General features: G+C 40.4%; 44 protein-coding genes, 6 tRNA genes and 2 pseudogenes. 21 read left to right on the top strand and 31 right to left on the bottom strand.

Annotated features, from left to right (window positions below; all coding sequences use genetic code 11):
• Positions 1 to 45: 45 nt before the first annotated feature.
• From C228_RS0101295 to C228_RS0101280, 4 genes are all read left to right on the top strand, one after another.
• Positions 46 to 1,620, top strand: a complete 1,575-nt coding sequence (locus tag C228_RS0101295) for an ABC transporter substrate-binding protein (protein WP_018650911.1) — start codon at positions 46 to 48, stop codon at positions 1,618 to 1,620.
• A gap of 87 nt (positions 1,621 to 1,707) precedes the next feature.
• Positions 1,708 to 2,655: an ABC transporter permease gene (locus C228_RS0101290; protein ID WP_018650910.1), complete on the top strand. Its 948-nt coding sequence runs from the start codon at positions 1,708 to 1,710 to the stop codon at positions 2,653 to 2,655.
• 2 nt (positions 2,656 to 2,657) lie between these two features.
• Positions 2,658 to 3,443, top strand: a complete 786-nt coding sequence (locus tag C228_RS0101285; protein WP_018650909.1) for an ABC transporter permease — start codon at positions 2,658 to 2,660, stop codon at positions 3,441 to 3,443.
• Positions 3,443 to 4,846 carry an ABC transporter ATP-binding protein gene (locus tag C228_RS0101280; protein WP_018650908.1) on the top strand — a complete coding sequence of 468 codons (1,404 nt, stop codon included), beginning with the start codon at positions 3,443 to 3,445 and terminating at the stop codon, positions 4,844 to 4,846. Before C228_RS0101285 ends, C228_RS0101280 begins: the two co-directional genes overlap by 1 nt.
• 147 nt (positions 4,847 to 4,993) lie before the next feature.
• On the opposite strand, the gene recN is transcribed toward C228_RS0101280, so the two are convergent.
• From recN to C228_RS0101190, 18 genes are all read right to left on the bottom strand, one after another.
• Positions 4,994 to 6,667, bottom strand: coding sequence for a DNA repair protein RecN (gene recN / locus C228_RS0101275; protein WP_018650907.1), 1,674 nt, complete (start codon positions 6,665 to 6,667; stop codon positions 4,994 to 4,996).
• Positions 6,668 to 6,829: 162 nt separating this feature from the next.
• Complete coding sequence (lpxC, locus tag C228_RS0101270; protein WP_018650906.1) at positions 6,830 to 7,750, bottom strand: UDP-3-O-acyl-N-acetylglucosamine deacetylase; 921 nt, start codon at positions 7,748 to 7,750, stop codon at positions 6,830 to 6,832.
• 33 nt (positions 7,751 to 7,783) lie between these two features.
• Complete coding sequence (ftsZ, locus tag C228_RS0101265) at positions 7,784 to 8,998, bottom strand: cell division protein FtsZ (RefSeq protein WP_018650905.1); 1,215 nt, start codon at positions 8,996 to 8,998, stop codon at positions 7,784 to 7,786.
• A gap of 39 nt (positions 8,999 to 9,037) precedes the next feature.
• Positions 9,038 to 10,315 (bottom strand): cell division protein FtsA, encoded by a 1,278-nt coding sequence (gene ftsA, locus C228_RS0101260; RefSeq protein WP_014992115.1) that lies wholly within the window; start codon positions 10,313 to 10,315, stop codon positions 9,038 to 9,040.
• A gap of 25 nt (positions 10,316 to 10,340) precedes the next feature.
• A complete protein-coding gene (locus C228_RS0101255) occupies positions 10,341 to 11,135 on the bottom strand; it encodes a cell division protein FtsQ/DivIB (RefSeq protein ID WP_018650904.1) in 795 nt (264 codons plus the stop codon).
• Complete coding sequence (locus C228_RS0101250; protein WP_018650903.1) at positions 11,135 to 12,046, bottom strand: D-alanine--D-alanine ligase; 912 nt, start codon at positions 12,044 to 12,046, stop codon at positions 11,135 to 11,137. The genes C228_RS0101255 and C228_RS0101250 overlap by 1 nt, the downstream gene beginning before the upstream one ends.
• 106 nt (positions 12,047 to 12,152) lie before the next feature.
• Positions 12,153 to 13,580, bottom strand: a complete 1,428-nt coding sequence (murC, locus tag C228_RS0101245; protein WP_018650902.1) for a UDP-N-acetylmuramate--L-alanine ligase — start codon at positions 13,578 to 13,580, stop codon at positions 12,153 to 12,155.
• A 51-nt stretch (positions 13,581 to 13,631) separates the two neighbouring features.
• Entirely contained in the window at positions 13,632 to 14,687 is a 1,056-nt protein-coding gene (gene murG / locus C228_RS0101240; RefSeq protein ID WP_018650901.1) for an undecaprenyldiphospho-muramoylpentapeptide beta-N-acetylglucosaminyltransferase, read from the bottom strand.
• A gap of 152 nt (positions 14,688 to 14,839) precedes the next feature.
• Positions 14,840 to 16,018 (bottom strand): putative lipid II flippase FtsW, encoded by a 1,179-nt coding sequence (gene ftsW / locus C228_RS0101235; protein ID WP_018650900.1) that lies wholly within the window; start codon positions 16,016 to 16,018, stop codon positions 14,840 to 14,842.
• 1 nt (position 16,019) lies between these two features.
• Entirely contained in the window at positions 16,020 to 17,330 is a 1,311-nt protein-coding gene (murD, locus tag C228_RS0101230; protein WP_018650899.1) for a UDP-N-acetylmuramoyl-L-alanine--D-glutamate ligase, read from the bottom strand.
• Between the two features lie 83 nt (positions 17,331 to 17,413).
• Positions 17,414 to 18,496 (bottom strand): phospho-N-acetylmuramoyl-pentapeptide-transferase, encoded by a 1,083-nt coding sequence (mraY, locus tag C228_RS0101225; protein WP_018650898.1) that lies wholly within the window; start codon positions 18,494 to 18,496, stop codon positions 17,414 to 17,416.
• Positions 18,497 to 18,602: 106 nt separating this feature from the next.
• A complete protein-coding gene (gene murF / locus C228_RS0101220; protein ID WP_018650897.1) occupies positions 18,603 to 19,997 on the bottom strand; it encodes a UDP-N-acetylmuramoyl-tripeptide--D-alanyl-D-alanine ligase in 1,395 nt (464 codons plus the stop codon).
• 212 nt (positions 19,998 to 20,209) lie between these two features.
• Entirely contained in the window at positions 20,210 to 21,712 is a 1,503-nt protein-coding gene (gene murE / locus C228_RS0101215; RefSeq protein ID WP_018650896.1) for a UDP-N-acetylmuramoyl-L-alanyl-D-glutamate--2,6-diaminopimelate ligase, read from the bottom strand.
• 23 nt (positions 21,713 to 21,735) lie between these two features.
• Positions 21,736 to 23,796, bottom strand: a complete 2,061-nt coding sequence (locus C228_RS0101210) for a penicillin-binding transpeptidase domain-containing protein (protein ID WP_018650895.1) — start codon at positions 23,794 to 23,796, stop codon at positions 21,736 to 21,738.
• Positions 23,797 to 23,799: 3 nt separating this feature from the next.
• Positions 23,800 to 24,114 carry a cell division protein FtsL gene (ftsL, locus tag C228_RS0101205; RefSeq protein ID WP_005622208.1) on the bottom strand — a complete coding sequence of 105 codons (315 nt, stop codon included), beginning with the start codon at positions 24,112 to 24,114 and terminating at the stop codon, positions 23,800 to 23,802.
• A 12-nt stretch (positions 24,115 to 24,126) separates the two neighbouring features.
• The gene (gene rsmH, locus C228_RS0101200) at positions 24,127 to 25,068 is read right to left on the bottom strand and encodes a 16S rRNA (cytosine(1402)-N(4))-methyltransferase RsmH (protein ID WP_018650894.1); all 942 of its coding nucleotides are present in this window, start codon (positions 25,066 to 25,068) and stop codon (positions 24,127 to 24,129) included.
• Between the two features lie 25 nt (positions 25,069 to 25,093).
• A complete protein-coding gene (gene mraZ / locus C228_RS0101195) occupies positions 25,094 to 25,552 on the bottom strand; it encodes a division/cell wall cluster transcriptional repressor MraZ (RefSeq protein ID WP_018650893.1) in 459 nt (152 codons plus the stop codon).
• 232 nt (positions 25,553 to 25,784) lie between these two features.
• On the bottom strand, positions 25,785 to 27,119 hold the full coding sequence (locus C228_RS0101190) for an anaerobic C4-dicarboxylate transporter (protein WP_018650892.1): 1,335 nt from the start codon (positions 27,117 to 27,119) through the stop codon (positions 25,785 to 25,787).
• 381 nt (positions 27,120 to 27,500) lie between these two features.
• Here C228_RS0101190 and aphA point away from each other — a divergent pair.
• The 4 genes and pseudogenes from aphA (at position 27,501) to arcC (ending at position 31,201) form a co-directional block, all read left to right on the top strand.
• Positions 27,501 to 28,210, top strand: a pseudogene (gene aphA / locus C228_RS0101185) (acid phosphatase AphA).
• A gap of 62 nt (positions 28,211 to 28,272) precedes the next feature.
• On the top strand, positions 28,273 to 28,446 hold the full coding sequence (locus C228_RS14415) for a hypothetical protein (protein ID WP_018650890.1): 174 nt from the start codon (positions 28,273 to 28,275) through the stop codon (positions 28,444 to 28,446).
• A gap of 654 nt (positions 28,447 to 29,100) precedes the next feature.
• On the top strand, positions 29,101 to 30,105 hold the full coding sequence (locus tag C228_RS0101175; protein WP_018650889.1) for an ornithine carbamoyltransferase: 1,005 nt from the start codon (positions 29,101 to 29,103) through the stop codon (positions 30,103 to 30,105).
• A gap of 148 nt (positions 30,106 to 30,253) precedes the next feature.
• On the top strand, positions 30,254 to 31,201 hold the full coding sequence (arcC, locus tag C228_RS0101170; protein WP_018650888.1) for a carbamate kinase: 948 nt from the start codon (positions 30,254 to 30,256) through the stop codon (positions 31,199 to 31,201).
• Positions 31,202 to 31,462: 261 nt separating this feature from the next.
• Here the strand turns inward: arcC and C228_RS0101165 are convergent, their stop codons facing one another.
• Together C228_RS0101165 and thiQ are read right to left on the bottom strand one after the other, a co-directional pair.
• Complete coding sequence (locus tag C228_RS0101165; protein ID WP_018650887.1) at positions 31,463 to 32,884, bottom strand: sucrose-specific PTS transporter subunit IIBC; 1,422 nt, start codon at positions 32,882 to 32,884, stop codon at positions 31,463 to 31,465.
• A gap of 171 nt (positions 32,885 to 33,055) precedes the next feature.
• A complete protein-coding gene (gene thiQ / locus C228_RS0101160; protein ID WP_018650886.1) occupies positions 33,056 to 33,706 on the bottom strand; it encodes a thiamine ABC transporter ATP-binding protein in 651 nt (216 codons plus the stop codon).
• Positions 33,707 to 33,774: 68 nt separating this feature from the next.
• Here thiQ and C228_RS0101155 point away from each other — a divergent pair, with 68 nt between their 5' ends.
• The 3 genes from C228_RS0101155 to C228_RS13860 all read left to right on the top strand — a co-directional run bounded on the left by C228_RS0101155 (position 33,775) and on the right by C228_RS13860 (position 40,014).
• Positions 33,775 to 34,281 (top strand): hypothetical protein, encoded by a 507-nt coding sequence (locus C228_RS0101155; RefSeq protein WP_018650885.1) that lies wholly within the window; start codon positions 33,775 to 33,777, stop codon positions 34,279 to 34,281.
• Positions 34,241 to 38,128 carry a DEAD/DEAH box helicase gene (locus tag C228_RS13120; RefSeq protein ID WP_342662611.1) on the top strand — a complete coding sequence of 1,296 codons (3,888 nt, stop codon included), beginning with the start codon at positions 34,241 to 34,243 and terminating at the stop codon, positions 38,126 to 38,128. Before C228_RS0101155 ends, C228_RS13120 begins: the two co-directional genes overlap by 41 nt.
• Before the next feature lie 86 nt (positions 38,129 to 38,214).
• The gene (locus C228_RS13860) at positions 38,215 to 40,014 is read left to right on the top strand and encodes a DUF1998 domain-containing protein (RefSeq protein ID WP_050560366.1); all 1,800 of its coding nucleotides are present in this window, start codon (positions 38,215 to 38,217) and stop codon (positions 40,012 to 40,014) included.
• 11 nt (positions 40,015 to 40,025) lie between these two features.
• Here C228_RS13860 and thiP read toward each other — a convergent pair whose 3' ends face one another.
• Entirely contained in the window at positions 40,026 to 41,630 is a 1,605-nt protein-coding gene (gene thiP, locus C228_RS0101145; RefSeq protein ID WP_281109841.1) for a thiamine/thiamine pyrophosphate ABC transporter permease ThiP, read from the bottom strand.
• Positions 41,631 to 41,883: 253 nt separating this feature from the next.
• On the opposite strand from thiP, the gene ptsH reads away from it, so the two are divergent.
• The 4 genes from ptsH (at position 41,884) to miaB (ending at position 46,184) form a co-directional block, all read left to right on the top strand.
• On the top strand, positions 41,884 to 42,141 hold the full coding sequence (gene ptsH / locus C228_RS0101140; RefSeq protein ID WP_005598406.1) for a phosphocarrier protein Hpr: 258 nt from the start codon (positions 41,884 to 41,886) through the stop codon (positions 42,139 to 42,141).
• 123 nt (positions 42,142 to 42,264) lie between these two features.
• Positions 42,265 to 43,986: a phosphoenolpyruvate-protein phosphotransferase PtsI gene (gene ptsI / locus C228_RS0101135; RefSeq protein ID WP_018650883.1), complete on the top strand. Its 1,722-nt coding sequence runs from the start codon at positions 42,265 to 42,267 to the stop codon at positions 43,984 to 43,986.
• A gap of 84 nt (positions 43,987 to 44,070) precedes the next feature.
• Positions 44,071 to 44,571 carry a PTS glucose transporter subunit IIA gene (crr, locus tag C228_RS0101130; RefSeq protein WP_005622167.1) on the top strand — a complete coding sequence of 167 codons (501 nt, stop codon included), beginning with the start codon at positions 44,071 to 44,073 and terminating at the stop codon, positions 44,569 to 44,571.
• A 185-nt stretch (positions 44,572 to 44,756) separates the two neighbouring features.
• Complete coding sequence (miaB, locus tag C228_RS0101125) at positions 44,757 to 46,184, top strand: tRNA (N6-isopentenyl adenosine(37)-C2)-methylthiotransferase MiaB (protein ID WP_026313126.1); 1,428 nt, start codon at positions 44,757 to 44,759, stop codon at positions 46,182 to 46,184.
• Between the two features lie 139 nt (positions 46,185 to 46,323).
• Here the strand turns inward: miaB and C228_RS14975 are convergent, their stop codons facing one another.
• Together C228_RS14975 and C228_RS13115 are read right to left on the bottom strand one after the other, a co-directional pair.
• Positions 46,324 to 46,410, bottom strand: coding sequence for a hypothetical protein (locus C228_RS14975; RefSeq protein ID WP_281109840.1), 87 nt, complete (start codon positions 46,408 to 46,410; stop codon positions 46,324 to 46,326).
• A gap of 2 nt (positions 46,411 to 46,412) precedes the next feature.
• Positions 46,413 to 46,862: pseudogene (locus C228_RS13115) on the bottom strand (DUF417 family protein).
• Positions 46,863 to 47,052: 190 nt separating this feature from the next.
• On the opposite strand from C228_RS13115, the gene C228_RS0101115 reads away from it, so the two are divergent.
• From C228_RS0101115 to C228_RS0101100, 4 genes are all read left to right on the top strand, one after another.
• Entirely contained in the window at positions 47,053 to 47,976 is a 924-nt protein-coding gene (locus C228_RS0101115; protein ID WP_018650881.1) for an aminoimidazole riboside kinase, read from the top strand.
• Positions 47,977 to 48,027: 51 nt separating this feature from the next.
• Positions 48,028 to 49,461, top strand: a complete 1,434-nt coding sequence (locus C228_RS0101110; RefSeq protein WP_018650880.1) for a glycoside hydrolase family 32 protein — start codon at positions 48,028 to 48,030, stop codon at positions 49,459 to 49,461.
• Between the two features lie 69 nt (positions 49,462 to 49,530).
• Complete coding sequence (locus tag C228_RS0101105; protein ID WP_018650879.1) at positions 49,531 to 50,550, top strand: LacI family DNA-binding transcriptional regulator; 1,020 nt, start codon at positions 49,531 to 49,533, stop codon at positions 50,548 to 50,550.
• A gap of 32 nt (positions 50,551 to 50,582) precedes the next feature.
• On the top strand, positions 50,583 to 51,080 hold the full coding sequence (locus C228_RS0101100; protein WP_018650878.1) for a thioredoxin family protein: 498 nt from the start codon (positions 50,583 to 50,585) through the stop codon (positions 51,078 to 51,080).
• Between the two features lie 178 nt (positions 51,081 to 51,258).
• Here the strand turns inward: C228_RS0101100 and C228_RS0101095 are convergent.
• The 6 genes from C228_RS0101095 to C228_RS0101070 form a co-directional block, all read right to left on the bottom strand.
• A tRNA-Gly gene (locus tag C228_RS0101095) sits at positions 51,259 to 51,334 on the bottom strand.
• A 46-nt stretch (positions 51,335 to 51,380) separates the two neighbouring features.
• Positions 51,381 to 51,467 (bottom strand) — tRNA-Leu (locus C228_RS0101090).
• 32 nt (positions 51,468 to 51,499) lie between these two features.
• A tRNA-Leu gene (locus tag C228_RS0101085) sits at positions 51,500 to 51,586 on the bottom strand.
• A 22-nt stretch (positions 51,587 to 51,608) separates the two neighbouring features.
• Positions 51,609 to 51,684, bottom strand: a tRNA-Gly gene (locus C228_RS0101080).
• A 26-nt stretch (positions 51,685 to 51,710) separates the two neighbouring features.
• Positions 51,711 to 51,797 (bottom strand) — tRNA-Leu (locus C228_RS0101075).
• Positions 51,798 to 51,808: 11 nt separating this feature from the next.
• Positions 51,809 to 51,884, bottom strand: a tRNA-Gly gene (locus tag C228_RS0101070).
• 241 nt (positions 51,885 to 52,125) lie between these two features.
• Here C228_RS0101070 and C228_RS0101065 point away from each other — a divergent pair.
• Together C228_RS0101065 and C228_RS0101060 are read left to right on the top strand one after the other, a co-directional pair.
• Positions 52,126 to 53,154, top strand: a complete 1,029-nt coding sequence (locus tag C228_RS0101065) for a YeeE/YedE family protein (RefSeq protein WP_018650876.1) — start codon at positions 52,126 to 52,128, stop codon at positions 53,152 to 53,154.
• A 27-nt stretch (positions 53,155 to 53,181) separates the two neighbouring features.
• Positions 53,182 to 53,403, top strand: coding sequence for a sulfurtransferase TusA family protein (locus tag C228_RS0101060; RefSeq protein WP_018650875.1), 222 nt, complete (start codon positions 53,182 to 53,184; stop codon positions 53,401 to 53,403).
• A gap of 62 nt (positions 53,404 to 53,465) precedes the next feature.
• On the opposite strand, the gene mfd is transcribed toward C228_RS0101060, so the two are convergent.
• On the bottom strand, positions 53,466 to 56,924 hold the full coding sequence (mfd, locus tag C228_RS0101055) for a transcription-repair coupling factor (protein ID WP_026313125.1): 3,459 nt from the start codon (positions 56,922 to 56,924) through the stop codon (positions 53,466 to 53,468).
• A 117-nt stretch (positions 56,925 to 57,041) separates the two neighbouring features.
• Positions 57,042 to 57,671 (bottom strand): calcium-binding protein (locus C228_RS13110; protein ID WP_039770544.1); only part of this gene is annotated, 630 nt, incomplete at its 5' end.

Raw genomic sequence — 57,671 nt, 5'->3', positions numbered from 1 at the left:
GCGCCACACTTGTGAAATACTTGACTAAATTAAAAGGAGATTATGATGAAAAAATGGCTATTTTCATTACTTGCAACAACACTATTTACACTTGGCTGTGAAGACAAATTCGTCACTCAAAACCCGCAAAAAAACGTACAACAAACCGAAACAAAAGACGTTAAAAACAATGAATTAACTCAAATTACTGTTATTGCTCCTTGGGAGCTAAATAGCTTAAACCCAACTCAATCAGGCGTGATTTTCCAACGAATGAACTTAGCAGAAACCTTAGTTGAAGCGAATGAAAAAGGAGAGTTAATCCCTGGGCTTGCGACTGAATGGAAAAGCAATGAAGATGCAACGGAATGGACTTTCACATTACGAGATGCCACCTTCCATAACGGTGAAAAATTAAATGCTCAAATTGTTGTAAAGAATTTAAATTTAGTAATGAATCAACCAAGCATTCTAAAAAAGGCATTTATTAAAGAAATTAATGTTTTAAATCAGAATCAATTAAAATTTAAATTAACAAAATCTTTTGTACCATTTCCTTCTTTCTTAACACATTATTCAACCATTATTTTAGCTGAAGAATCATTTAATAAAAAAAATGAAGTTATTCAAATAATTGGAACCGGCGCATTTAAAGCAAATAAAATTGAAGCTCCGCAAAAAATAGAAGCTATTCGCTTTGAACAATATTGGGGAGAAAAACCAAAAGTTATTCATGCCAATTATTTAGCAAGCAGCCGTAGCGAAACGCGTGTATTAATGGCTCAAAGCGATGCAACATCATTAGTGTTTAACTTAGATACGGCGAGTGTCGCACGTTTAAAAACTAATCCTGATTTGACTTTAACCAGCGGTTCTATTGCCCGCACGATTCAGATGAAAATGGATGTGGCTAAACCGTTTTTTAAAGACTTAGCAATTCGCCAAGCGCTTTCACAGGCAATCAACCGTAAAGCGATTGCCGAACAAGTGCTAAAAATTGAAGACGGAGTGGCAAATCAAATTTTACCGAAAGCTTTTGCTGATTGGCGTGTGGAAAGTAAAGATGAAACTGTTGATCTTGCAACAATTAAACAAAATTTAACCGCTGCCGGTTACCAATTCAATAATGAAGGCAAATTAACCAATAAAGAAGGAAAACCGTTCAGCTTTACCTTAAAAACCTTCTCGGATCGCCCAGAATTACCAATTATTGCCACGATTCTACAAGCACAATGGAAACAAATCGGTATTGATGTGAATGTGTCGGTAGGTAACTTTAGTGAAATCCCTGCCAGTCACAAAGATGGTAGTTTAGAAATGGCATTATATGCGTTGAACTATGGTAAGACGATCGACCCATTCGGTGTCATTGTGCAAGATTATGCTAAAAGTGGCAGTGACTGGGGCGTAATGAACTGGAGTAACGAACAATTGGCGCAAACGTTAGAGAAAATCGAAACAGAGCGTGATCCTCAACGAAATAAACTCTTAAAACAGACGGTCAGCCAAATTATTCATGATGAACTACCGATTATTCCGGTAGTGTATTATCAGCAAAATGTTGCGACCCATAATGATATCAAAGGTGTTACACTTGATCCGTTCGAAAGAAGATTCTTTTTAGAAAGACTTACAAAATAACATTATCAAATTAGCATTTAAAACACGGAAAATAGCACAAACTCCTGGGCAAATTCCGTGTTTTTTGATGAATTCATGGTTAGAAATATGCTTAATATTATTTTTAGACGGCTACTGCAAATTATTTTAGTGGTTTGGTCGGTTGGTACTCTCACTTTTATTCTGACTCGACAGCTCTCGGGTGATATGGCTTATCGTATAGCGGCAAGTCGTTACGGCTATGATCAAGCTGATAGTGCCGCTGCCGAATTAGTACGCACCGAATTAGGACTAGATCAACCGTGGTGGCAAAGCTACGGAAACTGGTTACTTGACCTTTTACAGCTTAATTTAGGTAAATCCTTAGTCACTGGCGATTTGATTTGGAACGAAATTGCTCATCAGTTCGGACATACACTTAGCCTCGCTATTGTTGCACTCGTTATGGCAATTATGATTGGGCCGATACTTGGTGTGCTTGCCACTCGCAAAGAAAATGGCTTTTTTGACCGCTTCACTCTCGTATTTAGCACCTTGTTTCGTTCCGTACCGGCATTTATTATTGCTATCGGACTAATTACGCTCTTTTCGGCAACATTACGTTGGCTACCAGCCGGTGGTTACGGTAAATGGCAACACTTTATTTTACCGGCTTTAACATTAGCATTAGGACTGAGTGCCGTTTCGGTACGTGTTACTCGTGCGACAATGCTGCAAGTAAAACAATCCGAATATTACCAATTCGCACGTTTAAAAGGGCTTTCTAAATGGCAAACCTTCACTCGCCACGGTATTCGCAATATCGCTATTCCAGTAATAGCTTACCATGCCGTACAACTGGTTTATTTGATTGAAGGCGTGGTTGTGGTAGAAAGTCTATTCGCTTGGCCAGGTAGTGGACACGCCTTAGTGCATGCCGTTATTGCTAGAGACGTGCCGATGATCCAAGGTGCTTCTCTCGTGATGGGCGGTTTATTTGTACTGTTAAATATGTGTGCAGATATGCTGAGTGCGTGGATTGATCCACGAATTACTAATAAACGTCATGGAGTATAATAATGAATAAAATGACATTCAGCCAAAAAATGGGGGCAGCGATTCTTACCATGTTGCTCGCTTTTGCCTTTTTACAGCCTTATTTTTACCCAATGGATATTGGCTTTCAAGATCTGACGACGATTCTTGCCAAACCCAACGAACTTGCGTGGTTTGGCACAGATCATCTCGGGAGAGATATGTTCGCTCGCCTTGCCTCGGCGATCCGTTTATCATTTGGTTTATCTCTTTTTAGCGTATTTTGTGCGTTAGTTGCCGGATTGCTATTCGGGATTTTAGCCGGCTTTTTCGGCGGCTGGCTTGATCGCTTATTCAGCTTTATTTGCGATTTAGTCATGGCGCTCCCCGGCCTATTACTCATTCTATTATTTGCTTCATTATCACCGGGGGCATTTTGGACACTTTACTTAGGTATCGCATTAGTAATGTGGGTGGAGTTTTTCCGAGTAATTCGTGCAGTCAGCCAAACGCTCGCATCCAGTGCCGAAATCGAATCCTCCCGTTTAATGGGAATGGGCTTATTTTACAACTTTAAACGCCACCTTTTACCTCGTTTACTCCCGCTTATTGTAACCTTAAGCGCTTTCTCGCTGGGTAATGCAATTCTAGCATTAGCTACGCTTGGATTTGTGAATGTAGGATTACGCCCACCTACAGCAGAATTGGGTTTAATGATGACTGAATTATTCCCTTATTACTATGAAGCTCCGTGGATCTTTATGCAGCCGGTAATTGCGGTCTTTTTAATGGTGCTTAGCCTTCAACTTTTATCCGGGAGAGTAAAATAATGGCATTACTACAAATTGAAAATGTTGGAGTAAAAACTACCGCAGGCTTAACCTTAGTTGAACCGATCAGCTTAACACTAGAACAAGGTAAAAATATCACCATTCTCGGTGAAACCGGTTCAGGCAAAAGCTTATTGATTCAAGCTATTATGGGTGCTTTACCGGAAGGATTAGAAGCAAGCGGTCAAATTTTTATAGAAAATAGCAAAACCGAAAATATGCAGCTTGAATCGCTTTGGGGTAAAACTTTGGTAATGTTACCGCAAGAGCCTCGCCGTGCGCTTGATCCGATTATGACGATCGGTAAACAGCTTTGGGAAAGCTTTTTCTTCGTGGCTAAAAAAGATAAACAAGCGGCAAAAAATGAGGGTAAAAAAGCCCTTGAGTATTTAGGCTTAAAGGTGTGGGAAACCGCTTATCCGCATCAATTATCTGGTGGTATGGCTCAACGAGCTTCTTTTGCTATCGCTACCGCTGCCGATGGTAAAATTTTGTTAGCGGACGAACCAACTAAAGGGCTTGATCCGAAAAGCAAAACTAATGTGATTCAATTACTCAAACAGGCTTATCAGAATCAAGGTGGTTTGCTCACCATCACTCACGACATTGAAGTTGCCGAACAATTAGGTGGCGAAATCTTAGTGATGAAAAAGGGGCAATTATTAGAAAAAGGTGCGGCAGAAACATTGCTTGCTAACCCACAGCATCCATATACAAAAGCCTTGATTGCCGCTGATCCGAAACATTGGCAAGCGGTCGAAAATTCGCAAACTTTTGCGAAAAATCAACCGCTTGTATCGGTAAAAAATCTGAGTGTTGCACAAGGTAAACGAACACTTTTCAGTGGACTTTCGTTTGACTTACACCAAGGCGAAATCTTAGGTGTTGTCGGACACAGCGGCATCGGAAAAAGCACACTCGCTGATGTGTTATGCGGTTTACTGAAACCGAAAGCCGGCGAAATAATTTGGCACAGTCAGCAACACAAAAAACATCAGGTATTGAAACTGTACCAAGATCCGCCGGAAGCCTTTGCACCAACAGTCCGTTTACAAACGCTGTTAGACGATGTGATAGATAAACACAAGTTAGATCGTTCGCAGATTCCAACTTTACTGCAACAACTGGTACTTTCTCCGAAAATTCTCACCCGTAATGCGGAAAATGTTTCAGGTGGGGAATTACAACGTGTAGCGATCTTACGTGCCTTACTGCTTGAACCGGTATTACTTTTTGCCGATGAAGTGACTTCTCGCTTAGATCCGGTCACGCAAAAAGAAACGATTGAGTTATTAATCAATCAATGTCGCCAACGCAAATGTGCATTAGTGATTGTGAGCCATGATCCCTATTTGATTGAGAAAAGCTGCGATAAAGTGATTGATTTAACTCAGTTTATTTAGTGAGCAAACAACGTTCAAAATAATGAATTCGCAATAGCGAATGATACAAAATATAAGCGGTCATTTTTGTGAATAACCAAGCATTTTGCAAAGTTTTCCTCAAAAACGACCGCTTATTTTTATTTATTCAACGATGTATTCTATTACTTATTCAACTAAATCTAACATCTCCTGTGCATTGGCAAGTACTGCATCGGTAATTTTACTTCCGCCTAATAACCTTGCTAAGGCTTGTACCCGCTCTGCTTGAGTTAATAACGACATTTGAGTTTCCGTCTGATTATTCTCCACATACTTTTGTACATTAAAATGATGATTGCCGTAACTTGCTACCTGCGGTAGGTGTGTCACACAAAGCACCTGACATTTCTTGCCTAATTGACGTAACAACCTGCCAACTGTGGTTGCAGTCGGGCCGCTAATCCCAACATCCACCTCATCGAAAATAATGGTTGGTGTGGACAACTTATTCGCTGTCAGCACCTGTACTGCCAATGAAATACGAGATAATTCACCGCCGGAAGCTATCTTGGCTAACGGCTGAGCTTGCTGCCCTAAATTACTGCGCAAGTTAAATTCAACGAAATCCGCTCCGTTACTCGATAGCTTTTTAGCATCATGTTGAACATCAATAAAAAACTCACCATTTTCCATTGAAAGATGTTTAATTTGTGCCGTGACTTGCTCGGCTAATTTTTTACCTGCCTCAAAGCGTTTTTGGTAAATTTGCTCTGCCAGCTGAATAGATTGCTGGTAAGCCGTTTGCTCATCTGCAATTAGTTGTTCTTCATTTCCGGCAAAATCTACCAACTTTTTTAATTCATCTTGAAGTAGCAAATGATGTTGCCATAAATTCTCTGGCAATACATGGTGCTTACGGGCTAATTGAAGCGTTTTACTAATACGTCCATCTAATTCATTTAATAAATCCGGATCTTGCTCGATTCTTCCAGCTAAATCGCTCACTTCAGAACTAGCTTCCTGGACTTGAATAAGTGATTCATTTAGCATATTTAGTGCCGATTGATAACGTGAATCAACTTCGACTAAATCTTCTAAATGGCGAATCGCCTTATATAACATTGAATCAACATTTAATTCATTTTCGCTCAGTAAATCTGTCACCTCTTGAGATAATGCGGTTAATGCTTCTGAATTGGATAACCTGCCATGCGTTTCTTCCATTTCCTCAAATTCACCTCGCTTAATCGCAAATTCATCCAGTTCATCCACTTGATATTGCAGCAGCTGTTTACGAGCCTCATTCTCTTGGCACTGTTGGCGAAAATTTTTAACTTGCTGATGTAATTTCTTCCAACGATGGTATTGGCTACTCATTTCATTCAACAAGCTATGGATACCTGCATAGTTATCCAATACCTCCAACTGATACTCATTTTTTAATAATAATTGCGGTGCATGCTGACCATTCAAATGAATCAGATATTGACCTAACTCTCGCAGTTGAGAAATCGGTAATGGGCGATTATTCACGAATGCTTTAGAACGCCCTTCTTGATTAATCATACGGCGTAAAATACATTCTTGAGGATTATCTTCATCCAATAACTCATGCTGCTGTAACCAAAAATAAGCCGGGCTAGTCGGTTGCATGGTAAAAGTTGCGGTAATATCCGCTTTATCCGCCCCATTACGAATCATACTGCTTTCTGAACGATAGCCGAGGCAAAGGCTTAACGCATCAATCGCAATGGACTTACCTGCACCGGTTTCGCCGGTGATCACAGACATACCTTCATTCAGTTCCAGCGTTAAGTGACGAACAATCGCAAAATTATTAACCGTTAATTGAGTGAGCATAAAATACCTGTATAAACATATCCTGTATAGATATATACTATAACTGTTTTTTTGAACAGTAAAGTGTTTTTGCAAAATTTTTGCTGAATCCGACCGCTTGTCATAAAAAAATCCTCGCTAATTTTCATCAACGAGGATTTTCAAAACTAATCAATCTTACTATTAGATAAAGACTTGTTCACCAATACGATAACCTTGTGGCGCTTGTTCTTTATCTTCAAAGGTTACAAATTCCCAAGCATTTTCGTCAGCAAGGATCGCACGTAATAATTTGTTATTTAAACCGTGTCCTGATTTATATGCGCTGAAATCACCAAGGATATTATAGCCACACATAAATAAGTCGCCGATTGAGTCTAACATTTTGTGCTTCACTAACTCATCTTTATAGCGTAAGCCTTCTTCATTCAGAATACGATATTCATCTAATACTATCGCATTATCAAGGCTACCGCCTAATGCTAAACCGATTGATTGAAGATATTCAACATCTTTCATAAAAGTGAAAGTTCTTGCACGGCTAATTTTGTGAATAAAGTTTTCAGCGGATAATTCCATTTTGAAATTACGCACATCTTTGCTGATCATCGGATGGCTAAAATCAATAGTGAAATCTAATTTTAAACCTTTGCTATAAGGTTTCATTTCCGCCCATTTCTCACCTTCCTCCACACGTACGCTTTCTTTGATACGAATGAATTTTTTCGGTGCATCTTGTTCTTCAATACCGGCATCTAATAATAAATAGATGAATGGGCTCGCACTGCCGTCCATAATCGGAATCTCAGGCGCGTCCACTTCAACGACTAAGTTATCTAAACCTAATGAAGCCATTGCTGCATTTAAGTGTTCAACCGTTGAAATACGTACACCATCATCATTAATCATACAAGTACAAAGCTGCGTATCACGAATGGATTCCGCACTTGCAGGAAAATAAACTGCCGGCTCTAAATCTGTACGAGCGTAAATAATCCCCGTATTAGCTGGGGCAGGACGTAACGTTAACGTTACTTTTTTACCGCTGTGCAAGCCGATACCAGTTACTTTGGTTGCTTGTTTTAGCGTTCTTTGTTTAATCATTATTCTGTCCTTATTCCCTATATTGGGCGATCATTACTGACCGTTTCTCATAAACCCTGGAATTGAGTTCGGAGACCAAACTTGAGAAGAATCAACTTGTTGTGGTTTTGGTGCCACAGGTTGAGATTGGCTAAATTGAGCCGGTTGCTGAGTATAACCTTGTTGAGGTTGCGCAAATGCTGGCTGAGCCAGCTGTGCCTGTGGCTGATATGCAGCTTGAGCTTGCTGCTGAACTTGTTGTTGCAACACTGGCGTTCTTGGTAAAGTTAATTCTTCTGCTTGACCAATACCTGTCGCAACTAAAGTCACTCGTAGTTTACCTTCCATTTCAGGGTAAACCGATGTACCGAATACGATTGTTGCATCTGGAGCTGCAAAGCTATGGATATAATCCATGATTACATCAACTTCGTTAAGCTCAATATCTAAACCTGATGAAATACTTACTAAGATGCCTTTCGCGCCGGATAAATCAACATCTTCTAATAATGGGCTAGCTACTGCATCATGCGCTGCACGCTCTGCACGGTCTTCGCCTTCTGCGATACCGGTACCCATCATTGCACGCCCCATTTCAGACATAACTGTTTTCACGTCTGCAAAGTCCACGTTGATTAAACCCGGTGAGGTAATCATATCGGTAATCCCTAAAACGGCATTGCGTAAAATATCATTTGCCGCTTTAAAAGCATCCATCATTTTCGTATTTTTTGGTAATACTTTTAATAATTTATCATTCGGGATGATGATTAATGAGTCTACGTATTTAGACAGCTCTTGAATGCCTTGTTCCGCATAGCTCATACGTTTGTTACCTTCAAAACGAAACGGTTTCGTCACGATTGCAACTGTTAATGAACCTTGTGATTTTGCAATATCCGCAATAACCGGTGCCGCACCAGTACCCGTACCACCGCCCATACCGGCAGAGATAAATACCATGTCCGCACCTGCAAGCATATTAGATAATGCTTCACGGTCTTCTTCCGCAGCTTGACGACCTACATTCGGGTTTGCGCCAGCACCTAAACCTTTAGTGATATTCGCACCAATTTGAATGGTTTGGCGAACAGAACTTGTACGTAATACTTGCGCATCCGTATTCACTGAGAAAAACTCAACGCCACCAACACCTTCGTTATTTAGGTTTCCGTCAACCATATGGTTTAGCGCATTACCGCCACCGCCGCCAACGCCAACGACCTTGATTACCGCATCTTGTGTTGTTTCATAAATAGGTTCAAACATTTTTCATCTCCCTACGTGCCAACTTACTCGTCAACACTATTAAAAACTCGATTTTGCCCAATTAACAGCTTTCTTTACGCCTCTGCCTAAAACATCAAGGAGCGTATCTACTTTCTCACCAATTTCACCACCGCTACCCTTTTCGTCAGAATTGTAATGGCTATACTGTAAAAGACCGAGTACTGTTGCATATTGTGGTTTATTTACATAGTCCGTTAACCCTGTAATATTTAACGGATATCCAACTCTTACTTGAGAGCCAAAGATATTTCTTGCACATTCTACAATATCTTCGATTTGCGAACCACCACCAGTAAGCACAAAACCTGCAATTAATTCCTGTTTTATGCCTTTTTGGAACAATTCGTGACGTAATTGAGTTAACTCGTTCTCAACAACTTTCAATAAATCACTATAACATTGTGAAGTTACCGTCGCAACTTGCGCTTTGGTAAAGGTTCTCGGCATTCGACCGCCAAGTCCAGCGACTTCAATTTTCTTTTCCGCATTATGAGTAGGAGGGTTAATCGCACTACCATAATTCATTTTGATGCTTTCGGCTTCGTTACGCGAAGTGGTAAATACATGCGCAATATAATCAGTGACGTTATTACCAGCAAATGGAATCACTTTACTAAAACGTAATGCGCCGTCTGTATAGACTAAAACGTCCATTGTGCCGCCACCAATGTCAATTAAACAAACACCTAATTCTTTCTCGTCTTCGGTTAATACGGAATAACTTGATGCAAGACCTGAAAAGACTACTTTATCCACTTTCAATTTTGCACGTTCCACTGCATTTTTTAAATTGCGTAACCAATCTTGATGGCAAGCAATAAGATGCGCTTGAGCTTGTAAACGCATACCGGATAGCCCCACGGGGTTTTTCGTTGCCGGTAATCGATCTACTTTATATTCCTGTGGAATAATATGTAACGTTTCTAAGCCATCTGGTAATTTAATTGAGCGCGCAATATGAATAGCAGAATCAATATCTTCATTCGTTACCGTTCCACCAAGCGGCACGGTGCCGCTTTCATTTAAAGCAGTGATATGTTGTCCAGAAATAGCAAGCGTTACACCAATAATTTGGCAATCCGAGACTGATTCGGCTTGTTCAATCGCACGTTGAATAGAATTCACGGCGGCATCTAAATCAATAACACCGCCTCGATCAACACCTTTAGCCGGGCAAACACCCGAGCCAATCACATTTATAACACCATCTGGCAAAACTTCACCAACAACAGCTACAACTTTTGATGTGCCGATATCTAAACCGACAATTATTTTAGATTCTGCTATTTTTGTCATATCACTATATTATGCTTGCTAAGAATTATTGATGTACAGGACTAAAACCGACAGCCGCACCATGTTCATAGCGCAAATCCACATAAGCCAGTCGTTGTCCTTCAGGAACATTAATTTCCGGAAAAATCGTTACAAAACGGTCAATTTTAGGTGTCCATTCCCCTCGACCAAGGCGCAGCTCTACATGATTTGATAAAGTGATCGTCCAAGAACCTCTGTTATCTACTGCAACGGATTGCAACTCTAAATTTCGAGCTTTTAAGTCCGCTTTTATTTTACTCCACGCATCTAGAACTATTTTTCCTTCGGAATCCGGTCCATAAAGCACCGGAAGCCCCGTTTTATCCATTCGATCAGCCGGTAAACTGAATACCACGCCCTGATCAGAAAGAAAGTTCGTATTATTCCAAATAGCAACTGGATTATGCTCAATTAACGTAATGCTTAAACGATCAGGATAAAGCTTTCTGACTACCACATCTCGCACCCAAGAAATACCAAGTAATTTTTCTTTAACTTGTTGAATGTCTTGACCGAAATATCCTTTTAGAACAGGTTTTTGCGATAAAGTTTCCCGAACGTCCGCATTTGTTGTGAATCGAGTTTTATGAGTAAGTGCATAAGCTCGAATCGGAGATTTATCTAAATTTTCCAACCAATGATGCCAATTACTATAAACGATAAATGCGAAGATTACGCATAATAACACAATCAACGGTTTAATTAATACTAATCGATTAAAGGGATTTGCTGAAGATTTTGCTTTTAACGGCTTAAAACGAACCGAAGGTGCCGTTTTTTTGCGTAAAACAGAAACCATTAGGCACTTAACTCCAATACATGCTCGACTAATTTTTCAAACGGAATGCCAACCGTTGCCGCAGATTTCGGAAAAATACTATGGCTTGTCATACCCGGACAAGTATTCACTTCAACTAAATTAAAGTGGCCATTTGCATCTTCCATCACATCAATTCGGCTCCAGCCACGACAACCAACCACATCGTAAGCCACTTTAACTAATTTTGCCACTTCTGCTTGACGTTCATCGTTTAATGCCGGCACGACATATTGAGTATTATCCGATACATATTTCGCATGATAGTCATAAAACTCACCATCTGGAATCACTTGTACAGCCGGTAATACTTGACCGTCTAACACAGGAACGGAATATTCCTTACCTGCTAAGAAGGCTTCAATTAATACGATTGAATCGAATTTTAACGCCTCTTCCACCGCCGGCAATAATTGCTCAACCGTTTTTACTTTGGTCACACCAACACTTGAACCTTCGCTTGAAGGTTTAACAAATACCGGTAAACCTAATTTTGCAATAATTTGTTCGGAATCGACCGCTTCCCCACGGCGAATAACCACCATTTCTGCCGTTGGTAAGCCGACTGCTTGCCACATTAATTTGGTACGGAATTTATCTAAAGTTACCGCTGATGCCATTACGCCACAACCGGTATAAGGAATGCCCATTTGCTCTAATGCGCCTTGTAACACACCGTTTTCACCGATACCGCCGTGTAAAATATTGAATACGCGTTGAATTCCTTTTTCTTTTAATTTTTCAATTGGGAAATCTTTAGTATCAATACCTTCTACATTATAGCCTAGTGATTTTAATGCTTCAGTTACCGCTGCGCCCGAATTTAGCGATACTTCACGTTCTTGAGAAACGCCGCCAAATAACACTGCAATTTTTTCATCTTTAATGCTCATTTTTTATCCTTTCTTATTTTGAACACGATGTATCGTGCCCCTACTACTCGATTCAAGGTTCACAAGCGGTCAATTTTGCAAAATTTTTTGCAAATCTTACCGCTTATTAAGCTTTCCAACTTTCTGCTAAACCACGAGAAATGCGGCTTACGCTACCGGCACCTTGTGCAAGAATTAAATCGCCGTCTTGGATAATTTGATCTAATACTTCGCCAAGCTGATCGGTATCTGAAACTAAAATCGGATCTACTTTACCCAAATTGCGGATTGAACGGCATAACGCTTTACTGTCCGCACCAACAATCGGTGCTTCGCCTGCCGCATACACTTCAAGCATAATTAACGCATCGACTTGTGATAACACTTGTACGAAATCATCAAATAAATCACGAGTACGTGAATAACGGTGCGGTTGGAAAATCATCACAACACGTTTATCTTCCCAGCCTGAACGCGCCGCTTTAATCGTTACGTCTACTTCAGTCGGGTGGTGACCGTAGTCATCGACTAACATCACTTTACCGTTCGGGCGAATAAATGAACCAAGTTGGTCAAAACGGCGACCGGCACCTTGGAAATCGGCAAGTGCGGCTAAAATCGCTTCGTTAGTAATGCCTTCTTCTTTCGCTACCGCAAGAGCTGCCGTTGCATTCAGAGCATTGTGTTTACCCGGTACATTCAGCAACACATCAATACGCTCGCCATTCGGACAAACTACGGTGTAATGACCTTGGAAACCGGTTTGCTGATAATCTTCAATACGATAATCTGCTTTCTCGCTAAAGCCGTAAGTTACAACTTGACGACCAACTTGCGGCGCAATTTCCATCACGGTTTCATCATCGGCACACATAACCGCTAAACCGTAGAACGGTAAGTTACGTAAGAATTTTACATAAGTTGCTTTCATCTGTTCGAAATCACCGCCGTAAGTATCCATATGATCCGGCTCGATATTCGTTACCACTGAAACCATCGGTTGTAAATGTAAGAATGACGCATCACTTTCATCCGCTTCCGCAATTAAATAGCGACTTGCACCCAAATGTGCATTTTTGCCCGCCGATTTAACCAAACCGCCGTTTACAAAAGTTGGATCTAATTGTGCTTCGGTATAAATCATTGAAATCATTGCAGTAGTAGTCGTTTTACCATGTGTGCCTGCAATAGCGATACCGTGACGGAAGCGCATAATTTCTGCTAACATTTGCGCACGTTGAATCACTGGAATACGAGCTTCTTTTGCTGCTTTTACTTCTGGGTTAGTATCATCAATCGCACTTGAAGCCACTACTACGCTTGCACCAATAATATTTTCCGTTTGATGACCGATAAAAACTTTTGCTCCCGCTTCAACTAAACGTTTAGTAACCGGGCCTTCGGCAATATCCGAACCTGAAATTTGATAGCCTTCATTCAATAATACTTCAGCAATACCACTCATGCCCGCACCGCCAATACCGATAAAATGGATTTGATTTACACGGCGCATTTCTGGTACTAATTTTTTAACTTTATTTTGGAAATTTTTCATTATTGTTTTCCTATCTGTACAACCAAATATTTTTGTTGGTTGCGTTTAAAACTATTTCGCTTGTTCGATAATCACTTCTGCTACACGTTGAGCGGCTGTAGGCATTGCTTTCGCTCTGGCTTTAACCGCCATTTCAGTTAGCTTTTGGCGATCGGCAATTAACGGCTGTAACGCACTTAATAAACTTTCTACCGTAAAATCTTGTTGTTCGATAATGATTGCCGCACCGTCATTCGCCAAATAAGTCGCATTCAAATATTGTTGGCGATCTTTATGTTGATAAGGCACAAAAATTGCCGGCAAACCTGCTGCGGCAATCTCACATACGGTTAAAGCGCCTGAACGACAAATCACTAAATCCGCCCAATTATAGGCTTGTGCCATATCGTCAATAAATTCGGCGGCAATACCGTTGCCGGTTGCTTGATAAATTTCTTCCACACCGCTGAGATTGCCTTTTCCCACTTGATGGCTAATGAACACATTTTGACCAAGCTGTTTAGCCGCTTCAGGTACGGTTTGGTTAATCACTATTGCACCTTGGCTACCGCCCATCACTAAAATATTGATCGGATAACCTCGTTCGGCAAAACGAATTTCCGGCGCTTCAAGCTGAGCAAGATCTTCACGCACGGGATTTCCCACCACTTCTGCATTTGGGAATGCAGTAGGGAATGCTTGTAAAACACGGCGAGCAATTTTTGCTAACCATACGTTGGTTAAACCGGCAACCGCATTTTGCTCATGTAAAATAACCGGTACACCACATAATTTCGCAGCAATGCCACCCGGTCCGGATACATATCCGCCCATACCGAGCACCGCATCAGGTTGATAATTTTTAATGATTTTACGTGCCTGCATCACCGCTTTAAAAATCGCAAACGGTGCTTTCAGCAATGCACCGATACCTTTTCCTTTTAATCCGGAAATTTGAATAAACTCAATTGGAATACCGTGCTTTGGCACAAGGTCAGCTTCCATTCGATCTTGAGTTCCTAGCCAACGGATCTCCCAACCCCGTTTTTGCAGTTCTCGTGCAACCGCAATTGCCGGAAACACATGGCCACCGGTTCCACCTGCCATGACAAGAAGTTTTTTAGTCATTTTAATCTCTTTTACAAACTTTTGAGCGGAATCGACCGCTTACAAAACTTTTTTAGACAAATTGTTGTTATTGTACAGGAAATTGACAATTTACGGAAAAAGAAAGCGATCAGTTTTTGCAAATTTTTTGCAAATTCCGACCGCTTGTTTCTTTAAATTTCTTTGATTTGCGCATGCCCTATTAGAGCAAGGCGATTTTCATAATCAATTCGCAGTAAAATCGCAATTGCGATCGACATAATAACCAAACTGGAGCCACCATAACTCACCAATGGGAATGTTAATCCTTTGGTCGGTAGTAAACCTGAAGCTACCCCTAGATTTACGAAGCCTTGTAAGAAGATCCAAATTGCGATTCCGAAAGCTAAGAAGCCACGAAAACGCTCTTCTAATTTCAGCGCATCTTTACTAATTTTAAGTGCCCGTAATGCTAAAGAGACTAATAAGATCACAATCGCGACAATACCGATAAATCCGAATTCTTCGCCGACCACCGCCATAACGAAGTCCGTATGTGCTTCCGGCAAATATTCCAGTTTTTGTACCGAGTTGCCTAACCCTTGCCCCCAAAACTCACCTTGACCAAATGCCATTTGCGAGTTGGAAAGTTGGAAACCGTTACCATAAGCATCCGCAAATGGATCCATAAAAGAGGTGACACGTTTAAGGCGATATTCAGATGTCAGTACTAAAAACGCAAATAAGATCGCTGCCGCAATGCCTAGGAATAGGAACTGTAAAATTCTCGCCCCCATAATAAATAGCATAGCAAACGTTAATACGAATAATACGAACGTACTACCCAAGTCCGGCTGTAGCAGTAACAAAATACCAAAAATAGCTAAAATCACCATCGGACGAATAAAGCTCGCACGCTTAGTACGCATTTCATCATATTTACGTACATAGAAGCTGGCGAAATAGCAAATGATGGCTAATTTTGCCAATTCTGCTGGCTGGAAATTTATCGGTCCGAGCGAGATCCAACGCGTCGCACCGTTAACATTACGCCCAAAAATCAATACCACAACTAAAAACAGTAGCGATATTAAGAAAAAGGCGACATTCCGTTTTTCCCAACTTTCGGTTGGGATCTGGACAACAATCACGAATGCAAATAACGAAGCCGCTAAATACATTCCGTCACGCACCGCAAAATAAAACGGATCGTTATTTAAACGGGTACTGACCGGAATCGATGCCGAGGTGACCATCACAAAACCGATGACCAATAAGCCGAAAAACAGCCAGATCAACGTGCGATCATATAGTGAATTAGTCGGCGTTAATCGTATCCATTTATCCCATTCTGTCTTAAATCTTTCTAACATATTAAGCGGTTACTTCCTGAGCTAATTTGACAAAAACGTGTCCACGTTCTTCAAAGTTCTTAAATTGATCGAGACTTGCGCAAGCCGGCGACAGTAGTACCATATCACCTTTTTTCAGTTGTGGGCGAATTTGCTCAATCGCTTGTTGCATAGTTTCCACCAATACGCTTTGGTTTGATAATGCCGCTAATTGCGATCCATCCTGACCGAAGCAATAACAAACGATATTCGGTTTATTAATAAGTGGTTTTAACTCGAAAAAATCCGCCGCTTTGCCATCGCCACCTAATAACAAATAAAGTGTTCCTGCCACTTGTAATCCGTTGAGCGCCGCCACCGTACTGCCGACATTAGTCGCTTTCGAATCATTCACCCAGCGCACGCCGTCATTGGTTTTTACCGCTTGGAAACGATGATCCAAACCGCCGTACACTTGCAATGCTTTTACAATCCCTTCACGAGGGATGCCTGCCGCTTCGGCTAATGCCATCGCCGCTAACGCATTCATTTCATTATGACGACCTGAAATCAGCATTTCTTTGGTTGGGATAATTGCATCATCACCCGAATATAAAATACCGTTGCGCATAGTGTACTCGGCATTATGTTCTGCAAAACGAATCAATTTTTTGACCGCTTGCGTTTCAAGCGGATAAGTCAGTCTATCTTCACCGTTTACAATCACATTCTCGGCATTGTCGTAAATACGCAATTTCGCTAAACGATATTCTTCAATCGAGTTATTGTAACGATCCATATGATCTTCACTAATATTTAAAATAGTTACCGCCACCGCTTTTAAAGAAGAAGTGGTTTCTAATTGGAAACTGGACAGTTCCAACACAAACAATTCATATTCTTCATTCAATAGACTTAATACCGGCACTCCAATATTGCCACCCATACCGACTTTAATCCCCGCCTGTTTTGCCATTTCAGTCACTAATGTCGTGACCGTGCTTTTACCGTTTGCACCGGTAATTGCAATAATCGGTGCTTTCGCCTCACGTACAAATAATTCAATATCGCCAACCACTTCTACACCGGCATTGATGGCTTGTTGAATTTCCGGTGTAGCCAACGCAAGCCCCGGACTGATCACAATTAAATCGGAAGCTAACAGCCACTCGCTGTTTAAACCGCCGATATGCAGTGGCACATCTAGCGGAAGCTGATCGGCACCCGCCGGCTTTTCGCGAGTATCAATCACTTGTACTTTTGCTTGCTTATCCGCAAAAAATTCGACACAAGATAAACCGGTTTTTCCTAAGCCGATAATAGTAACAATCTTATCTTTATATTGGTTTTGCATAATTGAATCTCTTTATAATTTGTAAAAATTTGGATAAATCCAACCGCTTGCAAGCGAAAAAGGTGGGACAAGCCCACCTATGATTAACGAAGTTTTAATGTGACTAAGCCAACTAATACAAGCATCAAGGTAATGATCCAGAATCGCACAATAACACGAGGCTCCGGCCAACCTTTTAATTCGAAGTGATGATGAATTGGCGCCATACGGAAAATACGTTTTTGGCGAAGTTTATATGAACCGACTTGCAAGATTACCGAGAGTGCTTCCACCACGAATACACCGCCCATAATCACGAGTAATAATTCTTGGCGAACCAATACCGCAATCATGCCTAACGCACCGCCTAATGAAAGCGAGCCGACATCACCCATAAATACTTGTGCCGGATAGGTGTTGTACCATAAGAAACCTAAACCTGCTCCAACAATTGCGGTACATAGAATTACGAGTTCGCCCGCATTCGGTACAAACGGGATATGTAAATATTGCGCAAAATTGAAGTTACCAGTTGCCCATGCAATTAACGCGAAAGCCGATGCTACCATAATGGTCGGCACAATCGCTAAGCCGTCTAAACCGTCCGTGAGGTTTACCGCATTTGACGTACCGACAATTACAAAATAAGAAAGAATGATAAAGAAAATACCGAGCTGCGGCATAAAGTCTTTAAAGAACGGTACCACTAATTGAGTTGCTGCTGTGTCTTTACCGACCGCATAAATACCGAATACCGCAATCAGCGCAATCACCGACAGCCAGAAATATTTCCAACGAGCAATTAAACCATCGGTATTTTTGCGTTTGATTTTCCAATAATCATCAACAAAACCGACCGCACCGTAGCCGAATAACACGAATAGCACAAACCAAACATAACTGTTACGCAAATCCGCCCAAAGCAAGGTACTCACACCGATGGCGATTAAAATCATAATACCGCCCATGGTCGGCGTACCACGTTTTTTGAAGTGGCTTTCCGGGCCATCATTACGCACTTCTTGACCGAATTTTAATAACTGCAAGCGACGAATCACTTCAGGACCAATCCATAAACCGATACCCATTGCGGTAAGCAATGCCATAATTGCACGGAAAGTAATATAAGATACAACGTTAAATGCCGTATTATATTGAACTAAATACTCAGCAAGCCAAACTAACATAAGAAAAAACCTTGGTAAATCATACTAAGCGGGCAATCGCCCACAAATTTTATCCATATCAAATAGCGTCACGAGTCATAACCCATTTTCACTATCTACCTTAAAATTAAAAAGAAACACCCAAAGAAAGGCATAAAGCAGAAATCAATATTTCCATTTTTTGGCTACGAGAACCTTTTGCTAACAACACTAGCGGTTGCTTTTCTGCAATTTTTTGCGAAATAATCGGCAATAAGAAATCGTGCATCGCTTGTTTATCAGTAAAGTGATGTGCTGCCTCTCCACTAATTGCTGCACTTTGTTGACCAAAACTGACGACTAAATCTAAATCTGCCTCACGCACGAAATCCGCTACTTGTTGGTGACAAGCTGCACTTTCATCACCGAGTTCCTCCATATCACCGACCGCAAAAATACGGAAAGCAGGATAATTTTTTAACACCGCCACCGCCGATTTCATCGAATCGACATTAGCGTTATAGGTATCATCAATCAATAAACAATGCTGATTAACTTCTACCGGATACAAACGACCTTTTACTTGCGAGCATTGCTCCAATCCGGCTTTGACCGCATTTAAATCCGCACCGACAGCCATTGCGAGCGAAGTTGCTGCTAAAGCATTGCTGACATTATGTGCGCCTAAATAAGGTAAATTAATTTCGATTTCACCTTGCGGAGAATGTAGAGTGAAATGAGAAGCGAATAAACCTAACTCCACGTTTTCCGCCCAAAAATCTGCATACGAATCTTGATCCGAACCGGTATAGCTGAATGATTGCAGCTCATGCTCTCCGATTTCTTTTTGCCATTGAGGGAAATAGAACGCTTGATTCACAATCGCTTTACCGCCGGCTTTTAAGCCTCGATAAATTTCACCTTTCGCTTGCGCCACACCTGCGAGCGAGCCAAACCCTTCTAAATGCGCCGCTGCAACATTATTTACCAAACAAGCGTCAGGCTGAGTGATTGCCGTGGTATAAGCGATTTCACCGATATGGTTTGCACCTAGCTCCACCACCGCAAATTTATGTTGTGGCGTTAAACGTAATAAGGTCATCGGCACACCGAGGTCATTATTTAAATTGCCAAAGGTATAAAGCACTTCATCTTCACAAGCGGTCATTTTTTGCAAAATTTTTGCCGTCATTTCTTTTACGGTGGTTTTGCCTGAAGAACCTGTCATCGCCACTGTTTTCGGATTAAGTTTCGCTTTTAACCATTTGGCTAACTCGCCTAATGCAAGGCGTGTATCTTTCACGACAATTTGCGGTACGGAAATTTCACATTCACGCTCAACCACCACAGCCACGCAATCTTGTTCGATCGCTTTATCTAAATAATGGTGTGCATCAAAATTCTCGCCTTTTAACGCAAAAAACAGTCCGTTTTCGACCGCTTGTCGAGTGTCGGTGCTGGTGTTTTCTACCACCACATTACCATCACCAATCAACTGCGCATTAAGAATGCCGGCAATTTCATTTGTTGTTAGTTTTATCATTGAATATCTATCTTCAGTCTATTTATTGCATTCCCCTATTTTCCTCCGAAGCGTTTGCGTAAACTTTTGAGGATAATTTTTCGTGTCTGAGCTTGCTTGCAAGCGAGTTTGAAAAATTCGTCCCAAAAGTTAGCAATAAGCAGAGGAAAAAGGAAAATCTGGGGGCGCCTTTCTTTGGTTACTTTCTTTGGCGAAGCAAAGAAAGTGACAAGTCACAGGTATTTAGCTGCGGTTTCCTGATCCGAAAAATGATGCTTAGTCGTACCAATAATCTGGTAATCCTCATGCCCTTTACCTGCAATCAAAATGACATCTTTTGCACCGGCTTGTTCAATCGCACTTTTAATTGCTTGTTCACGATCGTGGATCACTTGTACTTTCTCCACTTGAACGAAACCTTTGAGAATATCTGCCATAATCTTGGTATTATCTTCGGTTCTCGGGTTGTCATCAGTCGCAATCACTTTATCCGCTAATTTTTCTGCAATCGCCGCCATCATCGGGCGCTTACCCGCATCACGATCGCCACCGCAACCGAAAATACAGTAAAGCTCACCTTCGGTATGTAATCGTGCCGCTTGTAAGGCTTTTTCTAACGCATCCGGCGTATGGGCATAATCGACTAACACAAGCGGTCTATTTTGCGGATTTTTTTGCGAAACGATACATTCCATACGTCCGGCAACCCCTTGCAGAAGCGGTGCGGTTTCGATTAATTTTTGCAAATCGTGACCAAGCACCAATAAGCTGGCTAATGCAGTAAGCAAATTATTGACGTTAAACGCACCGATTAAACGACTATTTAGTTCGCCGTTTCCCCAGCTTGATTCAAACGCAATTTTTACACCTTGTAAGCTAAAGCTCACATCGGTCGCTTTAACGAATTTATGGTCGCTACTAAAGTGAGCATCGGTACTGACGGCAACCGCATTCGGTAATTTTGCTAACCATTCACGGCCAATCTCATCATCTGCGTTTAATACTTGTGCTTTGGTATTTAATTCGCTAAACAAACGGAATTTTGCTTGTGCATATTCTTCCATCGTCTTATGGTAATCGAGATGATCGCGGCTTAAATTAGTGAACACCGCTAAATCATAGCTTAACGCTTCCGCACGATATTGAGCCAAACCGTGTGAAGACACTTCCATCGCACAAAAATCAGCTCCCATTTCTACAAAGCTGGCTAAATTGCGTTGTACTTCAATTGCCGAACCGGTGGTATTTGCCGCTTCTTGTACTTTGCCGTATAAACCGTTACCAATCGTCCCCATCACCGCAGATTTTCCGCCTAACAAGTTGTGCCATTGGGCAAGTAATTGGGCACTTGTGGTCTTGCCGTTCGTGCCAGTTACGCCTACGAGAGTGAGTTTTTCAGACGGATTGGTATAAAACGCGCCAGCAATTTCCGACAAAATACGTGCTAAATTCGGTACTGAAACTACCTTACAAGCGGTGCGATTTAAGTTATATTTTGCAAATTTCGCATCCAACTCAATTTCATCTTGACCTTCGTCCGCTTCCGCTAAAACTAATGCTGCACCTTGCTCAATCGCCTTTTGGATAAATTGGCGACCATCAACTTGATGCCCTTTTAGCGCGACAAACAGATCGCCTTCATTCACTTGGCGAGAGTCTAACGTCATTTGCTTAAGCGGTTTTAACTCCGCCACCCAAGCATCAAGTTCAGTAAGAAAGGGAAGTAAACGTTTCATATTGTTACCTAATTTATTCTGTTCTAATTTACTTTTTGTTCTGATTTAATTTCACGTACGGCATTTTCCGTATCAGTGAGATTATCCGGTTTGATATTTCTTGCTTTCAAGGTGTAGCCCATAATGCTTGAGAATAGCGGTGCTGAAACCGAGCCACCATAATAAGCACCGGCTTTCGGCTCGTTAATTAACACCACTAATGCAAAGCGAGGATCACTTGCCGGCGCAACACCTGCGGTATAGGCAATATATTTTTCTACGTACTGCCCTTTTTCAAGTTTACGTGCTGTACCGGTTTTGACCGCCACACGATAACCATCAACCGCTGCTTTCTGACCACCCTCGCCTTTTTGGGCAACACTCTCCATCATATGCACCACATCTCGGGTGATTTTTTCAGGTAATACACGCTCACCAATAACCGGTGGGTCAACTTTAGTAATTGAAAGCGGACGATAAATGCCGAAGCTTCCTAAGGTAGCATAAGCTCGGGCTAACTGTAATGGCGTGACATTTAAACCGTAGCCGTATGCCATGGTTGCACGCTCAATATCAGACCAACGCTTACGATCACCGTTTGTTCCCTTTTGCTCACCTAAACCTAAACCGGTATCTTTACCAAAACCGACTTTACTATAAGTATCGACTAATGCGGTAGACGGCATACGTAATGCCAAACGACTCACCCCGATATTACTAGATTTTTGTAAAATACCGGTTAGCGATAAACTCTCACGCGGTGCAACGTCTTTAATCGTATGACCATTGACCACAAATGGACGAGTATTAATCACTTCATCACGATAAGTCGCGCCGTTTTGTAATGCGGTTAATACTACCAACGGTTTAACCGTTGAACCCGGTTCAAAAGTATCGGTAATCGCTCGGTTACGCATTAATTCCGGTTTAAAGCTATTTCGTTTGTTCGGGTTAAACGAAGGCGCATTTGCCATCGCTAAAATTTCACCGGTTTGTACGTCAACTAATACTGCCGTACCTGATTCGGCATTATTGGCAATCACCGCTTCTTTGATCTTCTTATATACTTCGGATTGTAATTCTTCATCAATACTCAACATGACGTCTTGCGGATCATACTGTTTTTCATCTCGAATATTTTCAATCACATTACCACGTGCATCTTTACGAATCACTTGACGACCGTTTTTGCCAATCAGTAGAGAGTCAAAGCTACGCTCTAAACCTTCCGTACCATGTACGTCATCAACATCGGTAAAGCCGATTAATTGCGAAGCTTCTTCTGCCAACGGATAAAAACGGCGTGATTCGGCTTTTAACACCATTCCGTCAATTTTCAGTTCCTGCGCATAATTAGCAATACTCTCGGATTCATGGCGTGCAATATAGATAAAACGCTGACGAGAAGCTTTATACAAACGATTCATTAAATCGTTATATTTTTCCCCAATTGCTTTGGCGATCGCTTCCATTTTTGAACGATCCAATTGCGCCGCCGCAATCTCCTGCGCAACAAACTGTGAATGCGGATTATTGCGTACGGTGCTAATCAAACTGTTGTAGTCTAAGCCGGTTGATTGCGCCAGCAACGTCCAATAGTTCTCGCTTTTAGTATTCAAAATCGAGCGTGGATCAAATTCCACTTTTTCTTTGGACTTGTTTTTCTTCTCAATAAAATCGCTAACACTTTTCTCAATTTTACTTTTTGAACTGCCCATTTCCATTGCCAGCAATTTCCAACGTTCTGATGAGCGTCTGAGTTTGCTGTCAAAATATTCACGGGGATCTAAAGTAAGAGAGTACATCGGTACACTGATAGATAAGAAACGTCCGTCACGATCTAAAATTCGACCACGGGTAAACGGAAGCTCTTTAGTACGGAGTGAGCGATTATTCGCTTCATTGATAAGGCGTTCAGAATCAAATAACTGAATATGCGCAGCTTTAGCAATTAGCATTCCCGCCATCACAAGTATGAAAAGACCGACAACACCAAAACGAATCGGGAGATAACTCGGTTCATTTTTAGTGCTGGCTTGTTTTTTTGCCTCTATATTCGGCTCTGAGGCTGCGGGTTTACGCTTTAATTTAACTGACTTTGCCATTATTTATTCAACCAAAATAACTTCTTGCTCTTTTTTAATCTGTTGTAAACCGAAGCTGGCTGCTGCCGCTTCAACACGAGATTTCTGGCTTTTTGCGTTTTCTTCCAGCTGTAAGTGAATATACTGGCTTTCCAACTTACGATTTTGCTGAACTAATTTTCCTTGCTCTGCGGTAAGCAAACGAGTTTGGTGAGTAATCCAAATAGTGCCAATTGCGGTTAACACCGTTGCTATCAGTAGAATCAATGCAACTTTATTGTGTCCGGTTAAATCATCTAAAATAATTTGATGGAGCGGATAACGTTCATTACTTGCCATTCGTTAACTCCTCTATCTTTTTTCCGCAATACGTAATACGGCACTACGTGAGCGAGGGTTTGCTTCGATTTCCGCCTCACTCGGCATAATCGCTTTACCAATGTTTTTTAACGGAATATTTTTATTTAATTCCGATTCCAAAATAGGTAGGCCTTTCGGCACATCCATACCTTTACTGTTTTTCTTCATAAATTGTTTAACCATTCGATCTTCTAATGAATGGAAACTAATAATTGATAAACGACCTTCTGGTGCCAATACGCTTAAGGCTGATTGTAATGCTTTCTCTAATTCATCCAACTCGCTGTTAATAAAGATACGGATTGCCTGAAACGAACGGGTTGCCGGATGTTTATGCTTATCTTTGAAAGGAACGGCATCAGCAATAATCTGCGCTAATTGAAGTGTGCGAGAAATCTTGTCTGTTGCAGATTTATTATAAGAAACGACCGCTTGTGCAATGCGTTTCGCAAAGCGTTCTTCGCCAAAGGTTTTTAACACCCATGCCAAATCGTCCACCGAAACTTGTGCCAGCCATTCGGCGGCAGATAGACCTTTAGTCGTATCCATACGCATATCTAGAGGTCCGTCACGCATAAAGCTAAAGCCACGTTCTGCATCATCAAGCTGCGGAGAAGAAACACCGAGATCAAGCAAGATACCGTCAATTTTACCGGTTAAGCCTAATTGTTCGCACACTTCGGGAATCGCAGAGAAAGCGGTATGGATAATTTGAAAACGAGCATCGTTAATCGTATTCGCTTCAGCAATTGCACGAGGGTCACGATCTGTTGCAATTAAGCGACCTTGTTCGGAAAGTTTTGAGAGAATGAGTCGAGAATGACCACCCCGTCCAAAAGTACCGTCAATATAAACACCGTTCGGCTTAATCGCCAAACCATCAACGGCTTCATGTAGCAATACGGTAATATGCTTATGGACTGTATCGTTCATTATTTTTCCAACTCACTTATTTATCTTATAAAGAAAGGTTTTTTAAGGCTTCGCAATTCAGCATCTCCGCCGAACAGCCCAATGCAAGATCTTCCGCAATTTGTGATTGCCACTGTTTATCTTGCCAAATTTCAAATTTATTTAATTGCCCGACCAACATAATTTGTTGCTCAAGCTGTGCGTGCTGTCTTAGTGTGGGACTAAGTAAAATTCTACCCGCGGCATCCATTTCACATTCGGTCGCAAAGCCTTGCATCACTCGCTGAATACGGCGCTGCATCGGATCAAAATTAGAAAGTGCAAGTAATTTTTGTTCCACCACTTCCCATTCGTGTAACGGATAAAGTAATAAACACGGCTGGCGAATATCGACGGTACAAACCAAAATTCCCTTGTGTTTTTCACGCAATTCCACACGATAACGAGTAGGAATTGCTACCCGCCCTTTGCTATCGATACTAATTGAAGTTGCGCCACGAAACATTTTCTGTCCTGCCACTAAAAATTACTATATTTGGCGAGATCCGGATTCAGAAAATCCACAATCTCCCACTTTTTCCCACTAAAAGATCAGAATTTTATCGGTTAGTTGTTCATCGGGCAAGCTGTTTTAATGTTTTGTTTGGTAAAGATAAGTAGAAAAAAGCAAGCGGTCGACTTTTGCAAATTTTTTACAAAAATCGACCGCTTGATCATTCGTTCTTAGACAAGAGTCATTAGATTAGAATTTCTGCTAAAGATAGACCGATTAAACAGGCTGTGATTACCCCAATTAAGCCCGGTACCATAAAGCTGTGGTTAAAATAGTACTTACCAATTTTTGTCGTACCCGTCATATCAAAGCTCACCGTTGCAATATCAGACGGATAGTTAGGGATGAAGAAGTACGCATAAGTTGCCGGCATTAAACCGATTAATAAATCTGCTGGTAAACCGATCGCAATACCCACCGGTAATAACATTTTCGCAGTTACCGCTTGGCTGTTTACTACCACAGATACCGCAAATAAGGCAAATGCGAAGGTCCAAGGTTGTGCTTTAACCATTTCGGTAATACCCGCTTTAAATGAAGGCATTGCATAATTGAAGTAAGTATCACTCATCCACGCAATACCAAAAATTGCAATGGTTGCCACCATACCTGATTTAAATACCACTGTATTCGAGATTTTTTTCACATCAGTTTTAGCCAATACTAAAATTAAACCACCGAATGCTAACATAATCATTTGGATGATTTTATCCATCGGAGCAACTTTACCTGAAGCAGCAAGCGTTGGTTTCAATGATGGGAACATTGCAATAACCACGATTGTTACAATCGCAAGTAAGAACAGATAAACAGCATTTTTTGCTGATTGCGGTAATTGTTCATTTAAAGTTGTGCTGCTGGTTTCTTCAATACGTTTACAGAATTCAGGATCTTGTAAACGACGTTGATATTCAGGATCATCTTTTAATTCTTTACCGCGACGTAAGCTATAAAGAGACATTGCCACTACGCCAAGAAACGTTGCCGGAATAGTAATAGCTAAAATTTGTAATAAAGTGATATGTTCTGACCCCGGCACATTGACCAATTCGGTTAAATAATATGCAACAACTGCAGAAACCGGACTACCGGTTAAACCAAGTTGTGATGCCACAGAAGCACTCGCCATCGGGCGCTCAGGACGAATATCATTCTTCACAGCAATATCGGCAATGATCGGCATAATAGAATAAACCGAGTGACCGGTACCAAGCATTAACGTCATTGTATAGGTTACGATAGGACCAAGAATTGTGATACGTTTCGGATTCGCACGTAAAATTCTTTCCGCCACTTGTAACATAAATTTTAAACCACCGGCAGCTTCAAGCACAGAAGCACAAGCCACTACGGCAAGAATAACTAACATTACACTGATCGGTGGCTCAGACAATGGCATTTGTAAAACGAAGACCTCAATGAATAAGCCTATCCCAGAAACCACACCTAAACCAACACCGCCAAAACGGCTACCTACATATAAAAATGCGAGTAGCAACAAAAATTCTGCATAAAGCATATAAACTCCAAAAAAATAATAAATAATCACTGGTTGCAAGTTTACTTGAGCTCATACCGTGATTCTTTGCATTTGATCAAAACAGTGTAACACTTTAGTGGTATTTTCCCTAAATTTTGCACAAACATAAATAAAGACTCTCAGCACACCAAACAGAAATCTTGCTGATGATTCAAGTGTACAATAACCGATATTACATAGAATAAAAACACTAAAAATATAGTGTTAAATTGATGATCTATTTACACACTAAAATAAATTATTATCTATTTTATTTAGAGGATTTTAGTACTAAAAAAGAGTCTCATACTCATTTGTTAAAGTCTCTGACCTTTATTTATTATGTTTATAACTTTATATAACAATTTAAAAGGATGACATATTAGATCGACCATTAAATCTATCGCCGTTACGGCAATTGCAAGCCTTATCGTCCCTAGCCACGCATCAGGTAAAAAAATCCTTATACCCAAGCTGGTTTTACCGTTCGTCAAGCGGAACAACACGCGCCAATCCATTGGATTTTAATTGCACAAATCAAAGCAAGTTTAAAAGATACACCACCAATGAACGTAAGCTTTGACATTGATGATACGGTTGCAGCAACCAGCGGCTGTTTTTACTACTGTCAACAAAAATATTCGCCAAATGACCACAGCAACCTAAAAAACCAAAACTTTTGGGATGAAATTGATGCCAGCTGTGATAAATATTCCATTCCAAAGCTGTCTGCTAAAGCATTAATTGAAATGCACCAAGCCCGTGGTGACCAGATATTCTTGATTACCGGTCGTACTGCCGGTAAAGATGATCAAGTGACTCCAATCTTGGCGAAAGCACTTGGTATTAAAAATATGCAACCGGTAAATTTTACCGGAGGACAAAAATCCGAATATAAACAAGGCAAAACGGCTGCGATCATTAAACATAAAGTACAACTTCACTATGGCTACAGTGATGATGATATTTTAGCGGCAAAAGAAACCAGCATTCGAGGCATCCGTATATTACGTGCGGCAAACTCAACTTATGTTCCTCACCCACAAGCTGGCGGCTATGGTGAAGAAGTTTTAATTAACTCAAGCTACTAGTTATGCGCTAAAATAAAAGCTGTTGGTCAATATCAACAGCTTTTATTTTTTAGGAGTTACTTATGATTGAGATTTATCTGCTGCTTATTCCGCTTTGTTTTTTAGTCTGCCTTGCCTCTTCATTTGCCCGTAAAGGCTTTCTCAAAGCGGTATTGCATAGTTTGTTACTGGCAATCAGCTGGCCGGTTTCCCTTCCTTTACTTGCTTTAAAACGCTTATTTAAGCGATCTCATTAAATAACAAGCGATTAAATTTCCTCTCTTTTTCGGTATTATGTAGCAAATGCACACATCAATTTGTAGGGGCGGACCGATGTGTCCGCCCGTGATATACAAATCTCATTGTTTTTTTGGGCGAACACATCGGTTCGCCCCTACGTTTCATTTATCAACAAGTTTGTGCAACTGCTACATAATACCGCTCTTTTTTGCAAAAGAATCTTGAAAACAGACCGCTTGTTCTCTCCTTAATCTTCATAAATTTTTATTTTCTTTATAAAAACGCCTTGCATTAAAGTGAATAAAAATGCAAAATAAATACATAACTAATCAGGCCAAGCTTTTGTCATTTAATTAACAACTTGATAGCAAACGTTTGCTTTGCTAGAATTGCGTGCCTACTTCTACAAGAAAGGTTAATGGCGACTCTCAAGTACCAACCCCATAAATTTTTAGGAGTAAAAATGTTAAATCCTACCCTTTTTATACCTTCATTAGGTATAACACATAAGATAGCAAGCACCTTTGCTATCGCAATGCAATTCTTTTCAAAGCATTCTCGCCTTGCAATTCCACATTTCCTTTATCCACGATCCCGAATAAGTTCTTTCACTTATACAAGCGGTCAAATTTTTAAAACTTTTTACTTATAGCAGACACAGGAGCAATATCATGGCATTTAATCTTAAAAATAGACACTTACTCAGCCTTGTAAATCATACCGAACGTGAAATCAAATTTTTACTAGACTTAGCTCGTGATCTCAAACGTGCGAAATATGCGGGAATAGAACAACAACAATTAAAAGGCAAAAATATTGCATTAATCTTTGAAAAAACCTCAACCCGCACCCGTTGTGCATTTGAAGTTGCGGCTTATGACCAAGGCGCTCACGTGACTTATATCGATCCGACCTCATCTCAAATCGGGCATAAAGAGTCAATGAAAGACACCGCTCGCGTATTGGGCAGAATGTACGATGCGATTCAATACCGTGGTTTTAAACAATCGGTGGTACAAGAATTAGCCGATTATGCCGGTGTGCCGGTATTCAATGGTTTAACCGATGAATTCCATCCTACTCAAATGTTAGCTGACGTACTCACTATGATTGAAAACTGTGAAAAACCTTTAAGCCAAATCAGCTACGTTTATATCGGCGATGCACGTAATAATATGGGCAATTCTTTATTATTAATCGGTGCGAAATTAGGGATGGATGTACGTATCTGTGCACCGAAAGCATTATTACCGGAAGACAGCTTAGTTGAAATGTGCCAAAAATTCGCAGCGGAAAGCGGTGCAAGAATTACCGTAACCGAAGATATTGATACCGCAGTAAAAGGCGTAGATTTCGTACATACTGACGTTTGGGTATCTATGGGTGAGCCGCTTGAAACTTGGGGCGAACGTATTGAAATGTTAACGCCATACCAAGTCACACCTGAATTAATGCAACGCACCGGCAACCCAAAAGTGAAATTTATGCACTGCTTACCGGCATTCCATAACAGCGAAACCAAAGTCGGCAAACAAATCGCCGAAAAATATCCGGCTCTGGCAAACGGCATCGAAGTGACCGAAGACGTATTCGAATCCCCGGCAAATGTAGCTTTTGAACAAGCGGAAAACCGTATGCACACCATTAAAGCTGTAATGGTAGCGAGCTTAGCATAATTAAATGACCTCCTCTCCCCCATTATGGGGGAGAGACAGCCTTGAGTAGCGTAAGGCTACGAAAGGCAGAGAGAGGGCTAGCGGTCAAATTCTCTGAAAAATTTACAACATTGCCTCTCCCTGATGAAAACAATAATAGGAATAAAACATGAAAATCGTAGTAGCTTTAGGCGGTAACGCTTTATTAAAACGCGGCGAGCCAATGACCGCCCAAAACCAATCAGCAAATATCAAAATCGCCGCAGAACAACTAGCAAAAATTAAACCGAATAATGAATTAGTGATTTCACACGGTAATGGTCCTCAGGTCGGATTAAGCGCATTACAACACGCTGCTTACCATGCGATTGATAATAAAATTGAGCCTTATCCACTTGATGTACTGGTTTCACAAACCGTGGGAATGATTGGTTATATGTTGCAACAAGAACTCACCAACCTCGTGCCGGAACATCCGACACAAACCTTAGTGACTCAAGTGATTGTTGATGCTAACGATCCGGCTTTTGCCAAACCGAGCAAACCAATCGGACAGGTTTACACAAAAGAAGAAGCGGAAAAACTCGCTGCTGAAAAAGGTTGGACAGTAATGGCGGACGGTCAATATTACCGCCGTGCGGTAGCAAGCCCGAAACCACAATCGGTTACTGGTATTGAAGCGGTAAAAGCATTATTAGCACAAGATCAAATCGTGATTTGCGGCGGCGGCGGCGGCGTACCGAGTATTCGTGATACACAAGGTAAATTACAAGGTGTGGAAGCGGTGGTGGATAAAGACCTTGCAACAGCAGTCATTTCACAACAACTTGATGCGGATTTATTTATTATCGCTACCGATGTCAAAGCGGCGTGTGTAAACTTCAACAAACCGGAGCAATTACAAATTGCCAAAGCAAATCCGGCAGAATTAGAAAAACTGGCGGGCGAATTTGCACCGGGTTCAATGGGACCAAAAGTACAAGCGGTGATTAACTTTGTAAAAGCCACCGGTAAAGACGCTGCAATCGGTTCACTTTCCGATATTCAAGATATCGTGGCAGGAAAAGCGGGAACCCGTGTAACCAATAGCATTTCAGGTATTGAGTTTTATAAGTAAACAAAAACAAGCGGTTAGATTTTACTAAAAATCTGCAATATTAAAGTAGGGGCGTACCGAGTACGCCCTTTTTAATGCAAATGAATTAATCTATCATTTTATAGGTACAAGGACACTCGCCCTATCGCTTTCTGTGACGTTCTGTGTATTCCGTAAACTCCCATTTGCAAAGAATTGAGCAAATTTCACCGCTTGTACCATAAACAAAAAGCCCCTAAACCGTAAGATTTAGAGGCTTTTCTCTATTGTTTTATTGCTAAATTATTTTTTAGCTTGTGCTTTTTTCACCCATACCGCTGAGATTGAGAACGCAACGACAAATGAAATTGCCATACCTACCGAGTACATTGCAAGGCTGTCCGGTTTAATTGAAGGTACACCTAAGAAACCTGCTGCACCTAATGCAATCGCTTTCACGTTAAAGAATGCGATAAAAGCAGAAGCGACACCTGAACCGATCATCGCAGCAATGAACGCTTGACGGTAACGTAAGTTCACACCGAACATTGCCGGCTCTGTGATTCCTAATAATGCTGAGATGCCTGACGGCACGGCTAAACCGCGTACTTTCGCATCTTTCATTGCAAACGCCACACCTAAACACGCCGCACCTTGTGCGATGTTAGACATTGCAGCGATTGGGAAGATAAATGTACCGCCGGTGTTCGCCACTTCCGCTAATAATTGAGTTTCTACTGCAATAAAGGTTTGGTGCATACCGGTGATTACGATTGGTGCATAGAATGTACCGAAGATTGCACCGCCGATAAAGCCTAAGCTGTCGTATAACCACGTTAAGCCTGCTGAAATCGCAGACCCCGCTTCACGACCGAATGGGCCGATTACCGTGAAAGCTAATACACCTGCGATGAATAAAGACATCATTGGTGTCACAAGGTTATCTAAATAAGAAGGTACAAATTTGCGGAAACCTTTTTCAAGGGTTGCTAATACCCAAGCAGAAACGATGGTTGGGATTACTGTACCTTGATAACCGACTTTTTCAATTTCAAAGCCAAGTACGTTCCAATATTTGATGTTACCTTCCATTAAAGTTTTTGCGTAGTTCCAACCGTCGGCTAATGCAGGGTGAACTGATAACATACCGAGCGCCGCACCTAAGAACGGGTTACCGCCGAATTTACGGGTTGCAGAGAAACCGAGTAATACCGGTAAGAAGACGAATGGTGCATTTGCAATCGTATTAATAAAATCAATTAAATCTGCAAATTCAGGGTACTTAGTCGCAACCGAATCGCCTTCCCAGAAGAAACCAACCGAAGTCAGCATTGAGTGGATACCCATCAGTAAACCGCCTGCCACGATTGCAGGAATAATCGGTACGAAAATATCCGCTAAACCTTTTACCAAACGTTGTAATAACGGTTGGTTTGCCGCACCTGCCGCCGCCACTTCAGACGTACTCATATCACCGATGCCCATTTGTTTTTGCATTTCAGCATGCACTTTATTTACTGTGCCTGAACCAAAAATAATTTGGTATTGACCGCTCGTTGAGAATTGACCTTTAACGCCTTCGATATTCTCAATCGCTTCTTTATCTACTTTTGACTCATCTGCAAGAGTTAAACGTAAACGTGTTGCACAGTGTGCAAGTGTTGTGATGTTGCTTTTACCACCGAGTTTCTCGATCGTTTGCTCCGCAATTTTCGGGAAGTTCATAGTTTGCCACCTATTTTTATATAAAGATTAAACGATTGCATTTTAACTAAAACGGTTTAGCTAACAAAGCAAATTTTGCTAAAACGTTTTAGTTTTGTCGATTAGATCACAATTTTAGCAAGTTTAGTAACAATTAACGAATAAATTTTGTACAAAAAAAGCAATTTCTCATTAAACTGCATTCATCAAGCGGTCAGAAATAATCCGACCATTTTCAACCGTAATAACTCGGTCGAAAAGCGCACAACTTTCTTCTAATTGATGTGTCACCATTAATAAAGTCAACTCCGCTTGCTGACAAATATCCGCAACCAGTAGCTGTAATTCTTCACGGCGTTTCGGATCAAGCGCTGAAAATGGTTCGTCTAATAATAGGATCGGTTGTTTACGCAACAACGTTCTAGCAAGCGCCACCCGTTGTTTTTGCCCACCGGAAAGTTGATCGGCTCGCCGCTTTAGTAAATCGGCAATCCCCATTTGTTGCGCAATTTGTTGAACCTGTTGTTGCTGCGCATCATTCAACTTTAAACTGGCAACTAACGCCAGCCCTATATTCTGCTCAACGGTCAAATGTGGAAACACATTATTATCTTGAAACAACATAGATACAGGGCGTTCCGCTACCTGTGTCGCCGTATGATTGCAAGAATTTAGCCAAATTTGACCGCTTGTCGGCAACTCAAAGCCGGCAATAAGATTCAACAAAGTGCTTTTTCCAGCGCCACTCTCACCAATCACGGCAACACGTTCGCCTTTGACAACGTTTAGTACAAAGTGCATTTGTATTTGTTCATATTGGAAATGTAAATCGAGATCAACCATTTTGATGTTTTAAATTATTTTTACTATATAATGAGAAAGTCATTTTATTAGAAATTCAGAAAATTTATATGAATAGTTATCAAGAAATTAGTTTGCATGAATTTAGACCTGAAATTATTTCACTTTTTTCTATTTCGAAGCATTTAGATGAACAGGTTAAAGTGATTATTTCTCAGAATAACCGCATTATTCGCCAGATAAACTTAACACTTTATGCTTCTGACATTTCAGTTTATGGCGATACAATTGAGATGGAAGACATGGATAATAAAATTAAATTATCATTACTTTCACTTACTACACTTGAAACGTTCAAGCTAGATAAAGATGAACATGGTCATTATTTATTACCAAATGAAATCAATAATCCTTGTCTAATTATTAGCGATAAAGAGTCTATTTTACAAAGTCGTACAAGATTCATTCCTGCAACAAAAGCAACAGAAATTAAAGGGGAATTACAGCAAGCTATTGCTTTACCACCAAATCTTTATTCTGACGCAGTGCAATTGGTATTAACTCAAATGGCAAAAGATTTTAATCATTCAGGCTTGGAAAGATCTTTTAGCAGATAAACCCCAATCTCGGATTATTACTAGTGGTACAGGATCAGGTAAAACGGAATGTTTTATGATTCCTGTATTAGAAGATTTGTATCGTGAAATGAGTCAGGATAATCAATCACTTATTGGGGTAAGAGCATTATTTTTGTATCCATTAAATGCACTTATTAGCTCGCAACGTGAACGCTTAGAAACTTGGACTGGACATTTTGGTAATAAAATTCGCTTTTGCTTGTACAACAGTAATACTGAAGAATATGCTGATAATGTTAAAAATGAACAAATACGTTTTCCACAGACTGTACTTTCTCGAGAGCATTTAAGAGAAAGTCCACCACCAATTTTGGTAACCAACGGCACAATGTTAGAACATATGCTAATTCGTCAAATCGACGCCCCTATTTTAAATAAATCTAAGGGCAAATTGCGTTGGATCATATTAGATGAAGCCCATACTTATATGGGGTCACAAGCGGCTGAATTAGCATTACAACTACGTCGTGTAATGCACGCTTTTGATGTTAAAACAGAAGATATTCGCTTTGTCGCTACATCTGCCACCATTGCTGGGACAGATGCTGAAGCCCAACTTAAACGTTATCTAGCTCAACTAGCCAATATCCCCGAAAATCAAATTGCTGTTATTGGTGGTCGTCGTAAAATTCCTGCATTGAAATTGCAATCAAAACAATCTTTGACATTAGAAGCATTAGAGCAATTAGGCTCTGATCAAGAAGTTTCTGAAATTCGCTTTAATGCCCTATTGAGCTGCGAACAGGCGGTCAAAATTCGTCAATTTTTTGCCGAAAAAGTCCGTTCTGTGCAAGATGCACTAACTGAATTTCCTAAGTTATCTGAAGAAGAGCTTTATCGTTGGCTTGATCTTTGTACCGCAACCAAAGCTAATAATAAACAAAGCGAAGCCTTTCTAAAACTACGCTCTCATTATTTTCAACGCACACTAGCAAGTCTTTGGGCTTGTATCGATCCAAATTGCTCAGCTAAACAAAATACACAACTCAAACAAAACTGGGCATTTGGCAAAGTATTTAGCCAGCCACGTGTAAAATGTGATTGTGGTGCTGCGGTTTTGGAATTAGTGTTTTGCGAAGAGTGTAATGCTCCACACTTATTAGCCTGTTTACAAAATGAGCAGCTTAAGCAATGGACTGGAAAAATTGCTGATGAATTTGCTCTACTCGAAGAGATGGATCCCGAAAATATGGGAGAGTCAGATCTTGTTGAAATTCATCGAGAAGAAGAAATCCTACTCAGTCCAAATGCCCATTCTGAATATATTGAACGCCAATTTGATCGCAATGGTTTATCTGCTGATTTAAAAGGTGGAGAAATTCTCTACCATCAACTTCATAGCGATACACAAACCTGCTCTGTTTGTAGTCATACGGGTCGTGGAGCTTATGGAAAAGCAATGCGTCGCAGTTTGCTTGGCGTACCTTTTTATGCAATGAATCTTGTGCCAACCGTTTTAGAATATTGTGCTGAAATTGAAGATGATAAGCTCAATCAACCTAATCGTGGCAAACGCTTAATTACATTCACAGACAGCCGTCAAGGCACCGCAAAATTAACCATCAAAATGCAACAAGATGCAGAACGTTCTCGTTTACGTGGTTTGGTGGTAAAAAAACTCAAAAGTGCGGTCGCAGTGAAAAGTCATTTATCACCAGAGCTACGTAGTAAAATGCAAGGTTTGGATACTATGGATAAAGAGACGTTAAAACAAAATTGGCTCGCATTGCAATCTATCTTTGATCAACAAACCAAACAAGAGATCGAAGCCTATTTGCAAGATGATGGAGAAATTACACCACTTGCAAAATCTTGGAAAGAAATGGAAGCGGAAATTACCAAAGACATTGGTAAAGTAATGAATGAAGAAAATAATCGTCTTGCTCCAAATGTTTTTGATAAGGATAACGGAGCCAAATTAGCTCGTTTATTACTTCTGCGAGAATTTGCTCGTCGTCCTAAAACTCGCAATAATTTAGAAACTCAAGGTTTAGTTAAATTGGTCTATCCTGCGTTAGCTAAAATTAACCATACGCCAAATTATTGGGAACAACGAGGATTAACACTTAAAGATTGGCAAGATTTCTTAAAAATCTCACTTGATTTTTATGTGAGGGAACGAATTTTCTTAGAAATTGAACAAGGTTTAAAACGTTGGATTGGTACTCCTATGTTTGAACAACGTTTAATTAGCCCAACATCACAAGATAATGAACAAGGTAATATTCGCTATTGGATTCAGGTAAAACAAGGTAAAGCTGAACAACAACGGTTAATTAGTTTGCTATCCGCTGGCTCTGGTTTGCATCCTGAAAATAATGCAGATGCAGATATTCTAAATGAATGGCTTAAAGCAGCGTGGGCTGAATTGGTAAGATTGCAAATTCTTACCGAATCAGAGAAAAAATATCGCTTAGATTTTACTCATCAACCTGCTGAAAATGAAGATAATGTGTCGCTTAGTTTAATGAGTGAAGCATTCATTTGCCCTATCAGTAATAAATTATTGGATACCACTTTTAAAGGATTTACCCCTTACTTACCATCAGCTTTCCGTAAATTAGCCCCAAATTCGGATTTATCTGAATTTAAGTGCAAAATGGTCAAATTACCTGCTCTTTGGGAATTTAAAGACGATGATGATTATCTCACGGCACTTAATTTGACTCGTAAACAGATTAAAGAAAATGCTGATATTAACGCTTTACGAGAACAAAATTTATGGACAGATACCAATGATAGTGCTGTTGAAGGCGGTCATTATTACACAGTGGCTGAACATTCTGCTCAGCAGAATAGCGAGCAATTGGAACAGTATGAAGCTGAATTTAAAAAAGGTAGAAAAAATGTACTAAATTGCTCAACCACAATGGAAATGGGGGGTGATATTGGTGGCATTATGGCGGTTATTATGAATAATGTACCACCACACCCCGCTAATTATTTACAACGAGCAGGACGTGCCGGGCGTTCACAAGAATCTCGTGCGATTGTCTTTACACTGTGTAAAGACAATCCTCACGATCAAGCTGTATTTGCTGATCCTAAATGGGCGTTTTCTACCCCAATTCCAACACCTTATGTAGAATTTAGTTCTCAAAAATTAGTGCAACGTCATTTAAATGCGTTTTTATTGGACAAATTCTTGCTCACAATTAGTATTAGTAAAGAACGTACTAAACTCACAACAGAATGGTTCTTTGGTAAAATCGACGTGGAAAACCACAGCTCTTTTGCTGAAAAATTTGAGCATTGGCTATTAAATAAAAAAATACAAGATAATTATAAAAATGCGATTAGCCAAATCTTACGTGGAACCTGTCTGCAAGGTGCATCAATCAAACAAATTTTTACACAGGTGGCAAATCAAATTCAGCAATTAAGGGAACATTGGCAGATTAATACAAGTTATATTGATTCTGAACTTAAAACAGCAAATGGGCATTATAAATACAGCCTAACGCAAGAGAAAAAACGTCTTTGCAATGCTTATTTATTAAGAACTCTATCAGAAAAAACTTATCTTCCATCTTATGGTTTCCCAACTAATATCGTAGAATTAGTGACAGATAATTTAAATCAAGTCAAAGCAGATAAAGAACACAAATACCAAAAGATAAAATCACTCCCAACACGAGAGCTACCCATAGCTATTCGAGAATATGCCCCAGGAGTTGATGTAGCACTTGATGGCGTTGTCCACAATGTGGCGAATCTGGCTATGAAACTGGAACAGAAAAATATGGGCGTTTACAATGTCCTAATTGTGATTACACAATCCCAGCTGAACATCAAAAGCGTACCATTCAACCGACTGGCTTCTTAGTTGATTTTTACCAACCTATTTCAAATAATGTTGCGGAAAATCATTTCTTACCAATTCAAAATGCTTGGGTTATTGCTAAAGGAGAAATGAAAGCCTTACCTGCACCTGAACTTGGTTTTATGCGAGCAGATAGCCAAGGACACGTTTTCTACCATAACTCTGGTTTTGGTGGTAATGGCTATGCAGTTTGTATGGGCTGTGGTCGAGCAGAATCAATGACAAAAGACGATCAATTCCCAGCAAAATTAAACCCTGAAGATCCTAAATCACTACACTATTCCCCAAAAGCAGTTAATCTAAAAGATAGCGAGAAACGCACCGTTTGTTCAGGGAATATTCTGCGTAATATTCATTTAGGAGTTTCAACTCACACAGATGTTTTTGAACTAGTTTTACGCAGTCCTGAAAAAGGTTATTTAGGGAATGGAAAAGAAGATCGTGCAATAGCAATCACATTAGCTGTAGCACTACGTCGAGCATTAACTGAACAACTTGGTATTTCAATTAATGAGGTGCAATATAGTGTTCGCCCGTTAATCTTACAAGGACAGCACTCTAGTTTTGCATTACAACTATTTGATTCCATTTCAGGCGGAGCAGGTTTTGCTAGCAATGCAATACATCACATCAATGCTATTTTGCAAAAAATGTTGAAGATTTTAGATTGCGATCATCATTGCGATGCTTATTGTTCAAGTTGCTTATTAGAAAACGATTCGCGTTTTGATACGGATAAACTCAATCGCCAACAAGCATTACAATGGTTAGGCTCTTTCAGACAGCATCTCGCACTTCCACAAGAATATCAAAGTTTGATAAAAAATGGACAATATAGTGCATTGAATTTAACCGAAAAATTACGAGATTTACTCAATCAAAATGTGAGTGAGATTAGTTTTGTTTTATCTGAAAATAGCGATGAATGGCAAATTTCTTTCTCCCAAATTCGCCACCAACTATTACCTTTATTATCCGCTAATGTGAAGATTATTTTCGTTGTATCACAAGCAAACTATAACTTAGAGATTCAGCAATTTTTTGTTCAATTACAATCACTTGGCATTCATTTTATTTATGCTAAAGCAAATAAGCATATTATTTACCAAGTTAAAACAGAGAAAGGGCTACTTACACTCGCTACACAGACACAGGATGCAAAAGTATTGGGTCAGAAATGGCTTAATAATAGTAATATTGTTATTTATTCTTATGATGAAGAAAAAATTGTAGGAACTGACATTGTATTTAAAAGCGATAATTCTTTAACTAATCAAGTTGTAATAGAGCTATCTGATGAACTAAGTAACAAGCCACTTAATCAATTTGGAAAAGGCTTAAAATCTCTACTGGGAAAACAAAATGCAGAATTAAAAGCATTACTTGAAAATGATGAAATTATCGAATTACACTATTGCGATAGATATTTACGTAATCCAATAATGATTTTACTGCTTGGAGAAGTCTTAAAAAGTTCTGCAGGAACATCTAAACCTGATATAAGAGTACAAAGTGTTTTAACGCCAAGTGTAAATTATCAACCATCTCGCTTATTAAAACACGATTGGCAGAGAAAAAGTGACTATCAATCTGTTGTAGAAAAATATCTTTCATTACGAACAGGCTTAAATGTTCAATTTGATATTTTAGATAGTAATAGAGATTTACCACATAGTCGTTCTCTTACGATTGTATTTAAATCCGGTCAGAAAACCCAAATTTTCTTCGATCAAGGTATGGGCTATTGGAATATAGAAGCTAATGGACTGTATAGTTTTGATTTCGAAAGAAATGCTGATGAGCAAGTAAAACGATTAGATGAGGTAAGAAAAGCTGCAACTATTAAGAGTTCAGATTACCAAACTGTAATAGCAGTAAAAATTAACTAACAACAAGGGGCCTATGCCCCTTTTTTGTTTTCAATTAATAAGAAAGGCAATAATGTAAATAACATCAATACTAAAGCTGTGACCGCAGCATCTTCGGTTCGATAGCTACCTAGCTGTTGGTATAACAAATAAGGAAGAGAACTAAAATCCGGACTACCAAAAAATGCAATCACCGCAAAGCTGCCCAAACTGGAAGACATTGCAAAAGCAAAGGCACTGATAAGCGGTCGAATTAAGTAATCTTTTTCCACTATCCACCAACGGCGAAATCCGGTTAAACCAAGACTGCGAGCTAATTTATCTTGTGCGGTAAACGAATGCCACATTGCGGCAAATATTAGTCGATAAATATAAGGTAAAAGAATTACACCATTACATACACTGACTAACCATAATAATTGCGTGCTGCTTAATTCCACATCAATTAATAAGACAAATAACCCTACCGCTAATAAAAATACCGGAAAAATCAGCGGGTAAGTTGCCACACTGTTTAATAATCCGTATTGCCATTTTTTATTTGCAAAAGCTAACTTTCGTGTTTCTAAAGCTAATAAATACGCTAACACTAACACTACGCTCGAGGCAATTAGGCTTAATAAGAAAGAAAACCAAGCCGCTTGCCATAAGCTTGGATTGAGTAAACGCTCACCAAAATCAGAAACGGATATTCCCGCCCATAAGATGGTGACAAGCGGTAGAATAATTGCAAAACTTTGCAAGAACATCACCGCTTGTAAACCGAACTTTCGCCAGCCTAAAGGCTTAGGCCTCCATAGTTCCACTGATAACGGTGCTTTTTGAGTCTGTTTAAACGCAACCTTTGCCGTCATATCTATCAATAATTGCAACAAAAGACCAACCGCTAATTGCAGCATAATCAGCATTGTGGCTTTTGCAAAATCAAATTCAAAAGTGACCGCTTGATAAATTGCAACTTCTAAGGTGCTGTATTTAGGGCTGCCACCTAAAATAAGCACAATAGGAAAGCTGGTAAAACAGATCAAAAATACATTAGCAAAGACATAAGGCAAAATGCTTTTTAAGGTTGGTAATTCTACGACACGGAAATAATTCCAACCTCGTAAATTCAACTGTGCCGCTAAACGATGCTGCCCGCTTGAAATCAGATTTAGCCCTTCCAAACAATATTTCATCACAAAAGGAATATTAAAAAATAAATGGGCAAATAAAATACCATGCAAACCGTAAAGTTGCAGTTCCCACTTTATTCCTAAAAATTGAAGAAAATGAGCAAATGCTCCCGAACTGCCCCAGAATCCGATAATAGCAAAAATAACAACCAGTGAAGGCAACGCCCAAACAAAAGAAATGATTTTATAAAGAACGGACTTCCCGAGGAAATCTAAATAAAAAAAGGCACGTGCTAATAAAACACCGAATAAAGTAGAAAATAATGCGGATAAACCGGCTTGCAACACACTATATTTTAAAATCGGCAACATTTCTGAAAATTGCCAAACCGTTTCCTCCTGTTGATGTCCGACCAATGCCAACAAGCTAAAAATATAAACAGCAACAATGGTAATATATATTAACCATGCGGGGAATTTTGATACAGAATGAAACATTATTTCCTCAATAATAAAATTAATCGATTTATTTTAACATTTTTTTAAACTATTTTTACGCAAACGTTTGGTTATATTTTGTCATCTAAAAATTGACGTGAGGCAAAGTTAACTCATTTTGGTCAATAAATACGCTAATATTCGACTTTTATCAAAAGTTTTTCTGGTTTTAAGCGTGTTTTTAGATCTTTTTTGTAGTAAAGTTAGCACAAATAGTAATAGGTTTGATTACCAAAACAGATTTTTTTCACTTTTAAAATTCAAGAGGAATTTTCTTATGTACTCAAAAGACGTTGTTATTACTGCACCTAACGGTTTACACACTCGCCCTGCAGCTGAGTTTGTAAAAGCAGCTAAAGGTTTCGCTTCAGACATTACCGTAACTTCTGGTGGTAAAAGCTCAAGCGCAAAAAGTTTATTCAAACTTCAAACTTTAGGTTTAACTCAAGGTACAACCATCACTATTTCTGCGGAAGGTGAAGACGAACAAAAAGCAGTTGATTTCTTAGTAGATTTAATTCCTACTTTAGAATAATTATTCTTTAGCTCCCATTTACAAGACAACCCTATCCTACTCGACTGAATCATAAAGTGGAGTAATAGGGTTGTATTATGCTATCTAAGCATTACCGAATCACTTTTAAAACAAGGACAGACTATGATTACAGGTATCGCAGCTTCTCCAGGCATTGTGTTTGGTAAAGCACTCGTATTAAAAGAAGAGCCAATCGTACTCCATACTCAGAAAATCACAGCAGATCAAATTGAAGCTGAAAAAGCGAAGTTCTTTGCCGGCCGTGAAAAAGCAGCGGCGCAATTAACAGCGATTAAAGAGAAAGCTAGACGCACCCTTGGTGAAGAAAAAGAAGCTATCTTTGAAGGTCACTTAATGATCTTAGAAGATGAAGAGCTTGAAGAAGAAATTTTAGGCTATATTGCTGATAACCTTGTAACTGCAGATGTTGCTACAAGTAAAGTGATTGATATGCAAGCTTCTATGCTGGCAGAAATTGATGATGAATACTTAAAAGAACGTGCCGGGGATATTCGTGATATCGGTAACCGCCTATTACGTAACATTCTTGGTATGCATATCATTGATTTAGGTGATATTCAAGAAGAAGTTATTCTTGTTGCTTATGACTTAACACCTTCTGAAACGGCACAATTAAACTTAGATAAAGTATTAGGCTTTATTACTGATATTGGTGGCCGTACATCTCACACTTCAATTATGGCTCGTTCATTAGAGCTTCCTGCTATCGTTGGTACAAATGATATTACTGCACGTGTTAAAACCGGTGATACATTAATTTTAGATGCGGTAAATAACCAAATTCACATTAATCCTTCAGACGCAGAAATCGCAGAATTCAAAGCAGTTCAAGAACGTGTTGAGACCGAAAAAGCAGAACTTGCAAAATTAAAAGAATTACCGGCGGAAACTTTAGACGGTCACCGTATCGAAGTTGCAGGTAACATCGGCACAATCCGCGATGTTGACGGCGTATTACGTAATGGTGGTGAATCGGTCGGCTTATATCGTACTGAATTCTTATTTATGGATCGTAGCGAATTACCGAGCGAAGAAGAACAATTCCAGGCGTACAAAGAAATTGTTGAAGCGATGGGCGGTAAACAAGTGGTATTACGTACCATGGATATCGGTGGCGACAAAGAATTACCGTACCTAAACTTACCGAAAGAAATGAACCCGTTCTTAGGTTGGCGTGCGGTGCGTATCGGTTTAACACGTCGTGAAATCTTAGATACACAATTACGTGCAGTATTACGTGCTTCGGCATTCGGTAAATTAGCAGTAATGTTCCCAATGATTATCTCTGTAGAAGAGATTCGTGAATTAAAAGCGATCGTTGCGGAATTAAAAGAACAGCTCAGTGCTGAAGGTAAAGCATTCGATGAAAACCTTCAATTAGGTATCATGGTTGAAACTCCGTCAGCAGCGGTAAATGCACATCACCTTGCGAAAGAAGCGGATTTCTTCAGTATCGGTACTAACGACTTAACCCAATATACCTTAGCGGTTGACCGTGGTAATGAAATCATTGCACACCTTTACAACCCATTAAGTCCATCAGTATTGAACTTAATCAAACAAGTGATTGATGCTTCACACGCTGAAGGTAAATGGACCGGTATGTGCGGTGAGTTAGCGGGTGATGTTCGTGCAACAGCATTATTATTAGGCATGGGCTTAGACGAGTTTAGTATGAGTGCAATTTCTGTACCTCACGTAAAAAAACTTGCTCGCTCAATCAGCTATGCTGATGCCAAAGCGCTTGCAGACGAAGCATTAGCACAGCCGACAGCAGCTGACATTGAAAAATTAGTTAACGATTTTTACGCTAAACTGAACTAATTTTCAATAAATAGCATACAAAAACAGAATTCTCGTATAGAATGTACGAGGATTTTGTTTATTATTTAAATAACGGAGATTTCTATGGGCTTTTTCGACAAATTATTTGGCTCAAAACAAGCAGCGGCAAAAGAGGTTAAAGTTTATGCGCCTCTTTCAGGTGAAATCGTAAACATCGAAGATGTACCAGATGTTGTTTTCTCTGAAAAAATCGTTGGTGACGGTGTTGCAATTCGCCCAAACGGTGACACAATCGTTGCGCCAGTAAATGGTACTATCGGTAAAATTTTCGAAACAAACCACGCATTCTCAATTGAATCGGATGAAGGTGTTGAATTATTCGTTCACTTCGGTATTGATACGGTTGAATTAAAAGGCGAAGGTTTTACCCGTGTGGCTCAAGAAGGCCAATCAGTAAAAGCTGGTGACCCGATTATTAAATTTGATTTAGAATTACTTGAAAGCAAAGCAAAATCAGTATTAACACCGGTTGTTATTTCTAATATGGATGAAATTAGCAACCTAGACAAAAAAGTCGGTCAAGTTGTTGCTGGTGAAAGCGTTGTATTAACATTAACTAAGTAATTGATTTAGTTGAATAAATCGCTGCCACGATAGTAAAATATCGTGGCATTTTTATTGGTTTAATTTTATTTAGTTATAGCGAAAAAATAATCAAACGGGTAAAATGGACATAAGTTTTGCGTAAAGGGATTTCTCTTTACGCTTTTATTTTCTACTTATTAATAACTTATTATTTTTGAGACATTATGGCGAAATTACATATTACAACTTGGGGCTGCCAAATGAATGAGTACGACTCATCCAAAATGGCGGATCTTCTAAATTCTACTCACGGGCTAGAGCTTACCGATAAACCGGAAGAAGCGGACGTTTTATTACTTAATACCTGCTCAATTCGTGAAAAAGCACAAGAAAAAGTATTCTCGCAACTTGGTCGCTGGAAAAACTGGAAAAAAGATAAACCGGAATTAATTATCGGCGTAGGTGGTTGTGTAGCTTCACAAGAAGGCGAACACATTCGTGAGCGTGCGCCATTTGTTGATATCGTATTCGGCCCGCAAACATTGCACCGTTTACCGGAAATGATCAACAAAATCCGTGGCGGAGACCGTGCGATCGTTGATATTTCTTTCCCGGAAATTGAAAAATTTGACCGCTTGCCGGAACCTCGTGCCGAAGGTCCAACCGCTTTCGTTTCAATTATGGAAGGTTGTAATAAATATTGCTCATTCTGCGTAGTGCCTTACACACGTGGTGAAGAAGTTTCTCGTCCGGTGGATGACGTATTATTTGAAATCGCACAATTAGCAGAACAAGGCGTACGTGAAGTGAACTTACTTGGTCAAAATGTAAATGCTTACCGTGGTGAAACTTTTGACGGTGGCATCTGCACATTTGCAGAGTTACTGCGTTTAGTTGCGGCGATTGACGGTATCGACCGTGTGCGTTACACCACTAGCCATCCGATTGAATTTACCGATGACATCATTGAAGTTTATCGTGACACACCTGAATTAGTGAGCTTCTTACACTTACCGATTCAAAGCGGTGCGGATCGTGTATTAACCATGATGAAACGTAATCATACGGCATTAGAATATAAAGCGATCATTCGTAAATTACGTGAAGTTCGTCCGAATATTCAGATCAGTTCAGACTTTATCGTTGGCTTCCCGGGTGAAACGGCGGAAGACTTCGAACAAACGATGAAAGTGATCGAACAAGTAAACTTTGATATGAGCTTCAGCTTTATCTACTCTGCTCGCCCAGGTACACCGGCAGCTGACTTACCGGATGATATTTCGGAAGAAGAGAAAAAAGAACGTTTAGCGCGTTTACAACAACGTATCAATCACCAAGCTATGCAATTCAGCCGTGCAATGTTAGGCACGGAACAACGTGTATTGGTGGAGGGCCCATCTAAAAAAGACATTATGGAATTGACCGGCCGTACCGAAAATAACCGTATCGTTAACTTCCAAGGCACACCGGATATGATTGGTAAATTTGTAGATATTAAAATCACTGATGTTTATACTAACTCACTACGCGGCGATGTGGTTCGTACCGAAAACGAAATGGGCTTACGTGTCGTAGAATCTGCGGCAAGCGTGATTGCTCGTACTCGTAAAGAAGATGAACTGGGCGTTGGCAAATACGTCGTAAATCTGTAAAAGATTAGACAAAAAACTCAGCCTTATGGCTGAGTTTTTTATGTACAAACATTGTACCTAGCTATAACAAGCGGTCAAATTTAGTCTATTTTTTGCAAATTTTGCAGCAAAAAAGACCGCTTGTCGAATGATGCTCTCCTTATGCCGCTTTCTTACGTGCAAGAATACGATTTGCACATTCTGCTGCTGCGGTTAAGCCGCCTGCCATCATAATAATATCTTTCACAATCAAGCGACCAACACCGGATAAATAAGGGAAATTGTATGCCGGCGTCGGCGTATCCGAGGTTCGGCCCCCATGTCTCCAGTGTCGTAATTTAAGAAAGAAAGCGTCACCAACAACATACCAAAAGTAAGCAGCCTGCATGCTAAACCGGCTGTCGCATTACAAATTCCAAGTAAGGTTAAAATACCAACGGTTACAATCGTTGCACCGATAATATAAGAAGCGGTGTAAGTGCCGTTTTCTTTATGCCATTCAATATTTTTCGCCACCATTTTGCCTTCAGGGTTTTTATGTAAGATATATTCCATCGCCATTTATCCTTTGTCATTCGGCACTAGATTCGGGCCTTTTTCATACATATAACTGATAACTGAAGAATGGGCTATTCGATACAAAATGTGTGATACCGTCTGCTCATATTGGCATACTTTGAGTCCGCCAATCCACGCCATTACGATAAAAATCACAATACGAATAAAGCTGATAGCTACTTTTTCATCAGTAATTCCTTCGTGTATGAAACCTTCGTTTAAATTATAATGACTAAAATTGGTAAGCGGTAAAATTTGAAATAGTTTTTGCAAAACTAAACCGTTTTAGCTAAGATAAATTAACTATTTTTTACTAGATAAAGAGGCGTGTATGAGCAAGATTTGGGTAACCGGCGATGCGGTGGTTGATTTAATTCCGGATGGTGAAAATCACTATTTAAAATGTGCGGGCGGCGCACCGGCAAACGTTGCAGTGGGTGTTTCACGTTTAGGCGTTGAAGCAGGTTTTATCGGTCGAGTAGGTTTAGATCCGCTAGGCAAATTTATGCAGCAAACACTTAATGCGGAAAAAGTTTCGACCGAACATATGATCCTCGATCCGAAACAACGTACCTCGACGGTGATTGTAGGCTTAGATGACGGTGAACGCAGCTTTACCTTTATGGTGACCCCAAGTGCGGATCAATTTCTTGAAGTCAGTGATTTACCGACCTTCCAAAAAGGCGATTTCCTACACTGCTGTTCTATCGCTCTTATCAATGATCCTTCACGTTCTACCACAATTGAAGCGATTCGCCGTGTAAAAGAGGCGGGCGGTTTCTTCTCATTTGACCCGAATTTACGTGAATCGCTTTGGGCAAGTCTTGAAGATATGAAACAAGTGGTAAATAGCGTGGTAGCGATGGCAGACGTACTCAAATTCTCTGAAGAAGAATTAACGTTATTAACCAATACCACTACACTTGAACAAGCAACTCAAGTGATTACCACGCAATATCCAGAGAAATTAATTATTATTACTTTAGGTAAAGACGGTGCGATTTATCACTTAAACGGTAACAGCCAAGTAGTTGCAGGCAAAGCGTTAAAACCGGTTGATACCACTGGTGCCGGCGATGCGTTTGTAAGTGGTTTACTTGCCGGTTTATCGCAGGTTGCGGATTGGAAAGACGAAAGCGTATTAGTGGATGTTATTCGTAAAGCGAATGCTTCAGGCGCTTTAGCGACAACCGCAAAAGGGGCGATGTCAGCATTACCAAACAAAGCTGAGCTAGAAGCATTTTTAGCGCAATAATCACAGCAAGCGGTGAAATTTCACCGCTTTTTTGCAACTTAGGATTTTACTATGCACATTTTCAATAACGGCAAATACAAAAGCCTTCACGCAGCAGAACAAGGCGAATTAGCGACAATCCGTCAAACCGTACTTTCTGATAAGGATTTCTATCCGACCTACCATTTAGCGCCACAAACCGGTCTATTTAACGATCCGAACGGCTTAATTTTTGACGGTGGAAAATACCATATCTTCGTGCAATGGTTCCCTTATGATGCCATGCACGGTATGAAACACTGGGAACATTTTATTACTCGCGATTTCCAAACTTTTGAAAAATTCGACCGCTTGATCCCAGATGAAATGTTTGAATCACATGGTTGCTATTCAGGCGGTGCAATTATGTGGCAAGACAAAATCGTAGCGTTCTATACTGGTAATACTCGCCGTGCGAGCGATAACCAACGTGTTCCGCACCAAAACATTGCGATTTTTGATAAATCGGGCAAATTATTGGAAAAACGTTGTATTATCGACCAAACACCGGCTGGCTATACCGAGCACGTTCGTGATCCTAAACCGTTTATTACCGCAGAAGGTAAAATTCGCTTTGTGCTTGGTGCACAACGAGAGAACCTAACCGGCACCTGCTTGGTTTATGAAATGGATGATCTTGATAGCACGCCTCGTTTAATTTCCGAATTAGCGGTCAAAGACTTTGATAACAGCAATGTGTTTATGTGGGAATGTCCGGATCTATTTCAACTTGGCGGTAAAGATGTGTTTGTTTGGTCACCACAAGGTAAACTTCGTGAAGCGCATCAGTTCCAAAACAATTATCATGCTACCTATGCGCTGGGCAAATTAGACGGCAACAATTTGATCGCCGAGCATATCGAAGAACTGGACTACGGTTTTGATTTCTATGCGCCGCAATCGGTACAGAATTCTGATCGTATTATGTTCGGTTGGGTCGGCTTACCGGATTTAACTTATCCGACCGATAAATATAAATGGCATTCAACCTTAAGTCTGCCACGTCAAATAAAGGTAGAAGACGGCAAAATTAAGCAAACACCAATCGTTAAATTAGCCGCAAAACAAGCGGTCGAAGTTGAGCAAAAAATTGCAATCGACAATCTTGATACCGCCTATTTGCAAATTTCTGTCGAAAATCAACCGCTTGCATTAAACTTCTTTAGTAATGATAACGGACAAACATTAGGCTTACGTTATGAAAACGGTTTATTAACGCTAGATCGCAGTGCAACAGAGCAAACTGAGCTAATGGAAAAATTTGATAGCATGCGTCACTGTGAAGTCGATAAACTCGACAGCTTAGAGATTTTCTTTGACCGTTCTGTAGTAGAAATTTTCATCAATGGCGGAGAAAAAGTGATGACATCACGATTCTTTATTGCAAATCGCCTCAATCTGTTAGAAACTTCTCGTCCGTTAACCGTACAAATTGCCCAAGTGCAGGCAATTCAAATCCAAAATTAAAATAATAAGGCACAAGTAAAACTTGTGCCGTTTTACTTCCATACGAAAATCATTTTTGAGGAAAAAACCGTGGAATCAAAACCTAAAAAACGTCTAACGCTCAATGATATTGCCGCACTCAGCGGTGTATCGAAAACGACTGCCAGTATGATTCTTAACGGTAAAAGCGATGATTTTCGTATCAAATCTGAAACTCGCCAAAAAGTACAAGCAATTGCTGAACAATACGGTTATCGTGCCAATGTTTATGCGAAAGCATTACAAGCACAACGTTCTAACGTTATTGGTTTGGTGATTCCGGATCTCACCAATTACGGCTTTGCCTCAACCGCTCGCAACCTTGAAAAGCTATGCCGAGAAAACGGTTTACAGTTAGTAATTGCCTGTTCCGATGATAACCCGCAACAAGAAAAACTGGTAATTGAACGTTTATTGGATCGTCAGGTTGATTTGCTGATTACCGCACCAACCCACCAAGATCCGAATTATTATCAAAAAATCATTCGCCATACGCCGGTTTTACATATCGACCGCCATATTCCGAATTTGGAGCTGAATTACATTATCAGTGATGACACGCCAAGTGTGGCGAAGTTGGTGGAAAATATTGTACGCGCGTATCAGCCGAAAGAGTTTTTCTATTTAGGCGGACAACTTTCGCTTTCGCCGAGTGCTTCTCGTTTAGAAGGCTTCTATGAAGGCTTGGAGCAATCACACTTAGTGGCACAAAGCAGTTGGATTTTACATAAAGATTACCAACCGGAATCGGGCTATCAAATGTTTGCCGAAATCGTTGAACGTTTGGGACGCTTGCCCGAAGCGGTATTTACCGCCTCTTACACAATTTTGGAAGGGGTATTACGTTACTTAACCGAACATAAACAAATGGCAAAATTGATGAATCAAGAGTTACATTTAGCAACTTTTGACGATCACCATTTATTAGACGCATTACCGTTTCATATTCACTCAATTGCGCAAGATCATGAACAAATTGCACTGAAAACATTCCAGCTTATACGAGAAAAATTACAACGCAAAGCGATTAACAATGCCAAAGTCGATTGTGAAATTATTTGGCGACACTAAAACAAGTCTAGCTACTTTTAAAAGGATATCCTATGGCACATTTTTATGAATATTTAGAATTTAGCAGTGACGAAGACCGTGAAAATCAGCTTGAAGTTTACGTTGATGTCAAACTTGAAGCGGAAACCGAGGAAAAACTCAAAGCACTCGGCGTACAGGGAGATTGGCTAGTAATGGCTGAGCCTTATTGTCCGGATTGTGTAGAAATCGTTGCTTACTTCCAACGTATGACGAAGCTCAATCCGAATATCAAAGTGAAATACGTTTCACGTAAAGATAACAAAGAGCGTAAGCATTTTGACAGTGATGAGCAACAACAAGCGGTTATTTCTGCACAGAAAATTCCAAGTATCTTTGATATTCGTCACGGCAAAACTGAATTGGTTTTATGTGAATTTCCGCAATTCTTAAAACAGAAAATGGAAGCGGAGCCAGAAAAATTTGATGAGATAAAAGCTGATTTCCGTATGGGTAAATTCGGTAAACAAGTCGAAGCAGAATTATTAGCGATTCTAACGAAGAATGCGTAACCTCTCCAATAACCCACCTTACAAGCGCTTCCAAGCCTTAATAGGTGGGTTTTCTATATAAGATGTTTATAAACGATAATACGAATAAAACTTCGGAATGCGCTTTTTGCTTGAGGAAAGAGAAATTTTAGATATAAAAAAAGCACCTCATGGTGCTATCTGCTTTGGTATGATGAAATGGAGCGGGAAACGAGGCTCGAACTCGCGACCCCGACCTTGGCAAGGTCGTGCTCTACCAACTGAGCTATTCCCGCATTGAAATTATTTTAATTTAGAATAATTTGGAGGTTTACTATCGAATGGTGCCCGAGGCCAGACTTGAACTGGCACGCCTCGAAAGGCGAGGGATTTTAAATCCCTTGCGTCTACCGATTCCGCCACTCGGGCTTCGATAATTAATTTTATTTTAAGCTTTAAAATGGTGCCCGAGGCCAGACTTGAACTGGCACACCCCGAAAGGCGAGGGATTTTAAATCCCTTGCGTCTACCGATTCCGCCACTCGGGCACAACCGTTTTAAATCTTAAAATGGAGCGGGAAACGAGGCTCGAACTCGCGACCCCGACCTTGGCAAGGTCGTGCTCTACCAACTGAGCTATTCCCGCATAATTTAAATTTTGTCATTCTAAAATGGTGCCCGAGGCCAGACTTGAACTGGCACGCCCCGAAAGGCGAGGGATTTTAAATCCCTTGCGTCTACCGATTCCGCCACTCGGGCTCATCTTAAAATGGAGCGGGAAACGAGGCTCGAACTCGCGACCCCGACCTTGGCAAGGTCGTGCTCTACCAACTGAGCTATTCCCGCAATAAAAACGCTACGTTCTTACGTAGCGTTTCATGAGCAGTATTTTAGGGATTTTTGAAAAGTTGTCAAACATAAATTTCAAAAAAAGTTTCATTAGGCGAAAATTCGATCCATTTGACGATTTTTTGCTAGAAACCCCGTTTATTATTCCAAAAAGCAATAAAGAAAACAGAATAGTTATTGGAATCTATACTTCAGTTTTCCTAATAATGGTTGCACTTTATGTTTGTCAGGAGAACTTATGCTAATTTCAGGTCTATTTTGTGGCTTATTGCTTGGTTTCGTTATGCAACGCGGACGATTTTGTATTACCGGCGCATTCCGAGACCTATACATAACTAAAAACAAAAAGATGTTTATCGCACTATTGATTGCAATCAGCATTCAATCCATCGGCTTTTTTATCCTTCAAGAAGTCGGTTTTATTAATTTCCAACCGGCTGAAAACTTTGCACCTATTGCTGTTATAAGTGGAGCTTTTCTATTTGGCATCGGTATCATTCTCGCCGGTGGCTGTGCGACCGGAACTTGGTACCGCGCCGGTGAGGGGTTAGTCGGTAGCTGGATCGCATTAGCAACTTATATGCTATTTAGTGCAATGCTAAGAACCGGCCCGTTAGGTTCATTTAACAATGTATTACGTAGTATCAATATCAAACATAAAACCATTTATGAAAGTTTTGGTATTTCTCCTTGGATTTTAGTCATTCTGCTTGTTGGTATTACTGGATTTGCCGTCTTTCAACAACTACGCAAGCCCAAAGCTAAAGTCGCTACACTCAAACCGAAAAAAACAGGCCTAGCTCACATTTTATTTGAAAAACGTTGGGATCCGCTTGTTACAGCTATCATCATCGGCATTATTGCGATTTTTGCTTGGGTCTTTAGCGTACCGACAGGGCGTGAATTCGGTTTAGGTATTACCAGCCCTTCTGCAAATTTATTGCAATTTTTAGTTACCGGAGAAAGCAAATTTATTAACTGGGGCGTATTACTGGTGTTAGGTATTTTAATTGGTTCTTTTATTGCGGCGAAAGGTGCAAATGAATTCAGAGTAAGGGTACCAGACAGTAAAACCGTGATTTACAGCGCAACAGGCGGGGGATTGATGGGAATCGGTGCAACGCTTGCCGGTGGCTGTTCTATCGGTAATGGTTTAGTAGAAACGTCATTTTTCTCATGGCAGGGTTGGGTATCTTTACCTGTAATGATTTTAGGCACTTGGGTTGCTGCCTATTTTACCATTATTAAACCACGTACAAACGCATAAACACTATAGTTATATAAGGAATAAAGAATGCAAGTAAAATTAGAAACTTCCGGCTTAGTCTGTCCTTTTCCACTTGTGGAAGCTAAAGAAGCAATTGCAAAACTGAATAAAGGTGATGAGCTGGTTATTGAATTTGACTGTACTCAAGCTACCGAAGCCATTCCAAACTGGGCAGCTGAAGAAGGTTATGAAGTGACCGACTTCAAACAAATTGATGATGCGAAGTGGACGATTACCGTTGTGAAATAACCAAAAGCAAGCGGTGACATTTTGCTAAAACTTGCAAATTTTCACCGCTTGCCCTTAATGAATTAAACCAATTTTTCAATCAAAGCTGAAACAAATTCCAATCGTTCCGCATTGCTTGCAAGCGGTAAATTAAAGCGGAATTTTTGCGCCCCTTCGAATTTATAGACGTTCTTATCCGATTGAATCAGTTGCAAGAATTTCATCGGGTCGGGCTGAGCATTCGGTTTAAATTCCAAATAGCCACCGTTAATCCCTGCATCAACTTTCTTCAAGCCGAGTGGGGTTGCCACATGACGAAGCTGAGTGATTTGGAATAGATTCTTAGTTGCTTCCGGCAATAATCCGAAGCAGTCGATAAGTTCTACTTTCAAATCTTTCAATGCATCAACACTTTCTGCCGAGGCGATACGTTTATAGAACGATAAACGCATATTCACATCCGGTACATAATCGTCCGGTAACAGTGCCGGTATGCGTAACTCGATCTCTACCTGATTTTGGGTGATTTCTTCTAAAGTCGGTTCACGTCCTTCTTGTAACGCTTTTACCGCATTTTCGAGTAAATCCATATAGAGTGAGAAACCGATGCTTTCGATCTGTCCGCTTTGTTCCGAACCAAGCAATTCGCCCGCCCCACGAATTTCTAAATCGTGAGTCGCTAACACAAATCCGGCACCGAGATTATCAATCGAACTGAGCGCTTCCAAACGCTGTTGAGCATCTTTGGTCAATGTTTTTGGCGGTGGTGTCAGTAAATACGCATAAGCCTGATGATGAGAACGTCCAACACGTCCACGTAATTGGTGTAACTGTGCTAAGCCAAATTTATCCGCACGATCAATAATAATCGTGTTAGCGGTCGGTATGTCAATGCCTGTTTCTATAATGGTTGAGCACACCAATAAATTAAAACGTTGATGATAGAAATCGCTCATCACACGTTCTAATTCACGTTCACGCATTTGCCCGTGTCCGATCAAAATCCGAGCTTCCGGCACCAATTCTGCTAGTTTAGTCGCACAATTTTCAATCGTTGCCACATCATTGTGTAAGTAATACACCTGTCCGCCACGTAGAATTTCACGCAGAATAGCTTCTCTCACAACCAAATCATCATGTTGGCGCACAAAGGTTTTAATTGTTAAGCGGCGTGCTGGTGGACTAGCAATAATAGAAAGATCTCGCATGCCGTTTAACGCCATATTGAGCGTGCGAGGAATTGGCGTTGCGGTAAGCGTAAGAATATCAACATTAGCTCGCAATTGTTTGATTTTCTCTTTTTGACGCACGCCGAAACGATGCTCTTCATCAATTACGAGTAGACCGAGGTCTCGGAATTGTACATCTTCTTGTAGCAGTTTGTGCGTGCCGACCAAAATATCCACTTTACCTTCCGCCACCTTTTCCAAAATCGCTTTTTGCTCTTTAGCGGTTTTAAAACGAGAAAGCACCTCAACATTAATCGGATAGTTTGCAAAACGATCTTTGAAATTCTCGAAATGTTGTTGTGCCAAAAGTGTGGTCGGCACAAGCACTGCAACTTGTTTGTGGTTTTCAACCGCTAAGAAAGTCGCCCGCATTGCTACTTCGGTTTTACCGAAACCAACATCCCCGCAGACAAGACGATCCATAGCTTTTGGCAAGCACATATCGCTGATTACCGCATTGATCGCAGTTTTTTGATCTTCGGTTTCTTCAAACGGGAAAGTGTGGCTAAATTGCATAAAACTGTCTCGATCGTAGGCAAACGCAAAGCCTTTTTGCGATTCTCGTTTTGCATACACATCAAGTAATTCCGCCGCAACATCTCGAATTTTTTCCGCTGCTTTTTGACGTGTTTTCGCCCACGCTTCCGAACCGAGTTTGTGTAACGGTGCAGTTTCATCCGCACCGCCAATATAACGGGAAATCAGATGCAATGAAGCAACCGGTACATAAAGCTTCGCCTCGTTTGCATATTGCAGCACAAGGTATTCCGCTTTAATACCGCCGGCATCCAACACAGTTAGCCCTGCATAACGCCCGACACCGTTTTCTAAATGTACCACCGCTTGCCCGATTTTGAGTTCTGCAAGGTTACGAATTAGCGTATCCGGATTTACCGTTTTACGATTTTTCTCCGCCCGTTTTGTTTGAACTTTTTCGCCCAAGAAATCCGTTTCGCAAATAATTGCTAAATTTTGACCGCTTGCATTTTCAATGATAAAGCCTTGATCAAGCGGTGAAATCATCAGTGAAATTTGCGAATCAATTTCCGCTAATGATTTAACTTGTTTCGGTTTAATTTTTAGCGGTGAAAGTAATTCAAGCAAGGTTTCTCGACGGCCTTCACTTTCTACCGAAAATAAAAGCTGTCCATCGAATTTACTACGAAATTTATTGAACGCCTCAAACGGATCTTTTAACTGCGAATTAATCGCTAATTCCGGTAGCTTATCAATATTGGCATTCTGTTTAGCTGCTGATTTTCTGACTTTTTCCGCACTTAGTGTCAAACGTGGATAAGCTTTTAAGCCACGATTGACTTCATCAACCGAGAACCATAATTTTTCCGGCGGTAACAGCGGACGCATCGGATCTACTCGGCGACTTTCATAGCGCTGAGCGGTATCTTTATGAAACTGCTTCGCTTTTTCCGAAATACCGTCAAAGGTAATAAATAAGGTATTTTCCGCCAAATAATCAAATAAGCTCGCCATTTCTTCAAAGAATAGCGGTTGCCAATATTCAATCCCTGCGTTCAAAATCCCTTTACTGACTTGCTGATAAATATGTTCCGGCTCACGACGAATCTCACCGAATTGTTCACGGAATTTGCTTCTAAAATGCTCGATCCCGTTGCTATCAGTCGGGAACTCGTGTGCCGGTAATAAATTAATTTCGTTGATCTCAGCTATCGTACGTTGACTATCTACATCAAAGGTGCGGATCGAATCGATTTCATCATCAAAAAAATCTAAACGGAACGGGCTTTCCGCTCCCATCGGGTAAAGATCGAGTAACGCGCCACGTACAGCATATTCACCGTATTCCAATACTTGTTCCACCACACGATAACCGGCATTTTCAAGCTGTAAGCGTAGCGATTGAATCGAAAAACGGTCTCCTTTTTTAATCAATAACACACTATTGGCGAGATAATTCGGCGGACAAACTTTCTGTAACAGCGTGTTGATCGGCAATAAGAAAATCTGTTTATTACCTTGTTGCAAATGAAACAGCGCCGAAAGACGGGCGGAAATAATATCCTGATGCGGTGAAAAATTATCATAAGGCAAAGTTTCCCCATCGGGAAAGACCGAAACTGGTAATTTACTGAATTGCTTTAAGGCTTTTTCAAGGCGTAATGCGGTACGGGTATCCAGTGTTACCACCACGCTTAAACCATTAAATTGTGTGGCTGCTTCAGCAATAGCTAAGGTATCTGAATGCCCGATTAGATTACCAAGTGTTTGATGATCTTGAAATTTGCCCCCTTCTTGCTGAGCAATTAAAGGCAGATTAAACTGAATGAATGACATAAGCGGTCGATTTTGTTGAAAAATTTGCAAATATTGTAGCCCAAAGGTTTACTTTTACAAAACCGATTAATAAAAGGGGGCTGCAATAGCCCCCTTTATTAGTGATAGTATATTAAATTAAGCGTAGAAGCTTACTTGCTCTTGTTGTAATGGAGTGTATGAAACACAAATATCACAAGAACCATTAGCGTTATAAACTACATCAACTGTTGCGCTACCGTCTTTGAAATCAAATTGTTCAATTGAATTCGCACCATCATTGAGGTAGTTAACCACTTCGATATAGTTACCTTCATTTGTAGTATCAGTAATAAATAAGTTGCTACCTTTAAGGCTGAAGGTTACTTCATCTGAATTTAGATCAGTGAATCTGATCAAATCAAAATCACTTTTCGCACCTTTGTCTGCAACCACATCGTGGCCGAAATTCCCACTGAAGATATAAGTATCACTACCTACACCACCAGAAAGATAGTCACCAGCACCAAGACCGCCAACTAAGATATCATTACCTTCCCCACCGAATAAGTTATCGTGACCGCCGAAACCATATAAAATATCGTTACCCGCACCACCATCGAGCATATCTTTATCTTCTGTACCACAAAGTACGTTGTCACATTCGTCACCAAAAATTTTGTTATCAGCTTCCCAAGGTGGTGTTGGAGCATCATCTTCCGGACAACCACAGGTTGACCCTTGTGGAACTGGCCCTTGTGGAACTGGCTCTTGTGGAACTGGCTCTTG

Origin of the sequence: Actinobacillus capsulatus DSM 19761, assembly GCF_000374285.1 — a bacterium.
Taxonomy (GTDB): domain Bacteria; phylum Pseudomonadota; class Gammaproteobacteria; order Enterobacterales; family Pasteurellaceae; genus Actinobacillus; species Actinobacillus capsulatus.
The sequence above is the reverse complement of the archived record's forward strand: the minus strand, read 5'-3'. Positions and strand labels throughout refer to the sequence as shown.

Coding starts and splice junctions, on each gene's coding strand:
- C228_RS0101295 (WP_018650911.1), top strand. CDS start 46: ATGAAAAAATGGCTATTTTCATTACTTGCAACAACACTATTTACACTT.
- C228_RS0101290 (WP_018650910.1), top strand. CDS start 1,708: ATGCTTAATATTATTTTTAGACGGCTACTGCAAATTATTTTAGTGGTT.
- C228_RS0101285 (WP_018650909.1), top strand. CDS start 2,658: ATGAATAAAATGACATTCAGCCAAAAAATGGGGGCAGCGATTCTTACC.
- C228_RS0101280 (WP_018650908.1), top strand. CDS start 3,443: ATGGCATTACTACAAATTGAAAATGTTGGAGTAAAAACTACCGCAGGC.
- recN (WP_018650907.1), bottom strand. CDS start 6,667: ATGCTCACTCAATTAACGGTTAATAATTTTGCGATTGTTCGTCACTTA.
- lpxC (WP_018650906.1), bottom strand. CDS start 7,750: ATGATTAAACAAAGAACGCTAAAACAAGCAACCAAAGTAACTGGTATC.
- ftsZ (WP_018650905.1), bottom strand. CDS start 8,998: ATGTTTGAACCTATTTATGAAACAACACAAGATGCGGTAATCAAGGTC.
- ftsA (WP_014992115.1), bottom strand. CDS start 10,315: ATGACAAAAATAGCAGAATCTAAAATAATTGTCGGTTTAGATATCGGC.
- C228_RS0101255 (WP_018650904.1), bottom strand. CDS start 11,135: ATGGTTTCTGTTTTACGCAAAAAAACGGCACCTTCGGTTCGTTTTAAG.
- C228_RS0101250 (WP_018650903.1), bottom strand. CDS start 12,046: ATGAGCATTAAAGATGAAAAAATTGCAGTGTTATTTGGCGGCGTTTCT.
- murC (WP_018650902.1), bottom strand. CDS start 13,580: ATGAAAAATTTCCAAAATAAAGTTAAAAAATTAGTACCAGAAATGCGC.
- murG (WP_018650901.1), bottom strand. CDS start 14,687: ATGACTAAAAAACTTCTTGTCATGGCAGGTGGAACCGGTGGCCATGTG.
- ftsW (WP_018650900.1), bottom strand. CDS start 16,018: ATGTTAGAAAGATTTAAGACAGAATGGGATAAATGGATACGATTAACG.
- murD (WP_018650899.1), bottom strand. CDS start 17,330: ATGCAAAACCAATATAAAGATAAGATTGTTACTATTATCGGCTTAGGA.
- mraY (WP_018650898.1), bottom strand. CDS start 18,496: ATGTTAGTTTGGCTTGCTGAGTATTTAGTTCAATATAATACGGCATTT.
- murF (WP_018650897.1), bottom strand. CDS start 19,997: ATGATAAAACTAACAACAAATGAAATTGCCGGCATTCTTAATGCGCAG.
- murE (WP_018650896.1), bottom strand. CDS start 21,712: ATGAAACGTTTACTTCCCTTTCTTACTGAACTTGATGCTTGGGTGGCG.
- C228_RS0101210 (WP_018650895.1), bottom strand. CDS start 23,796: ATGGCAAAGTCAGTTAAATTAAAGCGTAAACCCGCAGCCTCAGAGCCG.
- ftsL (WP_005622208.1), bottom strand. CDS start 24,114: ATGGCAAGTAATGAACGTTATCCGCTCCATCAAATTATTTTAGATGAT.
- rsmH (WP_018650894.1), bottom strand. CDS start 25,068: ATGAACGATACAGTCCATAAGCATATTACCGTATTGCTACATGAAGCC.
- mraZ (WP_018650893.1), bottom strand. CDS start 25,552: ATGTTTCGTGGCGCAACTTCAATTAGTATCGATAGCAAAGGGCGGGTA.
- C228_RS0101190 (WP_018650892.1), bottom strand. CDS start 27,119: ATGCTTTATGCAGAATTTTTGTTGCTACTCGCATTTTTATATGTAGGT.
- C228_RS14415 (WP_018650890.1), top strand. CDS start 28,273: ATGATTGAGATTTATCTGCTGCTTATTCCGCTTTGTTTTTTAGTCTGC.
- C228_RS0101175 (WP_018650889.1), top strand. CDS start 29,101: ATGGCATTTAATCTTAAAAATAGACACTTACTCAGCCTTGTAAATCAT.
- arcC (WP_018650888.1), top strand. CDS start 30,254: ATGAAAATCGTAGTAGCTTTAGGCGGTAACGCTTTATTAAAACGCGGC.
- C228_RS0101165 (WP_018650887.1), bottom strand. CDS start 32,884: ATGAACTTCCCGAAAATTGCGGAGCAAACGATCGAGAAACTCGGTGGT.
- thiQ (WP_018650886.1), bottom strand. CDS start 33,706: ATGGTTGATCTCGATTTACATTTCCAATATGAACAAATACAAATGCAC.
- C228_RS0101155 (WP_018650885.1), top strand. CDS start 33,775: ATGAATAGTTATCAAGAAATTAGTTTGCATGAATTTAGACCTGAAATT.
- C228_RS13860 (WP_050560366.1), top strand. CDS start 38,215: ATGAAAGCCTTACCTGCACCTGAACTTGGTTTTATGCGAGCAGATAGC.
- ptsH (WP_005598406.1), top strand. CDS start 41,884: ATGTACTCAAAAGACGTTGTTATTACTGCACCTAACGGTTTACACACT.
- ptsI (WP_018650883.1), top strand. CDS start 42,265: ATGATTACAGGTATCGCAGCTTCTCCAGGCATTGTGTTTGGTAAAGCA.
- crr (WP_005622167.1), top strand. CDS start 44,071: ATGGGCTTTTTCGACAAATTATTTGGCTCAAAACAAGCAGCGGCAAAA.
- miaB (WP_026313126.1), top strand. CDS start 44,757: ATGGCGAAATTACATATTACAACTTGGGGCTGCCAAATGAATGAGTAC.
- C228_RS0101115 (WP_018650881.1), top strand. CDS start 47,053: ATGAGCAAGATTTGGGTAACCGGCGATGCGGTGGTTGATTTAATTCCG.
- C228_RS0101110 (WP_018650880.1), top strand. CDS start 48,028: ATGCACATTTTCAATAACGGCAAATACAAAAGCCTTCACGCAGCAGAA.
- C228_RS0101100 (WP_018650878.1), top strand. CDS start 50,583: ATGGCACATTTTTATGAATATTTAGAATTTAGCAGTGACGAAGACCGT.
- C228_RS0101065 (WP_018650876.1), top strand. CDS start 52,126: ATGCTAATTTCAGGTCTATTTTGTGGCTTATTGCTTGGTTTCGTTATG.
- C228_RS0101060 (WP_018650875.1), top strand. CDS start 53,182: ATGCAAGTAAAATTAGAAACTTCCGGCTTAGTCTGTCCTTTTCCACTT.
- mfd (WP_026313125.1), bottom strand. CDS start 56,924: ATGTCATTCATTCAGTTTAATCTGCCTTTAATTGCTCAGCAAGAAGGG.